The organism is Methylobacterium terricola, from assembly GCF_006151805.1.
GTDB classification, from domain to species: domain Bacteria; phylum Pseudomonadota; class Alphaproteobacteria; order Rhizobiales; family Beijerinckiaceae; genus Methylobacterium; species Methylobacterium terricola.
Window position 1 is genome coordinate 218,064 of the sequence record NZ_VDDA01000002.1, and the last position, 54,490, is coordinate 272,553.

Annotated in this window: 54 protein-coding genes, 1 tRNA gene and 1 pseudogene (1 of these 56 running past the window's edge); 26 read left to right on the forward strand and 30 right to left on the reverse strand. The window is 71.7% G+C overall.

From position 1 onward, the window contains the following. A protein-coding gene (locus FF100_RS05310) for an elongation factor G (RefSeq protein WP_139034531.1) crosses the window boundary here: on the reverse strand, positions 1 to 1,408 show its 5' portion. The gene continues 620 nt to the left of window position 1, outside the view; only the first 1,408 of its 2,028 coding nucleotides appear in the window; the start codon lies at positions 1,406 to 1,408; the stop codon falls past the left edge of the window. A 247-nt stretch (positions 1,409 to 1,655) separates the two neighbouring features. Here FF100_RS05310 and FF100_RS05315 point away from each other — a divergent pair, with 247 nt between their 5' ends. Both FF100_RS05315 and FF100_RS05320 read left to right on the forward strand, forming a co-directional pair. Then, entirely contained in the window at positions 1,656 to 2,513 is an 858-nt protein-coding gene (locus tag FF100_RS05315) for an HTD2 family dehydratase (protein ID WP_139034532.1), read from the forward strand. Positions 2,514 to 2,588: 75 nt separating this feature from the next. Further along, positions 2,589 to 3,596: a TRAP transporter substrate-binding protein gene (locus FF100_RS05320; RefSeq protein WP_139034533.1), complete on the forward strand. Its 1,008-nt coding sequence runs from the start codon at positions 2,589 to 2,591 to the stop codon at positions 3,594 to 3,596. Positions 3,597 to 3,783: 187 nt separating this feature from the next. On the opposite strand, the gene FF100_RS05325 is transcribed toward FF100_RS05320, so the two are convergent. Next, positions 3,784 to 4,398, reverse strand: a complete 615-nt coding sequence (locus FF100_RS05325) for an NIPSNAP family protein (protein WP_139034534.1) — start codon at positions 4,396 to 4,398, stop codon at positions 3,784 to 3,786. Positions 4,399 to 4,969: 571 nt separating this feature from the next. Between FF100_RS05325 and FF100_RS05330 the strand changes: the two are divergent. Next, positions 4,970 to 8,372, forward strand: a pseudogene (locus tag FF100_RS05330) (5'-nucleotidase C-terminal domain-containing protein); the annotation flags it as partial. 78 nt (positions 8,373 to 8,450) lie between these two features. Here the strand turns inward: FF100_RS05330 and FF100_RS05335 are convergent. Next, a complete protein-coding gene (locus tag FF100_RS05335; RefSeq protein ID WP_139034535.1) occupies positions 8,451 to 9,023 on the reverse strand; it encodes a type 1 glutamine amidotransferase domain-containing protein in 573 nt (190 codons plus the stop codon). 151 nt (positions 9,024 to 9,174) lie between these two features. On the opposite strand from FF100_RS05335, the gene FF100_RS05340 reads away from it, so the two are divergent. Next, a complete protein-coding gene (locus FF100_RS05340) occupies positions 9,175 to 9,396 on the forward strand; it encodes a hypothetical protein (RefSeq protein WP_139034897.1) in 222 nt (73 codons plus the stop codon). A gap of 59 nt (positions 9,397 to 9,455) precedes the next feature. Here FF100_RS05340 and FF100_RS05345 read toward each other — a convergent pair whose 3' ends face one another. Continuing rightward, positions 9,456 to 9,842, reverse strand: coding sequence for a hypothetical protein (locus tag FF100_RS05345; RefSeq protein WP_139034536.1), 387 nt, complete (start codon positions 9,840 to 9,842; stop codon positions 9,456 to 9,458). 197 nt (positions 9,843 to 10,039) lie between these two features. On the opposite strand from FF100_RS05345, the gene FF100_RS05350 reads away from it, so the two are divergent. The 4 genes from FF100_RS05350 (at position 10,040) to FF100_RS05365 (ending at position 11,462) form a co-directional block, all read left to right on the forward strand. Then, entirely contained in the window at positions 10,040 to 10,378 is a 339-nt protein-coding gene (locus tag FF100_RS05350) for a DUF6496 domain-containing protein (RefSeq protein ID WP_139034537.1), read from the forward strand. A gap of 27 nt (positions 10,379 to 10,405) precedes the next feature. After that, on the forward strand, positions 10,406 to 10,612 hold the full coding sequence (locus tag FF100_RS05355) for a hypothetical protein (protein ID WP_058618884.1): 207 nt from the start codon (positions 10,406 to 10,408) through the stop codon (positions 10,610 to 10,612). A 227-nt stretch (positions 10,613 to 10,839) separates the two neighbouring features. Then, positions 10,840 to 11,052, forward strand: a complete 213-nt coding sequence (locus FF100_RS05360; protein WP_048429112.1) for a cold-shock protein — start codon at positions 10,840 to 10,842, stop codon at positions 11,050 to 11,052. Positions 11,053 to 11,237: 185 nt separating this feature from the next. Next, positions 11,238 to 11,462 carry an AsnC family transcriptional regulator gene (locus FF100_RS05365; RefSeq protein WP_139034538.1) on the forward strand — a complete coding sequence of 75 codons (225 nt, stop codon included), beginning with the start codon at positions 11,238 to 11,240 and terminating at the stop codon, positions 11,460 to 11,462. Between the two features lie 85 nt (positions 11,463 to 11,547). Here FF100_RS05365 and FF100_RS05370 read toward each other — a convergent pair whose 3' ends face one another. From FF100_RS05370 to aspS, 7 genes are all read right to left on the reverse strand, one after another. Next, positions 11,548 to 12,417: a 3'-5' exonuclease gene (locus tag FF100_RS05370; RefSeq protein ID WP_139034539.1), complete on the reverse strand. Its 870-nt coding sequence runs from the start codon at positions 12,415 to 12,417 to the stop codon at positions 11,548 to 11,550. 32 nt (positions 12,418 to 12,449) lie between these two features. After that, complete coding sequence (gene ligA / locus FF100_RS05375) at positions 12,450 to 14,933, reverse strand: NAD-dependent DNA ligase LigA (protein WP_139034540.1); 2,484 nt, start codon at positions 14,931 to 14,933, stop codon at positions 12,450 to 12,452. 90 nt (positions 14,934 to 15,023) lie between these two features. Then, positions 15,024 to 15,356, reverse strand: a complete 333-nt coding sequence (locus FF100_RS05380) for a HepT-like ribonuclease domain-containing protein (RefSeq protein WP_139034541.1) — start codon at positions 15,354 to 15,356, stop codon at positions 15,024 to 15,026. 35 nt (positions 15,357 to 15,391) lie between these two features. Continuing rightward, positions 15,392 to 15,688 carry a nucleotidyltransferase family protein gene (locus FF100_RS05385; protein WP_139034898.1) on the reverse strand — a complete coding sequence of 99 codons (297 nt, stop codon included), beginning with the start codon at positions 15,686 to 15,688 and terminating at the stop codon, positions 15,392 to 15,394. A gap of 48 nt (positions 15,689 to 15,736) precedes the next feature. Further along, positions 15,737 to 16,792: an acyltransferase family protein gene (locus tag FF100_RS05390; RefSeq protein WP_139034542.1), complete on the reverse strand. Its 1,056-nt coding sequence runs from the start codon at positions 16,790 to 16,792 to the stop codon at positions 15,737 to 15,739. Then, positions 16,789 to 17,679: a glycosyltransferase family 2 protein gene (locus FF100_RS05395; protein ID WP_139034543.1), complete on the reverse strand. Its 891-nt coding sequence runs from the start codon at positions 17,677 to 17,679 to the stop codon at positions 16,789 to 16,791. The genes FF100_RS05390 and FF100_RS05395 overlap by 4 nt, the downstream gene beginning before the upstream one ends. Before the next feature lie 9 nt (positions 17,680 to 17,688). Then, a complete protein-coding gene (aspS, locus tag FF100_RS05400) occupies positions 17,689 to 19,503 on the reverse strand; it encodes an aspartate--tRNA ligase (RefSeq protein ID WP_139034544.1) in 1,815 nt (604 codons plus the stop codon). A 153-nt stretch (positions 19,504 to 19,656) separates the two neighbouring features. On the opposite strand from aspS, the gene FF100_RS05405 reads away from it, so the two are divergent. Both FF100_RS05405 and rnd read left to right on the forward strand, forming a co-directional pair. Continuing rightward, positions 19,657 to 20,217: a hypothetical protein gene (locus FF100_RS05405; protein ID WP_425463281.1), complete on the forward strand. Its 561-nt coding sequence runs from the start codon at positions 19,657 to 19,659 to the stop codon at positions 20,215 to 20,217. A gap of 85 nt (positions 20,218 to 20,302) precedes the next feature. Then, the gene (gene rnd / locus FF100_RS05410; protein WP_139034545.1) at positions 20,303 to 21,466 is read left to right on the forward strand and encodes a ribonuclease D; all 1,164 of its coding nucleotides are present in this window, start codon (positions 20,303 to 20,305) and stop codon (positions 21,464 to 21,466) included. A gap of 117 nt (positions 21,467 to 21,583) precedes the next feature. On the opposite strand, the gene FF100_RS05415 is transcribed toward rnd, so the two are convergent. Together FF100_RS05415 and FF100_RS05420 are read right to left on the reverse strand one after the other, a co-directional pair. Further along, positions 21,584 to 22,435 (reverse strand): collagen-like domain-containing protein, encoded by an 852-nt coding sequence (locus FF100_RS05415; RefSeq protein ID WP_139034546.1) that lies wholly within the window; start codon positions 22,433 to 22,435, stop codon positions 21,584 to 21,586. Between the two features lie 135 nt (positions 22,436 to 22,570). Beyond that, a complete protein-coding gene (locus FF100_RS05420) occupies positions 22,571 to 23,725 on the reverse strand; it encodes a citrate synthase (RefSeq protein ID WP_139034547.1) in 1,155 nt (384 codons plus the stop codon). A gap of 92 nt (positions 23,726 to 23,817) precedes the next feature. On the opposite strand from FF100_RS05420, the gene FF100_RS05425 reads away from it, so the two are divergent. The 3 genes from FF100_RS05425 (at position 23,818) to FF100_RS05435 (ending at position 26,463) form a co-directional block, all read left to right on the forward strand. After that, on the forward strand, positions 23,818 to 25,197 hold the full coding sequence (locus FF100_RS05425; protein ID WP_139034548.1) for a CoA transferase: 1,380 nt from the start codon (positions 23,818 to 23,820) through the stop codon (positions 25,195 to 25,197). 92 nt (positions 25,198 to 25,289) lie between these two features. Continuing rightward, complete coding sequence (locus FF100_RS05430) at positions 25,290 to 25,523, forward strand: hypothetical protein (protein WP_139034549.1); 234 nt, start codon at positions 25,290 to 25,292, stop codon at positions 25,521 to 25,523. A gap of 199 nt (positions 25,524 to 25,722) precedes the next feature. After that, positions 25,723 to 26,463 (forward strand): sulfite exporter TauE/SafE family protein, encoded by a 741-nt coding sequence (locus tag FF100_RS05435; RefSeq protein ID WP_139034550.1) that lies wholly within the window; start codon positions 25,723 to 25,725, stop codon positions 26,461 to 26,463. A gap of 223 nt (positions 26,464 to 26,686) precedes the next feature. Here FF100_RS05435 and FF100_RS05440 read toward each other — a convergent pair whose 3' ends face one another. Beyond that, the gene (locus FF100_RS05440) at positions 26,687 to 27,670 is read right to left on the reverse strand and encodes a LacI family DNA-binding transcriptional regulator (RefSeq protein WP_139034551.1); all 984 of its coding nucleotides are present in this window, start codon (positions 27,668 to 27,670) and stop codon (positions 26,687 to 26,689) included. Positions 27,671 to 27,873: 203 nt separating this feature from the next. On the opposite strand from FF100_RS05440, the gene ptsP reads away from it, so the two are divergent. From ptsP to FF100_RS05470, 6 genes are all read left to right on the forward strand, one after another. Beyond that, the gene (gene ptsP / locus FF100_RS05445) at positions 27,874 to 30,420 is read left to right on the forward strand and encodes a phosphoenolpyruvate--protein phosphotransferase (protein ID WP_139034552.1); all 2,547 of its coding nucleotides are present in this window, start codon (positions 27,874 to 27,876) and stop codon (positions 30,418 to 30,420) included. Beyond that, entirely contained in the window at positions 30,417 to 31,358 is a 942-nt protein-coding gene (gene pfkB / locus FF100_RS05450) for a 1-phosphofructokinase (RefSeq protein WP_139034553.1), read from the forward strand. Before ptsP ends, pfkB begins: the two co-directional genes overlap by 4 nt. Before the next feature lie 165 nt (positions 31,359 to 31,523). After that, positions 31,524 to 33,233 carry a PTS fructose transporter subunit IIC gene (locus FF100_RS05455; protein ID WP_139034554.1) on the forward strand — a complete coding sequence of 570 codons (1,710 nt, stop codon included), beginning with the start codon at positions 31,524 to 31,526 and terminating at the stop codon, positions 33,231 to 33,233. 108 nt (positions 33,234 to 33,341) lie between these two features. Next, on the forward strand, positions 33,342 to 34,115 hold the full coding sequence (locus FF100_RS05460; protein ID WP_246101930.1) for a LuxR family transcriptional regulator: 774 nt from the start codon (positions 33,342 to 33,344) through the stop codon (positions 34,113 to 34,115). A gap of 118 nt (positions 34,116 to 34,233) precedes the next feature. Continuing rightward, a complete protein-coding gene (locus FF100_RS05465; RefSeq protein WP_139034555.1) occupies positions 34,234 to 34,692 on the forward strand; it encodes a hypothetical protein in 459 nt (152 codons plus the stop codon). 294 nt (positions 34,693 to 34,986) lie between these two features. Continuing rightward, on the forward strand, positions 34,987 to 35,649 hold the full coding sequence (locus FF100_RS05470; protein ID WP_171070058.1) for an acyl-homoserine-lactone synthase: 663 nt from the start codon (positions 34,987 to 34,989) through the stop codon (positions 35,647 to 35,649). A 9-nt stretch (positions 35,650 to 35,658) separates the two neighbouring features. On the opposite strand, the gene FF100_RS05475 is transcribed toward FF100_RS05470, so the two are convergent. The 6 genes from FF100_RS05475 to FF100_RS05500 form a co-directional block, all read right to left on the reverse strand. Then, positions 35,659 to 36,324 (reverse strand): LuxR C-terminal-related transcriptional regulator, encoded by a 666-nt coding sequence (locus FF100_RS05475; RefSeq protein WP_139034900.1) that lies wholly within the window; start codon positions 36,322 to 36,324, stop codon positions 35,659 to 35,661. 188 nt (positions 36,325 to 36,512) lie between these two features. Beyond that, positions 36,513 to 36,782 (reverse strand): hypothetical protein, encoded by a 270-nt coding sequence (locus FF100_RS05480; RefSeq protein WP_139034557.1) that lies wholly within the window; start codon positions 36,780 to 36,782, stop codon positions 36,513 to 36,515. A gap of 34 nt (positions 36,783 to 36,816) precedes the next feature. After that, the gene (locus FF100_RS05485) at positions 36,817 to 37,014 is read right to left on the reverse strand and encodes a hypothetical protein (RefSeq protein WP_139034558.1); all 198 of its coding nucleotides are present in this window, start codon (positions 37,012 to 37,014) and stop codon (positions 36,817 to 36,819) included. A gap of 254 nt (positions 37,015 to 37,268) precedes the next feature. Then, a complete protein-coding gene (locus tag FF100_RS05490; RefSeq protein WP_139034559.1) occupies positions 37,269 to 37,721 on the reverse strand; it encodes a secondary thiamine-phosphate synthase enzyme YjbQ in 453 nt (150 codons plus the stop codon). Beyond that, positions 37,718 to 39,415 (reverse strand): cisplatin damage response ATP-dependent DNA ligase, encoded by a 1,698-nt coding sequence (locus FF100_RS05495; RefSeq protein WP_139034560.1) that lies wholly within the window; start codon positions 39,413 to 39,415, stop codon positions 37,718 to 37,720. Before FF100_RS05495 ends, FF100_RS05490 begins: the two co-directional genes overlap by 4 nt. Beyond that, on the reverse strand, positions 39,412 to 40,491 hold the full coding sequence (locus FF100_RS05500; protein WP_139034561.1) for a ligase-associated DNA damage response exonuclease: 1,080 nt from the start codon (positions 40,489 to 40,491) through the stop codon (positions 39,412 to 39,414). Before FF100_RS05500 ends, FF100_RS05495 begins: the two co-directional genes overlap by 4 nt. A 95-nt stretch (positions 40,492 to 40,586) precedes the next feature. Here FF100_RS05500 and FF100_RS05505 point away from each other — a divergent pair, with 95 nt between their 5' ends. Continuing rightward, a complete protein-coding gene (locus FF100_RS05505; protein ID WP_139034562.1) occupies positions 40,587 to 41,498 on the forward strand; it encodes a class I SAM-dependent DNA methyltransferase in 912 nt (303 codons plus the stop codon). Between the two features lie 124 nt (positions 41,499 to 41,622). Here the strand turns inward: FF100_RS05505 and FF100_RS05510 are convergent, their stop codons facing one another. Continuing rightward, a complete protein-coding gene (locus FF100_RS05510; RefSeq protein ID WP_139034563.1) occupies positions 41,623 to 41,868 on the reverse strand; it encodes a hypothetical protein in 246 nt (81 codons plus the stop codon). 527 nt (positions 41,869 to 42,395) lie between these two features. Continuing rightward, complete coding sequence (locus tag FF100_RS05515; protein WP_139034564.1) at positions 42,396 to 43,598, reverse strand: pyridoxal phosphate-dependent aminotransferase; 1,203 nt, start codon at positions 43,596 to 43,598, stop codon at positions 42,396 to 42,398. A gap of 238 nt (positions 43,599 to 43,836) precedes the next feature. Here FF100_RS05515 and FF100_RS05520 point away from each other — a divergent pair, with 238 nt between their 5' ends. The 3 genes from FF100_RS05520 (at position 43,837) to FF100_RS05530 (ending at position 46,508) form a co-directional block, all read left to right on the forward strand. Next, a complete protein-coding gene (locus tag FF100_RS05520; protein ID WP_139034565.1) occupies positions 43,837 to 44,994 on the forward strand; it encodes a helix-turn-helix transcriptional regulator in 1,158 nt (385 codons plus the stop codon). A 106-nt stretch (positions 44,995 to 45,100) separates the two neighbouring features. After that, a complete protein-coding gene (locus tag FF100_RS05525) occupies positions 45,101 to 45,769 on the forward strand; it encodes a hypothetical protein (RefSeq protein ID WP_139034566.1) in 669 nt (222 codons plus the stop codon). Positions 45,770 to 45,782: 13 nt separating this feature from the next. Beyond that, on the forward strand, positions 45,783 to 46,508 hold the full coding sequence (locus FF100_RS05530) for an iron-containing redox enzyme family protein (protein WP_171070059.1): 726 nt from the start codon (positions 45,783 to 45,785) through the stop codon (positions 46,506 to 46,508). A 177-nt stretch (positions 46,509 to 46,685) separates the two neighbouring features. Here the strand turns inward: FF100_RS05530 and FF100_RS05535 are convergent, their stop codons facing one another. From FF100_RS05535 to FF100_RS05550, 4 genes are all read right to left on the reverse strand, one after another. Continuing rightward, the gene (locus tag FF100_RS05535; RefSeq protein WP_139034568.1) at positions 46,686 to 47,543 is read right to left on the reverse strand and encodes a DUF1236 domain-containing protein; all 858 of its coding nucleotides are present in this window, start codon (positions 47,541 to 47,543) and stop codon (positions 46,686 to 46,688) included. 167 nt (positions 47,544 to 47,710) lie between these two features. Then, entirely contained in the window at positions 47,711 to 48,067 is a 357-nt protein-coding gene (locus FF100_RS05540) for a hypothetical protein (protein ID WP_139034569.1), read from the reverse strand. Positions 48,068 to 48,251: 184 nt separating this feature from the next. After that, positions 48,252 to 49,331, reverse strand: coding sequence for a tartrate dehydrogenase (locus FF100_RS05545; RefSeq protein ID WP_425463282.1), 1,080 nt, complete (start codon positions 49,329 to 49,331; stop codon positions 48,252 to 48,254). Between the two features lie 63 nt (positions 49,332 to 49,394). Then, positions 49,395 to 51,215, reverse strand: coding sequence for a chloride channel protein (locus FF100_RS05550; protein ID WP_139034571.1), 1,821 nt, complete (start codon positions 51,213 to 51,215; stop codon positions 49,395 to 49,397). A gap of 172 nt (positions 51,216 to 51,387) precedes the next feature. Here FF100_RS05550 and FF100_RS05555 point away from each other — a divergent pair. Next, positions 51,388 to 51,464: transfer RNA gene (locus FF100_RS05555), tRNA-His, on the forward strand. Positions 51,465 to 51,597: 133 nt separating this feature from the next. Further along, positions 51,598 to 51,891, forward strand: a complete 294-nt coding sequence (locus tag FF100_RS05560; RefSeq protein WP_139034572.1) for a DUF6894 family protein — start codon at positions 51,598 to 51,600, stop codon at positions 51,889 to 51,891. Positions 51,892 to 51,907: 16 nt separating this feature from the next. Here the strand turns inward: FF100_RS05560 and FF100_RS05565 are convergent, their stop codons facing one another. Beyond that, positions 51,908 to 52,303, reverse strand: a complete 396-nt coding sequence (locus tag FF100_RS05565; RefSeq protein WP_139034573.1) for a VanZ family protein — start codon at positions 52,301 to 52,303, stop codon at positions 51,908 to 51,910. Positions 52,304 to 52,492: 189 nt separating this feature from the next. Between FF100_RS05565 and FF100_RS05570 the strand changes: the two genes are divergently transcribed. Continuing rightward, a complete protein-coding gene (locus tag FF100_RS05570) occupies positions 52,493 to 52,693 on the forward strand; it encodes a hypothetical protein (protein ID WP_139034574.1) in 201 nt (66 codons plus the stop codon). A gap of 103 nt (positions 52,694 to 52,796) precedes the next feature. On the opposite strand, the gene FF100_RS05575 is transcribed toward FF100_RS05570, so the two are convergent. From FF100_RS05575 to FF100_RS05585, 3 genes are all read right to left on the reverse strand, one after another. After that, entirely contained in the window at positions 52,797 to 52,985 is a 189-nt protein-coding gene (locus FF100_RS05575) for a hypothetical protein (protein WP_139034575.1), read from the reverse strand. A gap of 195 nt (positions 52,986 to 53,180) precedes the next feature. Beyond that, on the reverse strand, positions 53,181 to 53,465 hold the full coding sequence (locus FF100_RS05580) for a hypothetical protein (protein ID WP_139034576.1): 285 nt from the start codon (positions 53,463 to 53,465) through the stop codon (positions 53,181 to 53,183). A 448-nt stretch (positions 53,466 to 53,913) separates the two neighbouring features. After that, a complete protein-coding gene (locus FF100_RS05585; RefSeq protein ID WP_139034577.1) occupies positions 53,914 to 54,213 on the reverse strand; it encodes a hypothetical protein in 300 nt (99 codons plus the stop codon). Positions 54,214 to 54,490 lie beyond the last annotated feature (277 nt).

Here is a 54,490-nt window from a genome sequence, read left to right on the forward strand (position 1 = left end):
GCGCCTCGGCGGGTCCCCGGATCGTCTCGCGATAGGCGATCCGCGCCGGCGCGGTCTCGACCCCGATGCCGAAGCGCGAGGCCAGTCGCTCGACTGCGACCCGCAGGTGCATCTCGCCCTGGCCCGACAGGCGCAGGTCGCCGAGTTCGGCGCGGTGCTCGACGATCAGCGCCGGGTCCTCCTCGGCGAGCTTGGCGAGCGCCGCCGAGAGGCGAACGTCGTCCTTGCGGTCGCGCACCCGCAGCGCCAGGGCGTGGACGGGCTCCGGCGGCGGCAGGGTCACCAGGGCGTCCGGCGTTCCGGGGCCGGTGGTCAGGGTCTCGGCGGTGCCGATGGGGTCGAGCTTGGCGAGGCCGACGACCTCGCCCGCCTGCCCCTCGGGCACGCGGTGGCCCGCGGCACCCGCGAGCCGGGTCAGCGCCGCCACCCGGGCGCTGCCGCCCGATCCCGTCACCGCCTCGCCCTCGCGGAGCGTGCCGCGCAGCACCCGGCCGACCGAGAGCTTGCCGCCGAAGCCGGTATGCAGGGTCTTCATCACCTGGACCAGCGGCGCCCCCTCCTCCGCCACGCCGAGGCGCGCCCGCGTCCCGGGCAGCCCCGGCGCCTCGTGCCGCAGCGCCTTCAGCAGGCGGGTGATGCCGTGGCCGTGCTCGGCCGAGCCGAACAGCACCGACACCACCTGGCCGTCGCGCAGCTCGCTCGCGAGATCGGCGAAGACCCGGTCGGCCTGCGGCTCGACCTCGGCGATCAGATCCTCCATCAGGGCATCGTCGTGATCGGCCAGGCGCTCCAGCATCATGAAGCGCTCGGCCTTCTCCCGCGGCAGCTCGCCGTCGGGCAGGGCCACCACCTCGCTCGGGGCCTGCTCGCGCCAGATGAAGGCCCGCTCCAGCGCGAGATCGATGAAGCCGACCGCCGCCTCGCCCTCGATCAGCGGAACCTGGCGCATCAGCAGCGGCACCCGCGAGGCCGGTTGCAGCAGCGCCAGGGCCTCGCGCAGCGAGCCCGCCGCCGTCTCGGCCTTGTTGATGAAGAGAAGGCGGGGGATGCCGGCGGCCTCCAGCTCCCGGAGCGTCAGTTCGAGCGCCGGCACTTTTCGCGCGTCGGCCTCGCAGACCACGATCGCGGCGTCGCATGCCGGCAGCACCGCCCTGAGGTCGTGGGCGAACTCGATCGAGCCCGGGCAGTCGACGAAGGTGAAGGTCTCGCCGAGGAACTGCGCCGTGGCGAAGGCGGGCTCGACGCTCATGCCGTGCGCCCGCGCCTCGGGCGAGGTGTCGCCGATCCGGGCGCCGACGCGGCCGGGCCGGTCGATCGCGCCGGTGCGATGAAGGATGGCCTCGAGCAGGGCGGTCTTGCCGCTCTGGAACGGACCGACGATCGCGATGCACCTGTGCTGCGCAGCCACGTGACGTCTCCACCCTGTCTTTTATTGAGAGGGAGTTAAGCACCGTGCCGATGCCAGGTCCAGGCGGCAGGTGTGCGGGCGCGAAATCGCACCGATAGGGGACCGGTCAGGCCCGCGAGAGCATTGTCCGACGAGGCGGATGCCGGTTCGTCGCAGACGATGCGGCAAAATCAGGGACCGAGGGCAGCCCCCGATTGCAACGCGATCGGGGGCTGCTCTAGAGCGGGCGACGGACAGGGAATGCGTGATGCCCGAGATCGACATCGACCATCTGCGCAGCTGGATCGGCCGCACCCGGGAGGTGGAGGACGTCGTGACGCCGCGCCTCGTGGCCGAGTACCGGGCGACGCTGGCGCCCCACCTCGCTCCCGTGGCGGAGGGCGAGGCGCCGCTGGCCCTGCACTGGTGCCTCGCCCCCGAAACCCCGGCCGCCGACGCGCTGGGGCCCGACGGCCACGCCGCCAAGGGTGGGTTCCTGCCGCCGGTGCCGCTGCCGCGGCGGATGTGGGCTGGCGGCGAGGTCGAGACCCTGGCCCCGTTGCGCGTCGGTGACCGGGTGGTGCGGCGCGAATCCGTGGCCGACGTGACGGTCAAGCGCGGTCGCACCGGCACGCTCTGCTTCGTCACCGTGTGGCACGAATACCTGACCGAGCGCGGCCCGGCGATCCGCGACCGGCAGGACATCGTCTACCGCGAGGCGAGCCGGCCGGGCGACGCCGCGCCGGCGGCGAAGCCCGCCCCGGACGAGGATGCGGCGGCGTGGTCGGTCGAGGCGAATTCCGTGCTGCTGTTCCGCTACTCGGCCATGACCTTCAACGGCCACCGTTTCCACTACGATCAGCCCTACGCGACCCAGGTCGAGGGCTATCCCGGCCTGGTGGTGCACGGGCCGATGCAGGCGAGCCTGCTCCTCAACTTGGCGGCGTCGCGCCTCGGCCGGGTGCCGGCCCGGTTCCGCTACCGCGGCGTCGCGCCGATGATCGCCGGATCGCACTTCGCGGTGGCGGGACGGCCGGAGGGCGAGGGCTTTCGCGCCTGGACCGCGACCGGCGGGCAGATCCACATGGAGGCCGAAGCCCATTTGGAGGCGGAGGCCGAGGGTTAGGCGTTCGGCGGATTGCGCCGGCGGGCCCGAACTGTCAGCCTCGCGACCAAACCAGAACGAGAACGAGGAAACGCCATGCCGACTCTGACCCGCCGCGCGCTCGCGGCCGGCACCGCCCTCCTGCTCCTGTCGGGGGCGGCGCTGGCGCAGGCCCCGATCGTGATCAAGTTCAGCCACGTGGTCGCGCCCGACACCCCGAAAGGCCGCGGTGCCGACAAGTTCAAGGAACTGGCCGAGAAGTACACCGGCGGCAAGGTGAAGGTCGAGGTCTACCCGAACTCGCAGCTGTTCAAGGACAAGGAAGAGGTCGAGGCGCTGCAGCTCGGCGCGGTGCAGATGCTGGCGCCGTCGCTGGCGAAGTTCGGGCCGCTCGGCGCCAAGGAGTTCGAGGTCTTCGACCTGCCCTACATCCTGCCCGACAAGGCGGCCCTGCGCCGGGTCACCGACGGGGCGCTCGGCAAGCGCCTGTTCGACAAGCTGCAGACCAAGGGCATCACCGGGCTGGCCTACTGGGACAACGGCTTCAAGGTGATGAGCGCCAACAAGCCGCTGCGGATGCCGGCGGATTTCCGCGGCCTCAAGATGCGGATCCAGTCCTCGAAGGTGCTGGAGGCGCAGTTCCGCGCGCTCGGCGCGATCCCGCAGGTGATGGCCTTCTCGGAGGTCTACCAGGGTATGCAGACCGGCGTCGTCGACGGCTCGGAGAACACGCCCTCGAACATGTTCACCCAGAAGCACCACGAGGTGCAGAAATACGTGACCCTCTCGGATCACGGCTATATCGGCTACGCGGTGATCACCAACAAGAAGTTCTGGGACGGCCTGCCGGCCGAGATCCGGACCGAGCTCGACAAGGCGATGAAGGAGGCGACCGTCTACGCCAACGAGGTCGCCGACAAGGACAATGCCGAGGCCCTCGACGAGATGAAGAAGTCGGGCAAGACCACCTTCGTCACGCTCACCGCCGACGAGAAGGCGGCCTGGAAGGCGGCGCTCGAACCCGTCACCGCCGACATGGCGAAGCGCGTCGGCAAGGACGTGATCGAGGAGTTCCAGAAGGAGGCGAAGGGCGGGACGCAGTAGGGACGGGCCGAACGCGCCAGAGCCTGCCTGGCCGGTCGGGCCCGTCGTCGCGCATCGACTCCTCCATCTCTTCGCCGTCATCCCGGGTCTCGACGCCGTCGGGTCCCGGGATCCATGGCCGTCAGGGCGGAGCCCGGCCGCGCGAAGGGCCGCCGAGGGTGGACAGCCGGAGCGGCGCGGGGGACGCTCAGGCCAGGGGAGAAAATCCCTGGGGTAGCGCGATGGTCGAGGTTGCGTCCGCGATCTGTTCGGGGCCGCCTTTCGGCGGCCAGACGCCGGCCGCATAGGCGCGGGACCGCAAGCCGGCTCGCTCTGCCAGGCTCGCGAAGGCCCAGAGATGCGTGATCCGCGGCATGCCGTCGAGGGCATACATGTTCAGGACGAGGTGCTCGGTGTATTCGCGTGCCGGTTCGATCGCGGCCTCCCAGCCCGCGAGCGTTGGTGTCAGACCACCCGGCTTGAGATGATAGGTCCGGAACTCATAGACGCCACCACGATCTCCCGTCCGGATTGACGGCAGGAAGGGGAAAGGCGCGTAGCTGTCCATCGTCAGCGCCGTGATCAGGCTTCCGGCATTGAAGGGGTTGGCGCTCAGAAGGGCACGCCGACGTTCGATCGTCATATCCTCCGGTGCCTCGAACCCCCGCAGCACGATCAGGCGCCCGAGTGTGCCGATCTCCGTTCGCCAGCAGCCAAGCACATCCCCCTTCGCATCGGGCGCATCGATCCAGGCATGAACGCCCTCCGATGCCTGGCCGACGGCAAGGAGCGGGCATGAGAGGGTCGCGAGTTCGTAGAGCATGGGGACCTCGGCGTCGTCGTGCGTTCAAAGCGAGAGCGCGCCATTCGGTTCAGGGGCCGATCCGCGTCCGGGCTGGAAACGCCCCGGCCCGGCGCCCGCGGCTGGCCCTGGCCGCCGGCAACCTTCACAGCACTGTCGCAGAACGCCCCTACAGAGCGAACACAGTCCGAAACATGCCGTAACACGGCAGCCTCCCCGCCCTTCCGGTCCGACACGTCGAACGATCGCGGGCGAGCCCGGCGCCGCTGCGTCTCCCCGTCCGCCCAAGACCTAACAGGCGCGCGCCGACGGGTAAGCACGCCTGTCGCGTCGCCGCTCTCCCCGCGCGTCCGGAGACGCTGGAACCATGGCCACGACGCTCGCCAGCGGCACTGCGATCCCCGCCGCGGCGCCCTCGCTCCAGGGTCGCTCCGGCGCGACAGCCACTACGCGGCCGACGGCGGCGAGCGCGCCCCGGCTCGTGCGGGATCCCACCGCTCCCATCGCCAGGCAGGTGCCACCGGACGCCGAGGCGGCGGCCTGCGATTCGCCGACGAGCCGGCTCCACGTCCAGGAAACCATCGGGACCCGCATCGCGCCCGCCGCCGCCCCGGCCGACGCCGCCGCCGTCACCCCGCGCGTCGGCGAGGCGGTAAGGGCCGGGACCGGCGCGATCATCCTCGTCGACGGGGCGCGCGACACCCGCACCATCCCGGTCACCGACGCCGCCGGCCACGCCGTCGCGGGCCTCGCGCAGGACCAACCCGACTCCACCACCCAGCAAGGCCGTCCCGATGACCTACACGCTCCAGATCCTGCACGCCTCGGACTGGGAGGCCGGCCTGCTGGCGACCCAGCGGGCGCCGATCTTCGCCGCGCTCGTCGACCGGTTCGAGGACGCGGTCCCGAACTCGATCACCCTCTCGACCGGCGACGGCTGGATCCCGAGCCCGTTCTTCATCGCCGGCGCCGACCCGCAGCTGAACGCGACCTATAACGGCGTCTACAACCAGCTCTACGGGCTGTCGGGCGCCACCGCCTACAGCCGGCTGACCGCCTCGCCGGGCCGGGCCGACATCACGATCCAGAACGTCATCGGCGTCCAGGCCGCGGTGTTCGGCAACCACGAGTTCGATTCCGGCCCGACCGAGGTCGCCAACATCATCGGCGCCAATCTGGGCTCGGCCCCCGGTGCGGCCGACGACACCTGGGTCGGGGCGCAATTCCCCTACCTGTCGGTGAACCTGAACTTCTCCCGCGAATCGTCGCTCTCGGGTCTCGTCCACCAGGACGGCGACAGCGCCACCTTTGCCCAGACCGGCCCGGCCTCGACCCAGACCGGCACCGGCGCCGACAAGATCGCCAAGTCGACGATCATCGTCGAGAACGGCGAGAGGATCGCCTTCATCGGCGCCACCACCCAGCTCGAGCCGCTGCTGACCACGCTCGGCAACGTCACGCTCGACGGCTTCACCGGCCGCGACGAGATCGCGCTGCTCGCCCAGCAGATCAACGCCGAGGTCGACCGGGTGCTGGCGGCCAATCCCGGCCTCGACAAGGTCATCGTCGGCACCCACCTGCAGCAACTTGCCAACGAGCAGGCGCTGGCGCCGCTGCTGCGCAACGTCGACGTCCTGATCGGCGGCGGTTCGCACACCCTCCTGGCCGATTCCGACGACCGGCTCCAGCCGGGCGACGTCCCGGGCGGCGCCTACCCGCAGCTCTTCACCAACGCCTCGGGCCAGACCCTGGCCCTGGTCAACACGGCATCGGAATATTCCTATCTCGGCCGCCTGACCGTCACCTTCGACGACCAGGGCAACATCATCCGCGACTCGATCACGCCGCAGACCTCGGGCGCGATCCCGGTCAACGGCGACTCGATCGCCCGGACCTGGGGCTCGACCGACCTGGCCTTCGCGCCCGGCACCAAGGGCTACCTCGTCAAGGAAATGATCGAGGGCCTCGACGTCAACAACGACGGGATCCAGGAGACCGCCGGCGTCGCCGACGTCATCCGCCAGCAGGACGGCAACATCCTCGGCCGCACCAGCGTCTACCTCGAGGGGCGCCGCGGCGAGGTCCGCACCGAGGAGACCAACCTCGGCGACCTCAGCGCCGACGCCAACCTCTGGTACGCCAAGCAGTACGATTCCTCGGTCGCGGTCTCGATCAAGAACGGTGGCGGCCTGCGCGACTCGATCGGCTCGTTCTCGACCGCCGGCGGCGGCACCGCCGAGCTGCCCCCGGCGGCGAACCCCTCCGCCGGCAAGCAGGCGGGCGACATCTCGCAGCTCGACGTCACCAACTCGCTGCGCTTCAACAACGCGCTCGCCGTCACCACGGTCTCGGCGCTGGAGATGAAGCGGATCCTGGAGCACGCGGTCTCGGCCAGTACGGCCGGCGCGACGCCAGGGCAGTTCCCCCAGATCGGAGGCCTGAGCTTCTCCTTCGACGCCACCAGGACCGCCCAGACCCTCGACGCCAACGGCGCCGTCACCCGCGAGGGCCAGCGGATCCTCAATGCGGCGATCGTCGACGGGAGCGGCCGGATCACCGACACCCTGGTGCAGAACGGCCAGGTCGTCGGCGATCCGGACCGGGGCATCCGTACCGTCACCCTCGACTTCCTGGCCACCGGCTCGTCGAGCGCCCCGGGACTGGGGGGCGACAACTATCCGTTCCCAGCCTATGGCGAGAACAAGGTGGCCCTCGCCACCGCCCGGCCGGGCGCGTCGCTGCCGAATGCCGCGACCTTCTCGGCGCAAGGCACCGAGCAGGACGCGCTGGCCGAATACCTGCGCGCCTTCTACGCCACGACCCCCTACGGCACCGCCGACACCCCGCCCGCTAGCGATACCCGGATCCAGAACCTCGCCGCCCGCAGCGACACGGTGCTGGCCCGCGGGGTCGTCCGGACCGGCACCGACGGCAGCGACACGCTCTCCGGCACGGCCTTCGACGACATCATCAGCGGCGGCGCCGGCGACGACACCGTCGTCGCCTCGCCCGGCCACGACATCCTGCTCGGCGGCCGGAACGCCGACGGGTCGACCGGGACCGACACCCTGGTGCTCCACTCGAGGCTCGCCGACGCCACCGTGACCCGCGACGGCGCCTATGCGCTGATCGTCGGGCCGGAGGGCGAAGGCCGGGTGACCGGGTTCGAGCGCTACGTCTTCACCGACGCGACGGTGGTGACCGCCGACGGCTCGCCGCTGGTCGACGACCTGTACTACCTCGCGAGCAACAAGGATGTGCTCGCCGCCGGCTGGGACGCCGACGCCCACTACGCGGCGGATGGCTGGAAGGAGGGCCGCGATCCGAGCGCCCTGTTCTCCACCACCGGCTACCTCGCCGCCAACCCGGACGTGCGGGCCGCGAACGTCAATCCCCTCGCGCAGTACGACCAGGCCGGCTGGAAGCAGGGCCGTGACCCATCGGCGCGCTTCGACACCGAGCTCTATCTCGCCCGCAACGCGGATGTGCGGGCCGCAGGGATCGATCCGCTCAAGCATTACATCGAGTATGGCCAGGGCGAGGGCCGGGCGATCGACGACGCGATCGGCAAGGCCACCGACCTCGCCGTGCATCCGGGCTTCGACGCCGAGTATTATCTGTTGTCGAACCTCGACGTGGCGCACGCCGCGACGGCGTCCGGCAGGGACCCGTCCGCCTATGCCTACGATCACTACCAGACCTATGGCTGGAAGGAGGGCCGCAACCCGAACGCGGTGTTCGACGCCAAGGGCTACCGCGATGCCTACCAGGACGTGAAGGCGGCCGGGATCGACCCGCTGATGCACTACGACCAGTATGGCTGGAAGGAGGGCCGCGACCCGTCGAAGGGCTTCGACACGACGGCGTACCTCGCCGCCTACGGCGATGTCGCGCAGGCCAAGATCGACCCGATGCAGCACTACCTGCAATACGGCGCCCTCGAGGGCCGCGAGCGCTTCGCCGACACCACCTTCGGCGCCGGCATGATCGGGTAAGCCGCCCCGCCCACCCTGGGAAAGGCCCGGGCGGCCTCCGCCGCCCGGGCCTTTTCCGTGCTCTCGGGACGCTCTTCGTCAGGCCGCCGCGCGGTCGTGGCGGCCCTCCTGGACCTCCTCGATGATCTTGGCCGAGAAGGCGTCGAGGTCGCCCGGGTTGCGGCTCGTCACGATGCCCTTGTCGGTCACCACCGGCAGATCGTGCCACTCGGCGCCGGCATTGATCACGTCGGTCCTGATCGAGGAGAACGAGGTCATCTTGCGGCCCTTGGCGGCGCCGACCTCGACCAGCAGCCAGGGGGCGTGGCAGATCGCGGCGACGACCTTGCCGCTCGACAGGAAGCCGCGCAGGATCTCCAGCGCCTTCGGCTCCAGGCGCAGCTTGTCCGGGTTGATCTGGCCGCCGGGCAGCACCAGGGCGTCGTAGGACGACGCGTCGATGCTCTCGATATCGGCATCGACCGGGACCGGGCGGCCCCAGTCGGTCTCGTCCCAGCCGCGGATGCTGTCGGGCTTCTGGCGCGATCGCGGTGCCGCCACCGTCACCTGCGCGCCAGCCTCCGTGAGCTTGGCCTTCGGCACTTCCAGTTCCGACTGCTCGAAGCCGTCGGTCGCCATGATGAGGATCTTCGCCTGCTCGATGCTCGGCATCGTGTCGGTCTCCGAGGGGGGATGTGCCCCGGCAACGACCCCGCGTCAGCCCGGTTCCGCCGCCTTGCCGCGACGGAACTGCCACGGCCCGGGCCGGTTGAGTCCGCACGATCCCAACCCCCAGAGGAGGCACGACATGGCCGCATACGACATGGCCAATCCAGGCCTGCCCGGCCGCGAGCCGAATCCAGGCGGCGGCATCCCGGGCGACATCCCGCCCCCGGTCGGCCCCGACGAATTGCCCGATACCGGTCCGACCGGGCCGCGCTCGCCCTACCCGGTGAACGACCCGGGCATCACCGACCCGACCGGGCCCGGCTCCGAGCCGGATTACCTGCCGGGCGGCCCGACCAATCCCGGCACGCGGTTCTGAAACGACGAAGGGCGCCCCGAGGGGCGCCCTTCGTCACGTCGACGGCCGATCGGCCGCGGTCAGTGCCCGCCATGCGAGCTGCGCACGTCCCGCGGGGCGTTCAGGATCTCGTTGAGCGAGGTGGCGACGTGCCGGGCCTCCTCGTCGGTGAGGCGGAGCTGGAACGGCGGCAGGCCGCCGGCCTGGAGCGCCACCACCGCCTGGCCCTGCTCGTCGGTGCCGACCTCGATCGCCGGGGAGGTCACGTCGAGCAACGCCGCTTCGTCGTCGCCGAGTTCGTCGACCTCGCCCTCGTCCGGCTCGTGCATGGCCGTCAGGAGCTGGCCCACCGCGCGCACGAGGGCGCGGGCCGCGCTGGCATCCATGATGACCGCGGTGGCCTGGTCGTCCTTCTGGAACGAGAGCTGGATGTTGGAACCTTCGAGGGAAACCGAGATACCCGCCATGGAGCGTCCGACACTGTACGATGTCGTCGGTATATGGGAGCAATCTGCCGGGCGCGACAGGGAAAACCGCGCAGGGCGGTCCCGCGGGGGCCGAAACCCTCGGGGAATCGCACGGGCAGGGACGCGAACGGCCGGGCATCGGGGGCGTTGACGGTTCATGCCGGGCGCCTTGCGCCCCGAACCGCCGGACGACGCCGATGGCCGCACGCAAGACCACCACGACCACCACCGGAGCCCAGAAGGGCACGATCGCCCGGGTGATGCACGAGTTCAAGGAAGGCGAACTGGAGCGCCGCGACGGCGAGCCGGTCACCGACCGCCGCCAGGCGATCGCCATCGCCCTGCGCGAGGCCGGCGCCTCGAACCAGGAGAGCCCGGCCGACAACCGCACGAATTTCCGCCGCACCCGGGCCAAGGAGCGCGACACGCGGTCCCAGGCGACCCGCGCCGCGCTCTACGACGAGGCGAAGCGCCGCGACATCAAGGGCCGCTCGCGCATGAGCCGCGGCGAACTGGAGCAGGCTCTCAACCGTTAGGCCGGCTCACCGTACCCGGAGCGCCGCATGACCTCGAAGCAGCCGAAGACCACCACGCCGACCGACGCCGACCTGAAGGGCAATCCCGGCATCGGCACCTCGAAGGGCATGACGATGTCCGGCGGCGATCCGGAGGATCTCGCCGGGGCCAATACCGACGAGGGCGACGTTGCCAACGACACCACGCCGCAAGGCGGGGTCGATCCCAACCAGCGCGGGCGCACCAACCGCTGACACGCGGCCCGCGCGCATCGAGAATGGTCGCCCTGCCTTGTTCCGGACAGACTGGCTTCCTACATGGGGATCAGCGGCAACGGGCGGGCGGCCTCGGGCGATGGGTCCCGGGAGGGATCTCGAGCCCACCACACGAAGCCAACCCCCGGACAATTGGCGCCGTCGCGCCGTGCGGCCCTCATGCGAGGGCCGTCCGCTGCGACTTCTAACGAGACGAGGACGACCGCGTGAATACTGGTACTGTCAAGTGGTTCAACGACCAGAAGGGCTTCGGCTTCATCCAGCCGGATAACGGGGGCAAGGACGTGTTCGTCCATATCTCCGCGGTGGAGCGGGCTGGCCTGCGCGGCCTCGTCGAGGGCCAGAAGGTCTCCTACGAGCTGCAGGCCGACCGGCGCGACAGCACGAAAATGTCGGCCGTGAACCTGCAGGTCGCCTGAGGGCGGCCTCCCGGCCCGGGGTTCACGAAACCTTAACGATAATTCCGTTAAGGTTACGGAACCTCGGCCGTACTGGAGCGTCGTGAGCCCGCGGGCTCGCTTTGGCTCCGCTGGCGGCCTCCCTGGCCGCCTGCCACGCACAGTCGCTCCCCTGCGGAGCGCCGCAATGATAGAAGAAAAGACACATGTTGTTCGAGTTCACCCGGCGCGACGGCGCGCCCTCCGTCTTCAATGACGGCACCACCTTCCACGTCGACCAGATCAATCGCTACGGCGAGGCCGGCTCCACCGATGTGAGCCATCTGATCGACAAGAGCTACGGTTACCATTCCTCCCGCGAGCTGCGTTGGCATCTCGCCGAGCGCTTCGGCCTGACGCCGAGTGCGGTGGCCGTCCGCGAAGCCCATTAAGGCCTCGCGGGTCTCTTCAAGACCGCCGTCATCGTACGAGGCGGGCCGCGCGCGAGCGCGGACCCGCCTTTGTCGTGTCCAGGCCCTACCCCGCCCGCAAAAGCCCCGCCAGCATCGCCACATCCCCCGGATTGTCCGACAGCAGCGCGTCGATCTCGCCGTTCGCGAGCGCCCGGACGTGCCGGCAATCGGGCCGGAACCGCGCGCCGGCGCAGGAGCAGCGCAGGCGCGGGCCGTCGCGGCCCTCGACCAGCCGCACGTCGTAGGGCGTGCCGGTACTGCCCCGGACGACGAAGTGGAGGAGCGGCGCGCGGGTGCGGCTCGGCGCCACGCCGCGCAGGGCCCGAGCGGCGATGCCCTCCGCGGAAGGCGCCCCCTCCCCGGCCCGGTCGCGGACGAGCCCGAGGCGGCGGGCGAGGCTCGCGATGTCCGGCGCGCCGGCCTCGCGCATCACCGCGAGCGCGATCTCCGCGCAGGCAAAGGCGTCCTCGCCGGCATCGTGGTGGCGGAACGTCACGCCGACGCGTGCGGCGAGCGACGACAGCCGGTAGGTCCCTTGGCCCTGCCCGCCCTCCCCCGGCCAGTGCCGCCGGGCGAGCTGCACCGTGCAGAGCGAGGCATAGGCCGGCTGGGGCAGGCCGTAGGCCCGCAGGGTCGCCGAGAGGACCCCGACATCGAAGCTCGCATTGTGGGCGAGCACCAGGCTGCCGGCAATGTCCGGCAGGAACGGCGCCATCGCCTCGGGGAAGGACGGCGCCCGCTCCACGTCCCGCGGCCGGATGCCGTGAACCCGGATGTTGCCCGGCGAGAAGCGCATCTCCGCCGGCCGGATCAGCCGCGCCTCCCGCCGCACCACGCGCCCACCCTCGATCCAGGCGAGGCCGACAGCGCAGGGACTGTCGCGGCGCTCGTTGGCGGTCTCGAAATCAATCGCGAGGGTGCGGGGGCTGGTCATGCCCGCGCTGTTCCCCGCGAAGACGCCGTTTTTCAGGCGGTGGCCACCAGCGTCAGCCACTCCTCCTCCGAGATCACCTTCACGCCGTGCTTCTCGGCATCCTTGAGCTTGCTGCCGGCGCCCGGCCCCGCCACGACGAGGTCGGTCTTGGCCGAGACCGAGCCCGAGACCTTGGCACCGAGGCGCTCCGCGGTCGCCTTGGCCTCGCTGCGGGTCATCCGCTCCAGCGAGCCGGTGAACACCACGGTCTTGCCGCTGAACGCGGCCGCTTGCGCGGGGGCGGCCGCCCGTTCGGTCTCGACCTCGGCGAGCAGGGCCTCGACCGCCTTGACGTTGTGCGCCTCGGAGAAGAACTGGATCAGCGAGGCGGTGGTCACCGCGCCGATCTCGCCGTCATCGGCGAGCGCCCGGTAGGCATCGCCGGGCGCTTGCGTCGCGGCCCGCTCCACCGTCGCCCGCACGCCACCTGAGTCGCCATAGGCCTCGACCAGGGCGGCGCGCTGCGGGGCCGACAGGCGCGCCACCGCGCCGCCGGCCAGCAGGTCGGCCTCGGGGGAGTCGGCCGCTGCGGCGAGCAGCCGGTCGCGGGTGGTGGCCCCGACGCGGTCGAGGCTCGCGAGCGCGATCCAGTCCGGCCCGGGCTGGCAGGCCGCGGCTGCCGCGACGCCCGTCATCAGGGCCGGCATGTCGGGATAGTGCTTGGCCAGCGCCTTGGCGGTCGCCTCGCCGACCTGCTCGATGCCGAGCGCGAAGATGAACCGGTTGAGCGGGATGTGTCGGCGCGCCTCGACCCCGGCGAGCAGGTTCTTGATCGCCTTGTCCTCGTCGTCCTTCTTCTTTCCCGCCTTCTTGATCTCCTTGCCGGCGGCGAGCGCCCGCTCGGCCGAGAGCGCCTGGCGCCGCGCCACCACGGCCTCCTTCAGCGGCTCGAAGTCGAGCCGGAACAGGTCGGCGGGCTGGCGCACCAGGCCGGCCTCGAACAGGGTCTCGATATAGGTCTCGCCGAAGCCCTCGATGTCGAAGGCGTTGCGCGAGACGAAGTGCTTCAGCCGCTCCTGGCCTTGCGCCGGGCAGATCAGGCCGCCGGTGCAGCGGCGCACCGCGTCGAGCTTGCCGGTCCGCGGGTTGAGGCCGCGCACCGCGTGGCTGCCGCAGGCCGGGCAGGTCTCGGGAAAGCGATAGGGCACGGCCTCCGCGGGCCGGCGCTCCAGCACCACGTCGGCGACCTTCGGGATCACGTCGCCGGCCCGCAGGACCACCACCGTGTCGCCGACGCGCACGTCCGAGCCCAGCGCCAGGTCGGCATCCTCCCGCAGGGACTGCCCCTTCCAGATCGCGACGCCGCTGCGGATCGGGTTCCCGTCGGCATCGACGCCGTGGACGTAATCCTCGTTGTGCAGCGTCGCGTTCGACACCACCACGCCGCCGACGGTGACCGGCCGCAGGCGCGCCAGCGGGTTGAGCGAGCCGGTGCGCCCGACATTGATGTCGATCGCCTCGACCACCGTGGTGGCGCGCTGGGCCGGGAACTTGTGGGCGAGCGCCCAGCGCGGGGCGCGGGCGACGAAGCCGAGGCGGCGCTGGAGCGCGAACGCGTCGACCTTGTAGACGACGCCGTCGATGTCGTAGCCGAGCTCGGCCCGCCGCGCCTCGATCATCCGGTAATGCGCCAGCATCGCAGGCGCGTCGGCGCAGAGCACCGTCAGCGGGTTCACCGGCAGGCCCCATTCCCGGAAGGCCTCGATCATCTCGTACTGCGAGTCCGCGGGCGGCTCGGACATCTCGCCGGCGGCGTAGGCGAAGAAGCGCAGGGGCCGCGAGGCGGTGATGCTGGGATCGAGCTGGCGCAGGGAGCCGGCGGCGGCGTTGCGCGGGTTGGCAAAGAGCGGCTTGCCGGCCGCCTCCTGGCGCGCGTTGATCCCGGCGAAATCGTCGTGCGACAGGTAGACCTCGCCGCGCACCTCGCACACCTCCGGCCAGTCCGTGCCGGCCAGCACCTCGGGAATCTCCTTGATGGTGCGGACGTTGGCGGTCACGTCCTCGCCGACCTCGCCGTCGCCCCGCGTCGCCGCGGTGACGAGCCGGCCGCCCTCGTAGCGCAGGGACAGGGACAGCCCGTCGATCTTCGGCTCGGCGGTGAACGCCACCGGCTCGTCGGCGGACAGGCCGAGGAAGCGGCGCACCCGCTCGACGAAGTCGCCGATCTCCTCGTCCGAGAAGGCGTTGCCGAGCGACAGCATCGGCACCGCGTGCCGCACCTTGGCGAACTTGTCCGACGCCTTGGCGCCGACGCTGGCCGAGGCCTCACCGGTGCCGGCGAGATCGGGAAAGCGCGCCTCGATCGTTTCGAGCCGGCGGCGCAGGGCGTCGTACTCGGCATCCGAGATCGTCGGCGCGTCCTCGCCGTGATAGCGCCGGTCGTGCTCCGCGATCTCCGCCGAGAGGGCGGCGTGGAGGCTCTGCGCGCTCTTCGGGTCGAGATCGTCGAGGGCGGCGGTGTCGCGGGTCGGGGGCATGGACGCTCTTACGCGAATAAACGATTGACGCGTGCGATACAGGATATGGGTTATGCAGATCCTGACGCCCGCGGCGTCAGCGACGCGGCCTCACGGCGCACCCGCTCCATCGTCGGAATCAGGGTCCGAGAGAAGGACTACGACGGCGCTTCGCAGCGCTGGCAACTCGTCCACCACGATGCCCCAGATGATACGATCGGAAAGGCTATGGTACTCGTGCCGCAACACATTTCCGATGCCGCGGATTTTGCGCCAAGGGACCTCCGGCCGGTGGGCCTGGATGTCTGCCGGCACGGCGCGACTGGCCTCGGAGATGATCTCGATGCCTCGTTGAACACCGTGTTTCAGCAGCCAATCGCCGGCATAAGCCGCGAGATCTTTGCCTGCTGTCGCTTGGTGTATACCGTCGATCGCCACGAGCATGTCGTCGAGAGCGTGACGGAACTCACGTGGCACAGTCAGAAAACCCGAACTGCCGACTGCTCGATTCGTTCCTTCAAGCGAGGGTGGAGGCTGTCGCGGGTCGTCACATCGATAGCTTGTCCCAGTTGGTCCTCAAGGAAGAGCTTGATGCCGACGAGGTCGAAGCCGTTGAAGCGGCTGTCCGGATCGTAGTCGATGAACAGGTCGAGGTCGCTGTCGGGCCGGGCCTCGTTCCGGGCGGTCGATCCGAATAGATAGAGCGACGTCGCGCCCATGGCCCGGACACTGTCGGCATGGGCTCTGAGGTGTGAGATGGCGTCGCCGCGGGTCATGCGATCATCATAGCGCGCGACCGGATGCGAGGCCATGGGTAGCAGCCCTCAGGCCGCCCCCACCCGCTTGCCGATCAGCCGCGCCTTCCACCCCAGAGCCGGCCGCTCGACGAGCCGCCACGACAGGGCCGCCACCGCGAGCGTCAGCACCAGCGATGGCCCGAGCAGCCACCACGCCGAGGCCGCCGGGACCAGCGCGTGCAGGCTCTGCTGCACCGGCCAGCCATAGAGGTAGGTGCCGTAGGAGAGGTCGGCCCGCGGATCGAGGGCCGGGTGGCGCAACGGGGGCTTGAGGCCGAGGCAGAGCACGCCGTAGGCCTCGGCGAGGAACAGCAGCGGCGGGTAGAGCGCGGTGCCGTGGGCGAGCCAGGTCAGGGCGAAGAACCCAAGCGCCAGCGGCCAGCTCAAGCGGGCTCGGTCGGCGTAGAGGAACAGCGCCGCGCCGGTGGCGAAGATCAGCGGCAGGCGCAAAGAGGTTTCGAGCGCCTTCGGCATCGCGCCCGCCCGCATCCCGGCAACAGCCAGGGCGACCGCGAGGCCGGCGACGAGGAGCGGGCAGAGCCAGCGCCAGCGCAAGGTCCCGAGCACGCCCGCCGCCAGGAGGCCGAGGTAGCACAGCACCTCGTATTTCAGCGTCCAGACCGTCCCCATCGGGAAACGGAACGGGTTCTCGGCGAACACCCCCGGCAGGGCGGCGTTGCTCTTGAAGGTGGTGAGGGTGCCCTGGATGAAACGCCACAGGCCCGGATCGCTCCAGTAGGCCGAGAGCGGCAGGGTCGTCATCAGGCTGCCGAGGCCGAGGGCCACGACGAGCGTCGCCGCCACGAGCCCGGGGGCGATGCGCAAGGCTCGGGCGACGACGTAGTCGCGGGTCCCGCGGCGGAGCAGGCTCATGGTGACGAGGAAGCCCGAAACGGCGAAGAAGCCGTTCACCGCGTGCTCCCCGAGGGTGTAGCCGGTGGCCTGCGTCAGCGGCTCGTCGAGGAGCGCCCCGGTGGTGACGCTGAAGCCGTGGGATACGACGACGAGAAGCGCGAGCGCCAGGCGCACCGCCCCGAACGCGTTGTGGGGCCGGGCAAGGCCGTCGGCCACGGTGCGGGTCACGCGCCGGTCTCCGGTGTCTCGGCGAGCCCCTCGCGGACCAGCGCGGACTGGCCCTTGCGGGCCGCCCAGGCGCCGGCGACCGAGCCGCCGTAGCGCTCGAGGCCGGAGCGGCGGAAGACGAGGGCGGCGAGCAGCGCCTTGATCCCGTTCTTCGCCAGCATCGCCCCGGTCGGGTCCGGCAGGCCGTACTTGCGCGACACGTAGGCCCGCGACCAGGCCTGATGCCAGCGCGAGCGGCGCACCCGGCCGGGCGCCGTGGCGCTCGACGCGCCGCGCCCGTGCAGGGCCACCGCGCCGTGGACATGGACGAGGGCCTTCCCCGCATCGGCGATGCGGCGGCAGAGGTCGTCATCCTCGTAGAACAGGAAGATGTTCGGATCGAACCCGCCGAGCGACAGGAACAGGTCGCGCCGCACCATCAGGCAGGCGCCGGACAGGAACGGAGCGCAGGCATCGCCCTCGGGCGGGTGCAGGCGCCCGCCCGGATTGGTCAGGTAGGGCGCGAGCAGCGAGCGCGGCTGGTAGAAGAAGCGCCCGTCCGGTTCGACGATGCGGGGCGCGAACAGCCCCGCATCCGGATAGGCCTGCGCCGCGGCGAGCAGCGCGTCGGCGGCGCCGGGTTGCAGAGCGACGTCCGGGTTGACGATCAGCGCGTATTCCGCCCGCCCCGCCGCCCAGATCCCGGCATTGTTGGCCCGGCCGTAGCCCTCGTTGCGCGGCAACCGCAGCACCCGCGCCCCCAACGACGCGGCGAGGTCGGCCGAGCCGTCGCGGCTCGCATTGTCGACGACGAGCGCCGGGACGTGCTCGCGGGCGAGCGCCGCGAGGCAGGCCGGCAGCACGCCGGCACTGTCATGCGCGACGACGACCGCGACGAGACCGGGCACCGGCTGCGATCAGCCCTGCTTCTGCGGCAGGTTGAGGCGGATGTGCAGCTCGCGCAGCTGCTTGGGCCCGACCTCGGAGGGCGCGCCCATCATCAGGTCCTCGGCGCGCTGGTTCATCGGGAACAGCACCACCTCGCGGATGTTCGGCTCGTTGCAGAGCAGCATCACGATGCGGTCGACACCCGGCGCGATGCCGCCGTGCGGCGGCGCGCCCATCTTCAGGGCGTTCAGCATGCCGCCGAACTTCGCCTCCAGCACGTCCTTCGGGTAGCCGGCGAGACCGAAGGCCTTCTCCATCACCTCGGGGCGGTGGTTGCGGATCGCGCCCGACGACAATTCGATGCCGTTGCAGACGATGTCGTACTGGAACGCCTTGATGCCGAGGATCGTGGCGTGGTCCTCGGGGTCGAGGGCCATGAACGCGTCGTGGTCGAAATTCGGCATCGAGAACGGGTTGTGCGAGAAATCGACCCGCTTCTCGTCCTCGTTCCACTCGTACATCGGGAAGTCGGTGATCCAGCAGAAGGCGAACTGGTCCTTGTCGGACAGGGCCAGCTCGTCGCCGACGCGGATGCGGGCCTTGCCGGCGAGCCCCGCCGCCTTGGCCTCGGGCCCGGCGGAGAAGAACACCGCGTCGCCGGCCTTGAGCCCGGCCTTCGCGGCGATGGCGGCCTGGGCTTCGGCCGGCACGAACTTGGCGATCGGGCCGCGGCCGGTGAGCTGGCCGTTCTCCTCGTCGAACACGATGTAGCCGAGGCCGGGCGCGCCCTCGGAGCGGGCCCAGTCGTTGAGCTTGTCGAAGAACGAGCGCGGCTGCGAGGCGGCGCCCGGCGCCGGCACCGCCCGCACCACGCCGCCGGCCTTGATGGCGTTCTTGAACGCGTTGAAGGTCACGTCGTCGCGCAGGAACTCGTCCGTCACGTCGGCGATGATCAGCGGGTTGCGCAGGTCCGGCTTGTCGACGCCGTATTTCAGCATCGCCTCGGCGTAGGGGATGCGCACGAAGCTCGGCGAGACCCGCTTGCCGTCGGCGAATTCCTCGAAGACCGAGCGCAGGACCGGCTCGACCGCCTGGAACACGTCCTCCTGCGTGACGAAGCTCATCTCGATGTCGAGCTGGTAGAACTCGCCCGGCGAGCGGTCGGCGCGGGCATCCTCGTCGCGGAAGCAGGGCGCGATCTGGAAGTACCGGTCGAAGCCGGCGATCATCGTCAGCTGCTTGAACTGCTGCGGGGCCTGCGGCAGGGCGTAGAACTTGCCCGGGTGCAGGCGCGACGGCACCAGGAAGTCGCGCGCGCCCTCCGGCGACGAGGCGGTGAGGATCGGGGTCTGGAACTCGAAGAACCCGCCCTCGCGCATCCGCCGGCGCAGCGAATCGATGATCGCGCCGCGGCGCATGATGTTGGCGTGCAGCTTCTCGCGGCGCAGGTCGAGGAAGCGGTACTTGAGCCGCGTCTCCTCCGGGTATTCCTGGTCGCCGAAGACCGGCATCGGCAATTCGCCGGCGGCGCCCAGCACCTCGAGGTCGGTGATGTAGACCTCGACCGCGCCGGTCGGGAGGTCCGCGTTCTCGGTGCCGGACGGCCGCTGGCGCACCCGCCCGTCGATGCGGATCACCCACTCGGAGCGCACCGCTTCCGCCGCCTTGAAGGCCGCGGAATCGGGATCGATCACGCATTGCGTGATGCCGTAATGGTCGCGCAGGTCGATGAACAGCACGCCGCCATGGTCGCGGACGCGGTGGCACCAGCCGGAGAGGCGGACGGTCGCGCCGACATCGGACGGGCGGAGCGCCCCGCAGGTATGGGAACGGTAGCGGTGCATGGGCGTGTCTTGACTGTCTCGATCGGGCCGGCAGGCCGGGCGCGCAGGCGGGCCGCCCGCACGGAAATGCGTGTCGGCACCCATTCGCGAAGGGGGGAGGCGAAGTCAAGCGCGGGGCACCGGAACCGGGCCCGCGCGGGGGTGTCCGCGCTTGTGGAACAAACGCTGAACACTTATCTTATCCCCATGGATCAGAACAGCTTTTTCGGATCGTTCGAGCCGCATCCGAACACCCCGCCCGACACCCTGCCGGACCCGCCCGAGGACATCCCCGCGCCGGCCCGGCCGCCCTCCCCGGAGGCCCGTGCCATGCCGACCGTGAGCCCGCCCGCATTCGTCGAACGTCAGGACGGCGCCTGGCGGGTGCTGCCGATCGAGGGCCGGTTCGAGCTCGTCTACGAGGATGGCAACGGCGCCTGGAGCGTGCGCCGGCTGCAGGCGCACGAGCTCAAGATCGGCCCCGGCCGGGTGCTGGTCGGCGGCACCGATCGCGACCGGGACGGCTATCGGGGTTTTCGCGCCGACCGGATCCACCGCCTGACCGACCGCGACAGCGGCGAGCGGGTCGAGCGCAACATCCTCGACTGGCTCACCCGCCGGGCGGAACGCACGCGGCGTGCCCGCGCGGCGGCCCTGCTGCGCGAGGCGCCCAAATCCCGGCGCAAGGCGCGCGAACCGGGGGGGCCCGCGGGCGATGGCACCCGCGCGGCGTGATTCCGGTTCACCACGCCGCCCAATCCCCATAACCCACGCCGCCGGTCTCTCGCCCTCGGCGGCCGGCTCCGCTATAGCCGGATTTATGAAGCTGATTACTTCGACGGAAGAACTCGCCTCCGCCTGCGCGCGCTTCGCCACGCAACCCTTCGTGACCGTCGACACGGAGTTCATGCGCGAGACGACCTATTATCCCAAGCTGTGCCTGATCCAGATCGCGGCACCGGACGGGTCGACCGCGCTCGTCGACCCGCTGGCGCCTGACATCGACCTCGCGCCGTTCTTCGCCCTGATGGGCGACGAGGCGGTGCTGAAGGTGTTTCACTCGGCGCGCCAGGACCTCGAGATCATCTGGCTGCTCGGCGGGCTGCTGCCGCAGCCGTTCTTCGACACCCAGGTCGCCGCGATGGTCTGCGGCTACGGCGACTCCGTGTCGTACGAGCAGCTGGTCAACGACGTCGCCAAGGCGAAGATCGACAAGTCGTCGCGCTTCACCGACTGGTCGCGCCGGCCGCTCTCGGATGCCCAGCTGAGCTACGCCCTGTCGGACGTGACCCACCTGATCAAGGTCTACGAGGCGCTCGGCAAGGAGCTGATCGCCACCGACCGCGGCGCCTGGCTCGACGAGGAGATGGCGGTCCTCACCTCCCCCGACACCTACCGGGCCGACCCGGAACAGGCGTGGCGGCGGCTGAGCAGCCGGATGCGCAAGGCCCGCGAGATCGCGGTGCTGATGGAGGTGGCGGCCTGGCGCGAGCGCGAGGCGCAGACCCGCAACGTGCCGCGCGGGCGCATCCTGAAGGACGAGGCGGTGATCGACCTCGCCACCTCGGCGCCCCGCAGCGTCGAGGCGCTCGGGCGCCTGCGCACGATCCCCGCCGGGTTCGAGCGCTCGCGCACCGGCGCCGACATCCTGGCCGCCGTCGAGCGCGGCCTGTCGCGCGATCCCGGCACCGTGCCGACGCCGGAGCGCGGCCGTGCCCGCAGCGGCGGCAACGGGGCGCTGGTCGAGCTTCTCAAGGTGCTGCTGAAGGCGGTCTGCGAGGAGGAGCGCGTGGCGCCCAAGATCATCGCCACCGTCGACGACCTCGAGGCCCTGGCCGAGGACGACGCGGCCGACGTGCCGGTGCTGCATGGCTGGCGCCGCGGCCTGTTCGGCGAGAAGGCGCTGGCGCTCAAGGCCGGGCGTCTGGCGCTCTCGGCCGAAGGTGGGCGCGTGGTGGTGCGGGAGCTGCCGCCGGAGGCCTAGATCCGGCGTCGCGGAGCGGTGCCGAGACGCCGCCCCCGCGATCCAACGATGAGGGGGGACGGCGCGTCTCCCCGCTCCCGTATCGCGGGCTGGGTGGGGCATCACCGTCGACCGCCCTCAATACACGTCTCCTTCCGCCGGGGCGGCGGGGGCCGGCCGGGTGACGGCGGGAGCCGCGGGTGGGCGCGCCGCCGGGGCGCGGGTGGCGGGCGGCGCCGGTCCCCGGGGGCCTTGCGGCCCGGCCGGACCCGCCGGGCCGCGCGGTCCGGCCCTGCCGGCCGGGCCCATCGGCCCGGGGGGCCCCGCCGGCCCGGGCGGCCCGGCAGCGCCGTCCTTGCCGGGCGCACCCTCTTTACCAGGTGCCCCCTCTTTACCAGGTGTACCTTCTTGGCCTGGCACGCCGTCTTGGCCCGGCATGCCGGCCGGACCCGCGTCGCCCCGGGAGCCCGGGGTGCCGGCCGGGCCCGTCTCGCCACGCGGCCCGGCCGCCCCCGGCCTGCCCTCGGGGCCGGCCTCGCCTCTCGGACCTGCCTCGCCTCGGGGGCCCGCCTCCCCCCTCGGCCCTGGAGGGCCGGGCGGTCCCGCCACGGTCCCGATCTCGGCTCGTCCCTGGGGCCCTGCCGGGCCCTGCTGGCCGCACTCGCCCACCACGGCGCCGCGCTCCTCCGCCGCCGCGCCGCCCTCCCGGCGGCCGGTGCGCAGGGTCACGATGCAGGTTGCCGGATGGTAGATCAGGCGGAACTCGAACTTGCCGCGGGAATCGGTCCTGGTCGTGAAGCGCTCGTCCAGGCTGATCTCGGTGTCCGGCGTATCGGCGGTGCCGAGCACCCAGAGCTCGCCGGCGGTGATCCGCGCCGCCAGCACCTGGATCTCGGCCCGGGCGGGCGACGCGGCCGCCACGCCGAGCCCCAGGCCGAGGCCCGAGCCCAGGACCAGCCATGGGGACCGTCCGGTTCCGCCGCGCGCCATCGTCCGCCCCGCCTCCGCGATCCTCAAGGGCTCAACTGTTTTTTCGCGGCTTTGAAAGTCAAGCGCGCCGGTCGTGCAAGCACAGGCGCGATGGTCGGAGTCCCCCGTCGATGGTGGAGCTTGACCGGGGGAAGGTCACGGCTCGGGTCCGACATAGACCGCCCACGGCCGGATCAGCCCGCCGGCCCGGCGCTGCTCCAGCCCTTGCGCGATCCAGCCGACGGAGCGGCCGAGGGCGAACAGCCCGAGCGCGGCCCCGCGCTCCAGGCCGAGACGGCGGCGCAAGGCCACGAGGGCGAAATCGAGGGCCGGGCGGGCCCCGGTCAGCGCCTCGGCCGCATCGGTGATCGCTCGCAGGCGCGGATCCTCCGCGAGGAGCGGCGTCAGGAGGGCGGCGGCCCGCGGGTCGCCGGCGGGGTAGAGCGGGTGGCCGAAGCCCGGCAGGCCGGTCCGGCCGGCGAGCTGGCGCCGCAGGGACGTGGCCGGATCCGCCTCGTCGAGGGCGTCCCACAGGGCCTCGACCCGGTCGGTCATGCCGCCGTGGCGGTTGCCGCTCAACGCCGCGAGACCGCCGACCACGGCGGCCCGCAGGCTCGCCCCCGCCGAGGCGATGCAGCGCGCGGTGAAGCCGGAGGCGTTCAGCTCGTGGTCGGCGCACAGGACCAGGGCCCGGCGCACCCCCTCGGCACCGGCCGGATCGAGGCCCCAGGCCGCGGCGCAGTGCCGGTGCAGCGGCGCGGCATCGGGCGCGGCGCCGGTGACGCAGGCGCCGAGGGCCCGGACCAAGGCGCCGCAGCCGGCGGCGAGCCTCCGCGAATCCTGCTGCCAGGGCGCCGTCGGCGCGTCGCGCGTCGTGGCCGCGAAGGCGCCGAGGAGGTCGCTCCCGAGGGGGCAAGCGGGGGAGGCCGGATCTCCGGGCGCGTCCGGCCCGAAGGCGTCGGGGAGCGGCAGGTCCCAGAGCCGGGCCGCCACCTCCTCGAGCGTCGCGGTCTCGGCGAGCGCGATGGCGTCGCGGCCGCGATAGGACAGCCGGCCGTCCCGGATCAGCGTCACGGCGGTCTCCAGCACCGGCAGGCCCCAGTCGAGGGTGGCGCGGGCGACCTCCCGCGGGCGACGGCCGCGCCGACGGGCCTCGGCGAGGCGCGCGACCGCCTCGGCCGCGTAGGCCCGCACCCGCGGGTCGGCGGTGGGATGGGCCTCGATCAGCCCGCGGCTGACATAGGCGTAGAGGGTCTGGCGGCTGACCCCGAGGCGGGCGGCCGCCTCGGCGGCGGTGAGGAAGGCGGTCATCGCGGCTCGGTTCGTATTGATTCGATGAATCAAGATTGACGATCTGGCCTACCGGGCGCGCTCCTGTCACGACGCTTGACGAGGAGCCGGCGATGACGGGCGAGGCGGACGGATCGGCCTTCGGAATCCTGCTTAACGGAATCGGGCGCGCCCTCGATCTGGACAGGACGGCGCCCGTGACCCTGACCGGGACGGGGGCCCTGCCCTCGATCTACCCGGTCAGCGACCTCGCGGCGGCCTCGGTCGCGGCGGCGGGGCTGGCCCTGGCGGAGTGGATCGAGGCCCGCTTCGGACGGCGTCCGACCGTCACGGTCGACCGGCGCCTCGCCGCGCTCTGGTTCTCCCGCACCCTCGACCCCCAGGGCTGGGCGCCGCCGCCACTCTGGGATCCGGTCGCCGGCGATTACCGGGCCGCCGAGGGCTGGATCCGGCTCCACACCAACGCACCCCATCACCGCGACGCCGCGTTGCGGGCGCTCGGCACCGCGCCGGACCGGGCGGCGGTGGCGGTGGCGGTGGCGCGCTGGCGGGCCGACGACCTCGAAGCCGCCGTGGTGGCGGAGGGCGGCTGCGCCGCCGCGATGCGCTCGGCGCAAGCCTGGGCCGCCCACCCGCAGGGCGCGGCCGTCGCCCGGGAGCCGCTGCTGTCGTGGGAGCCCGGCGAGGCGGGGCCCGACGGTTCCGGTCAGGCCCGGCCGGAGCGGCCCCTGGCGGGCCTTCGGGTCCTCGACCTGACCCGGGTCCTCGCCGGCCCGGTCGCGACCCGCTTCCTCGCCGGGTACGGCGCGACCGTCCTGCGCCTCGACCCGCCGCACTGGGACGAGCCCGGCGTGGTGCCGGAGATGACCCTCGGCAAGGCCTGCGCCCGCCTCGACCTCAAGGACCTGGCCGGCCGCGCCCGCTTCGAGGACCTGCTCGCCTCGGCCGACGTGCTGGTCCACGGCTACCGCTCGGACGCGCTGGCCGGTCTCGGGCTCGACGCGGCGGCCCGCGCGCGGCGGCGGCCCGGCCTCGTCGATGTCAGCCTCGACGCCTATGGCTGGACCGGGCCGTGGCGGGCGCGGCGCGGCTTCGACAGCCTGGTGCAGATGAGCTGCGGCATCGCCGAGGCCGGAATGCGCTGGGCCGGTGCCGATCGACCGGTGCCGCTGCCGGTCCAGGCCCTCGACCACGCCACGGGCTATGTCATGGCGGCGGCGGTGCTGCGCGGCCTGACCCGGCGCCTCGCCACGGGGCGGGGTTCGGCGGCCCGCACGGCGCTGGCCCGTACCGCCGGCCTGCTCGCCGCCGCTCCGCCCGCCCCGCCCGAGGATCCGCCGGCGCCGCCGAGGCGGGCCGACCATGCCGATGCGCTCGAGCTCACCGCCTGGGGCCCGGCGCTCCGCCTGCGCCCGCCGCTCACGCTCGACGACGTCCCGATGCGCTGGGACCGGCCCGCCGGGCCCCTCGGCGGTGCCGAGGCGGCTTGGTGAGGAGCGGCGCGGGCAGGCCCACGCCCGTGCCGGTGAGGAACAGGGCCAGACGCGGGAGGTTGGCCCGGCTCATCCGCGGACAGGAGGAGCCCATGGCCGGCGAGAAGCCCCACGGCGACAAGACCCACGCGCAGACCATTCGCCTGATCGAGCGCAAGGACGGGCCCAACGTCCCGGCCGGCGGCGGCGCCCGCATCCGCACCAGCGCCGATCCGACCCGGCCGCCCTCGACCCACCAGGAGAGCCGCGACCACAACAAGCACAACAATCCCGGGCAGGACGGCCACCGGCCGCAGACGCACAGCCCGGCCGAGGAGAAGCCATAGGGTCGAAACCCACTCAGCGTGACCGCAGGACGGGGTGGTGAGGGTGGGGCGCCGACATCGACGGGCTTGATCCGTGCAGGCCCAAATTGGTAGCAATACCACAGCCCCGCGACGCGCCGTAAGCCCGTCGTGAAGCGCACCGGCACGACGGTTGAACGGGTATAGTCCTCCCGCCAAGCGCATGAGCGCTGGGTCGTCCATGTCCGTCTCTGTCGAACTTCTCCTTGCCGCGTGCATGTTCCTGGGTGCGGCGCTGTATACCGCTGTCGGCCACGCGGGAGCGTCGGCCTATATCGCCCTCATGGCGCTGTTCGGGGTCGCCCCGGCAGTCATGCGGCCGACCGCCCTGGTCCTCAACATCCTGGTCGCCAGCGTCACGTCGTTCCGCTTCCTCCGGGCTGGAATGTTTCGCTGGCGCGTCCTGTGGCCTTTTCTGGTCGGAGCCGTCCCCCTGGCCTTCGTCGGCGGAGCCATTCAACTCCCTGGGGCATATTATCGGCCCGTCGTCGGCATGGTGCTGGTCCTCGGTGCCGCGCGGCTCCTCTGGCCCGGCGGGCGGGCCGTCGATCCCGGGCCTCACGATCCACCGATCTGGGCCGGCTTGATCGTCGGCGCCGGAATCGGGCTTCTCTCCGGGCTGACGGGAACGGGAGGCGGCATTTTCCTCTCACCCATGCTGTTGTTCATGGGCTGGTCGGCGACGAAGACCGCGTCGGGTGTGGCTGCCCTGTTCATCTTCTGCAACTCGGTCGCCGGGCTTTTCGGCAATCTGTCGATCGTTCGAGCGCTTCCGACCGACCTCCCGTTGTTTGCGGCTTCCGTGCTGCTGGGAGCCCTTGTCGGGACGGCTTTCGGTATTCGGTTTGCCGTACCGGTAATCCAGCGGGTTCTCGGGCTGGTCCTCCTAGTCGCAGGAGCAAAGCTCATCGGGATTTACTGAGCCGACCGGTCGATGGTCTGGGAACGGTCGGGAGCAGCCCCCCTTGCATGCCCAAGCCGATCAGGTTTCGACCCGCAGGGCTGGTCCCGATCGGCCATCGGCAGCGATCGTCGTCCACCGCAATCACCACCACTCAGGGTCATCCCGGGGCTCCGCTGCGCCGCCCCGGAACGACGCGGTGGCGATCGATCCTGCCTGACCAGACCAGGGACGAGAACAGGCTTCACCGCCCCGCCGTCGACCCCCGGGCGATCAGCCGCCCGCTCAGCACCACCTTGCGCACCGGCTGGCCCGGATGCTTCAGCCGGTCGAACAGCAATCCGATCGCCTGGGCGCCGATCTCGGCCACCGGCTGCTCGATCACCGTCAGGCCGGGCTCGACCAGCTCGGTCCAGGGCTCGTTGTCGAAGCCCGCCAGCGCGATCCCGCCGGGCCAGGGAAGGCCGGCGGCCCGGGCCGCCCGCACCGCCCCCATCAGGATCAGGCCGTTCGAGAGGATCAGCGCGTCCGGCCGGTCCGGCTCGGCGAGCCAGCGCGCCACCTCGGCTTGCGCCGGATCGGCCTCCGGCGGCACGGTGCGGATCTGCGGCGCGAGGCCGTGGCGCCGCATCGCCGCGACGTAGCCGTCGCGGCGCTCCTCGGCGGTCGAGCTGGTCGAGCCGAACAGGCCGGCGATACGGCGATAGCCCCGCTCCACCAGGTGATCGACCAGGGCCGCTCCCGCCGCGACGTTGTCGAGCACCACGCCGTCATGGCCGCCGGGCGGGCCGGTGCGGTCGATCAGCACCAGCGGGAAGGCGAAGTCCTCCGGCCGCAGGCGCTCGGCGGTGCGCCGGGTCGGCGCGAAGACGACGCCGGTGACCCGCTCCTCCTGCATCAGGCGCAGGTACAGGGCCTCGCGCTCGGCGTCCTCGCCGGTGTTGCACAGGATCAGCCGCATCCCGGCCTGGTAGGCCGCATCCTCCACCGCCCGGCTGACCGCGGTGAAGAACGGGTTGCGGATGTCGGCGACGATCAGCCCGATGGTCTGGGCCGATTGCGAGCGCAGGCGCCGGGCCGACAGGTTCGGCCGGTAGCCGGTCGCCCGCACCGCCGCCTCGACCTGCTCGCGCAGGGCGTCGCTGACCGGGCCTTTCCCCAAGGCCCGCGACACGGTCGCGGTGGATACGCCCGCCGCGCGGGCGACGTCACGGATACCGACGGTCATCGCCTCGAAAACGTTTTCAGCTTCATCGGCATCATCGTGGCACCCGGCGCTCCCCCTTGCAAGGGCCCCGAGCAAGTCCTGACATCCGCCGACCCAGCGGCATCCCTTGCGACAGCGATTGACAAGGATCCTGAAAACGTTTTCATAGGCGGCAAGCAGAACCCTCGACCAGAATCCATCGCCTTCCGGGAGGAAGCCTCGCCATGCTCGCGCCGACCCCGTCGCTGACGCCGCGCATCCTGATCCGCACCGCCGCCGCCCCCGCCACCAAGGAGGCCGCCATCCGCGAGGCGGCCCAGCTCCTCGTCGCCGCCGGTTGCATCGACCCCGCCTACGAGACCAGCATGCTGCGCCGGGAGGAGGTGGCGAACACCTATCTGGGTCACGGTGTCGTGATCCCGCACGGCATGGTCGACGACCGCGCCCTGGTGCGCGAGAGCGGGCTCGCGGTGCTGCAGGTCCCCGGCGGCGTCGCCTGGCACGAGGGTCAGGACGCCCACCTGGTGGTGGCGATCGCCGCGCAATCCGACACCCACATCACCGTCCTGCGCCGCCTCACCCGCCTGATCCAGGACGAGGCGCGCCTCGCCCGCCTGCGCATCACGGGCGATGCGGGCGAGATCGCCGCGGCGCTCGCCGAGGACGCGCCCGCGACGGGCGGCGCCGGCCCGGCCGCCGACCTCGCGCATCGCTTCGCCTGGACCGTCGATTATCCCACCGGCCTCCACGCCCGCCCGGCCTCCGCCTGGGTCGAGGCGGCCCGCGCCAGCACCGCCCGGATCCAGGTCCGCCACGGCGCCGAGGTGGCCGACGCCAAGAACCTGATCGCCCTGCTCCAGCTCGGCCTGCGCGCCGGCGACGAGGCGGTGATCTCGGCCGAGGGCGAGGACGCTCCGGCCGCGCTCGCCCGGCTCAAGGCCACGGTGACGGGCCTCTCGGCCGGCGAGAAGGCGGCGGCGGCCCGCGCGGCCGAGGCCGCCGCCAAGGCCGCCGGTCCGGTCGCGGGCTGGAACCCGTCGGACCCATGCCAGATCGTCCCCGGCATCGGCGCGAGCCCCGGCCTCGCCATCGGGCCGATCCACGTGCTCAGGTCCACCGAGGTCGCGGTGCCGGACGAGCCCGAGCCCCTGACGAGCGGCGGCGACCGGCTGCACGCGGCGCTCGAGAGCACGGCGGCGCAGCTCAGGGCGCTCGCCGACGATACCGGCCGCCGCCTCGGCCAGGCCGATGCCGGGATCTTCAAGGCACAAGGAGACCTCATCGCCGATACCGACCTGATCACGCTGGCCTGCCAGCTGATGGTCGAGGGCCACGGCGTCGCCTTCGCCTGGCACCAGGCGGTGGAGCGGATGGCGGGCCAGCTCTCGGCCCTCGGCAACCCGGTGCTCGCCGCCCGCGCGGCGGATCTGCGCGACGTCGGCCGCCGGGTGCTGGCGCAGATCGACCCGGCGCTGCAGGCCGGCCACGCCCTGCCGGACCGGCCCTGCCTCCTCGTCGCCCCCGACCTCGCCCCCTCCGACACAGCGGGGCTCGATCCGGCCCGGGTGCTGGGCTTGGCCACCGCGCAAGGCGGGCCGACCTCCCACACGGCGATCCTCGCGCGGACGCTCGGCATCCCCTCCGTGGTCGCGGCGGGCGCCGGCCTCCTCGGCCTGGCGGCGGGCCGGACCGCGATCCTCGACGGCACGACGGGACGGCTCTACGTCGATCCGAGCGAGCGCGACCTCGCCGCCGCCGCCGCCTGGCGCGAGGACCTGAAGGCGAAGCAGGAGGAGGAGGCCCGCGAGCGCGGCCTGCCGGCCCGCACCCGCGACGGGCAGGCGCTGGCCATCGGCGCCAACGTCAACACGCCCGACCAGGTGCCCTTCGCCCTGTCGCAGGGCGCCGAGGGCGTCGGCCTGATGCGCACCGAATTCCTGTTCCTCGAGCGCGGCGATACGCCGGACGAGGACGACCAGTACGCCACCTACCGGGCGATGCTGGAGGCGCTGGCCGGCCGTCCGCTGATCGTGCGCGCCCTCGACATCGGCGGCGACAAGCAGGTGCCGCACCTCGCTTTGCCGAAGGAGGAGAACCCGTTCCTCGGCGTGCGCGGCGCCCGGCTGCTGCTGCGCCGGCCCGACCTGATGGAGCCGCAGCTGCGCGCCCTCTACCGCGCCGCGAAGGATTGCGTCCCGGCCGATGCGCCGACGGGCAAGGACGCCCCGCTCTCGATCATGTTCCCGATGATCACCTCGGTGCCCGAGGTGCTGGCCCTGCGCCAGGTCTGCGAGCGGATCCGGGCCGAGATCGGGGCACCGGCGGTGCCCATCGGCATCATGATCGAGGTGCCGGCGGCGGCGATCCAGGCCGATGCGCTGAGCCCGCATTGCGACTTCTTCTCGATCGGCACCAACGACCTGACGCAATACGCCCTCGCCATCGACCGCCAGAACACCGACCTCGCGCCGGAGGCCGATTCGCTCCACCCGGCGGTGCTGCGGCTGGTGCGGATGACCTGCGAGGGCGCCGCCCGTCACGGGCGCTTCGTCGGGGTCTGCGGCGGCATCGCCGGCGATCCGTTCGGGGCCGGTCTGCTCGCGGGCCTCGGGGTGCACGAACTCTCGATGACGCCCCGCGACCTGCCGGCGGTCAAGGCACGCCTGCGCGCCGCCTCGCTGGCCGACCTCAAGGCGCTGGCCGAGGAAGCCTGCGCGCAAGCGGACGCCGCCGCGGTCCGCGCCCTCGACCGTCCGGAGGCGCGCCCGTGACCCGCGTCGTCACCCTCACCCTCAACCCGGCGATCGACCGCACGGTCACCCTCGACCGGCTGGCGCCGGGCGAGGTCCACCGCGCCCGTGCCTTGCGCGACGATGCCGGCGGCAAGGGCATCAACGTCGCGAGCTGCCTCGCCGATTGGGGCCTGCCCGTCACCGTGACCGGCGTGCTCGGCGCCGGCAACGCCGCCGTCTTCGAGACGCTGTTCTCCGCCAAGGGCATCGACGACCGGTGCGTCGGGGTGCCGGGCGAGACCCGCACCAACCTGAAGCTCGTCGATCCCGCCGGCACCACCGACGTGAACCTGCCGGGCCTCACCCTCGACCCCGCGACCCTGCGGGCGGTCCGCGCGGTGCTGGCCGAGGCCGCCGGCCCCGACACCCTCGCGGTGTTGGCCGGCAGCCTGCCGGCGGGCGCCGAGAGCGGACTCTACGGCGACCTCACCGCGGAGCTGAAGGCGCGGGGCACCCGGGTGCTGCTCGACGCCTCCGGTCCGCCGCTCGCCGCCGCGCTCGCGGCCGACATCCTGCCCGACGCGGTCAAGCCGAACCGGCACGAGCTGGAGGAATGGGCCGGCCGCCCCCTCCCCGCCCTCGCCGACGTGGTCGCGGCGGCGCAGGACCTGGTGCGACGGGGCATCCCGCTCGTCGTGGTCTCCCTCGGGGCGGAGGGCGCGGTGTTCGTGCAGGCCGGCGAGGCCCTGCACGCGCTGGCGCCGCCAACCGAGGTGGCGAGCACCGTCGGGGCCGGCGACGCCCTGGTGGCCGGCCTGGTGGCGGGCCTCTGCGCGGGTTCGAGCCTCGCCGACACCGCCCGCCTGGCCCTCGCCTTCGCGGCCGGCAAGCTGGCCCGGGCGGGGGCGAACCTGCCCGAGCGGCAGGCGGTCGAGGCGATCGCGCGGGGCATCGAGGTCCGCGCCCTCCCGGCATAGCCCAAGGCACCGTCCTCCCATCAACCGCCTCGTCCTGAGGTCTCAGTCGATCTCCGATCGGCCGGAGCCTCAGGACGAGGTCGCGGGTGGGAAGACCCGAGCCGCGTTCGACCCTTCAACGACGATGAAGCCCGCCACCACAACACACCCGAGGAGGAGCACCCCATGACCCATCTGGTAGCCGTCGTCGGGGGCGGCGATCTCAGCACCCATGCGGTGCTGGCCGCCGAGGCCCTGCGCCGGGCGGCGGGGCGGCGCAACCAGCGCCTCGACGTCGAGTTGCGCGGCCGCGGCGCGACCGGCGCCCCGTTGAGCGAGAGCGCGATCCGCGACGCCGACGCGGTGCTCCTCGTCGGCAACGGCGATCTCGGCGAGGGCCGGTTCGGGGCCTTGCGCCGGGCCAAGGCCGCGATCGACGACGTGCTCACCGACGTCGAGGGCGTGATCGACCGGGCGCTCGCCGGCGCCGCCCCGGCGCCGGGCGCGCCCGCGCAAGGTCCGAAGCGCATCGTCGCCATCACCTCCTGCCCGACCGGCATCGCCCATACCTTCATGGCGGCGGAAGGGATCCAGGCGGCGGCGCAAGGCCTCGGCCACGCGGTCCGGGTCGAGACCCAAGGCTCGGTCGGCGCCCGCGACGCCCTGACGCCCGAGGAGATCGCGGCGGCCGACATCGTGCTGATCGCCGCCGATACCGGCGTCGATCGCGGGCGGTTCGCGGGCAAGCGGGTCTACGCCACCACCACCAAGGCGGCGATCCGCGACGGCAAGGGCCTGATCGCCACCGCCCTCAAGGACGCCGAGCTGCAGGGCGCCGCCGCCGCCGAATCCGGCCCCGCCCGCCCGGCCGCCGCCGAGAAGAAGGCCGGCGCCTACAAGCACCTGATGACCGGCGTGTCGTTCATGCTGCCCTTCGTGGTGGCGGGCGGCCTGCTGATCGCGCTCGCCTTCGCCTTCGGGGGCATCGACGCGATGTCGCCGGAGAACAAGGGCACTCTCGGCTTCGCGCTCGGCGAGATCGGCGCCAAGGCGGCCTTCGCGCTGATCGTGCCGGCGCTCGCCGGCTACATCGCCTATTCCATCGCCGACCGGCCCGGCATCGCGCCCGGCATGATCGGCGGGATGCTGGCGGCGAACCTCAATGCCGGCTTCCTCGGCGGCATCGTGGCGGGCTTCATCGCCGGCTACACCGTGTCGTTCCTCAGCCGCTCGATCCGCCTGCCGAAGAACCTCGAGGGCCTGAAGCCCGTCCTGATCCTGCCGCTGCTCGGCACCCTGGTGACCGGCCTCCTGATGGTCTACGTCATCGGCGTGCCGGTGGCGGCCCTGCTTGCGGCGCTGACCGGCTGGCTCAAGGGCATGCAGGGCGCGAGCGCCCTGGTGCTCGGCCTGATCCTCGGCGCCATGATGGCGGTCGACATGGGCGGACCGATCAACAAGGCGGCCTATGCTTCCTCGGCAGCGCTGATCTCGTCGGGCATCTACACCCCGATGGCCGCGGTGATGCTCGCCGGCATGACCCCGCCGCTCGGCATCGCCCTCGCCACCCGGCTGTTCCCCGGCCGCTTCACCGCCCAGGAGCGCGAGGCCGGCACCGCCGCGGCGGTGCTGGGCGCGGCCTTCATCACCGAGGGCGCCATCCCCTTCGCGGCGGCCGACCCCTTGCGGGTGATCCCGGCCCTCGTCGCCGGCTCGGCGGCGGCGGGCGCGATCTCGATGACCCTCGGGGTCGCGCTCCGGGTGCCCCATGGCGGCCTGTTCGTCCTGCCGATCCCGAACGCCATCACCCCGGTCCTCGGCGCGGTGGTCGCCCTCGTGGTCGGCACCGTGATCACCGCCGTGCTGGTCGGCGTGTTCAAGAAGCGGACGGCGTGACCTGCCGCGTCCGCCGCCGGCGATCCGGGGCGCGTCTCACCCCTGGATCGTCGCCGGCGCCCCTCTTTCCTGATAGACGTTGGCCGCGAGCCGCGATCGTGCGGGTCGTTGCTTGACTTCCTGAAGGACGGGCGACGCTGCATCATGGCGGTGATCGGGCAGGTCACGCTGGATCTGGTTCAGGCGGTGAAGGCCGCTCGGAGCATCGCCGAGATCACGGCCCTCCTCACCCGCGCCGGCGGCATCTTCGGCTACGAGCGCTTCGCCATCGCCGGCGTGCCCCAGAGCGCCGCCGAGAACCTGCCCGACCGGCTGCTGCTGATGCACTGGCCGGAGGACTGGGCCGCCCGCTACGTCGAGCGTGGCTACGTCCAGCACGATCCGGTGATGGCGCATGTCCGGCGCACCACCACGCCGTTCCTGTGGTCGGAGGTCCGTGTCGACCGCGACGCGGCTTTGGCCCGGCGGATCATGGGCGAGGCCCCGGCCTTCGGCCTCGGCGACGGCTTCTGCGTCCCGATCCACGACATCGACGGCACCGAGAGCGCCGCCTCGTTCGGCGCCCCGCGGATCGACCTGTCGGACGAGGCCCGGGCCGGGCTCCATCTGCTGGCGATCTACGCCCACCTCGCCTCGCGTAGCCTCGGCCCCGCCGTGCCGACCCGGCCCACCCGCCAGGGCGGGCCTGCGCGCTGCACCCGGCGCGAGATCGAGTGCATCAAGTGGGCCGCCGCCGGCAAGACCGGCTGGGAGACCTCCGAGATCCTGTCCCTGTCGCAGCGCACGGTCGAGGATTACCTGCGCAACGCCGCCCGCAAGCTCGGCGCGGTCAACCGGGTCCAGCTCGTCGCCCAGGCGATGCGCGAGGGGCTGATCGATTAGACCGGCGCCTCCTCCTTTCGCGGCGACCCAGGATCGGACATGGTCAGGGCGGCGAGGACGCGCCCGGGTTCGACGAACGATGGAAGATGCCGGCCCCCCGAGAGACCTGATCGCGCTCATGTGCGAACACGCGATCCTCGAGGCGATGCTCCACCTTCGCGCCGTCAAGGTCGAACCCCGCACGGACGTGCCGAGCGGCTATCTCATCGACGGCGGCGCGATCCGGATCGAGACGCGGCGGGAGATCGACCCGTCCCGGAGCCTCTGCCGGATCGATGCGGCAGGACGGTGCTATCGCGTGCCCTATCGAACGCGGTTCGTCGAGGAGCGAGGATATACCGATATCCGGTTCACCCTCGACGATCTCGTGGCGGCCTATGAGGCGTCGATCCCCGCTTCCGAGGCGGTGCGCGACGAGCTCGACCGCTTCCTCGATGACGGCCTGCCCGCCATTTTCCTCGCCGCCATGGTGCAGGAGGCCCATGGGCCGCGGATGAGCGGTGGCGCGCTCGCGACGGTCGCCGTCGACGTCGATGGGGTCCGCCCGGGGACGGGCCTCTGGCTCGAGGACACGTGAGCCCGACCCTGCGGTGGCGTGCGACGCCGCGCTTCGGCAGGGTCACGGTGACCGCTCCCTGTCCTCCCCCCGCTCCGGGCCAGGGATGCCGGATCTCGGAAAAACACCTCAAATTACATCATCCGCGAAAATCGATCGCGGAACAGGCATGATGTGCTCCGAGAATCTCGTGGTTCCGGGCCCTCGTGAAGGGGCCGAGTGCGCGGGCAGGCCTGCTGTCGTCCCGTAAATTTACGGTCTATCTCATTCTAGGTTCAAGGATCAAGAAGGGCGCCACAGTAAGGAGCCCTGATCTTGATCACGATCATCGATCGCAAGAACTGCCGCGAGAACGCGGAGCTTCTCGACAGGATATATTGCTTCCGCCATCGCCTGTTCGTCGAGACGATGCGGTGGGAGGCCTGCCGCAAGCCGGACGGGCGCGAGCGCGACCAGTTCGACGGGCCGGACTGCATCCATGTCGCCGGGATCGACGACGGCGAGGTGGTGTCCTACTCGCGCCTGCTGCCGACGACCCGGCCGCATCTCCAGACCCACGTCTACCCGCAGCTCATGCAAGGCGCGACGGCGCCGAGCGGCCCGCGCCTCTTCGAGTGGACCCGCTGCGGCGCCGCGCCCTGGCGGCGCGCCTCGGCCACCGCGAAGGATCCCGTCGCCGGGCGCCAGTTCGTGGCGGTGGCGGAACTGACCGGGCTGATGGGCCTCGACGGCTACCTGATCCAGGCCCACCCGATCATGATCACCCATCTGTCGACGCTCGGCTGGGACATCGAGCCCCTGGCGCTGCCGATGATGTATGACGGCCACCCTCTGGTGCCGTTCCTCGCCCGCTGGACCCCGGCGACCGCCGACACCACCCGGGCAGTGTTTGGGCTCGGCGGCACGCCCTACGACGTACCCCGCGGCCTCGGGTGGGGGATCGAGGACGAGCGTCGCCCTGGCCTGTCCCTGTCCTGACGCGGGCCCCTACTCCACCCCGGCCGGAGGCTTCAGCGTCGCGCCGATGCGCGAGGACACGATCACGGCCTGCGTGCGGCTCTCGACGCCGAGCTTCTGGAGGATCGCCGAGACATGGGCCTTCACGGTCGCCTCCGAGACCCCGAGCTCGTAGGCGATCTGCTTGTTGAGCAGGCCTTCGGAGAGCATCATCAGCACCCGCACCTGCTGCGGCGTCAGGGTGGCGAGGCGGCGCATCAGGTCCGCCGTCTCCTTGTCCTCGGAGGCATTGAGCTCGATGTCGGGGGGCGACCAGTTGCCGCCGGCGAGCACCTGGCCGATCGCCTCGCCGATGCGGTCGACCTCGAGGGATTTGGGGATGAAGCCGGCGGCGCCGAAATCGAGGGCACGGCGGATCACCACCGGGTCCTCGTTGGCCGAGACGATCACCACGGGGATCGCCGGGTGCTGGGCCCGCAGGTAGATCAGCCCGGAGAAGCCCTGCACGCCCGGCATCGTCAGGTCGAGGAGCACGAGGTCGATCTCGGGCTCGGAATCGAGGATCGTGGTCAGCGGTTCGAGCCCGCTCGCCTCGATGATCCGGGCGCCGGGCATGATCGCCGTCACGGCGCCGCGCAGGGCACCGCGAAAGAGCGGGTGGTCGTCCGCGACGACGATGGTGGTCTCGGAACCCAACGCACTCCCCACCACGGCACCCGCGCTCCTCCGCGCTTCTCGGCCTACTTCTTTTGTCTCTATATCTTTTTTTGGCGGGGTTGAAACAGGAGCCTGTGCGTTCTCCACGCAGGCCCGGGGCCGGGCAGAATGCGGAAGGCCGGGTCGCCTCCCGATCGGGCGCCGCGCACCGGCAGTCGCGTCTATCGCTAGTCGAGCGCGCCGGTCACCGCAGCCGCCACGGGCTCGACGTATCCCCGCGCGACCAGTTCCGGCTGCGGAGCGGACCGCCGCGCGGCCGGGACCGGCTGCGGCGTGGTCGTCAGCTCCGCCCAGGGGCGCATGCCTCCGGTGTCGCGCGCCATCTCCCGCATGATCGGCGGGAAGACCGTGACGGCGGATGAACGATCCTGCGCATTGGCCTGCGTGACGCCGAGGGCGACCAGGGAAAGTGCAAAATATTTCACAAATACTTTCATTGCGACCTCCGTCCAATTGACGAGTTCGCATCAATCAATCATACCCTTTGTTGCAGTGCAATACATAATATTCTGTATGGTGTGGCAGCGCACAATCGGCGATCCGATGGGCGCTGCCCATTGAATTGACATGGTGCTCGGCGGCGTGATCGCCCGTTGATCCAATCTCGTATTTGAGACTGCCAATAGAACAGATGTTTTTTATTTGTGTATTGATGCGTGGATCGGGCATGCCGATCCCATGATATCGTCAGCGGTGAGGAACGATGACATGCGGCGCCACGACCGTTGCCACGCGCAACAGAGCGCAAGCGCGGCCGATACGAGATCCGACGGGCGTGTCCCGGCCGCGTAGGCCGGAGGGTCGTTCGAGGCCGAGACGCGCGCCGGACGAGGCGCAGGTCTCCCCTCCTGCGAGGGCCATCGGCCTGACGCCACGGCCAGATTGATCTCGCCCTTCCGCATCGGCGGCCCCGCGCCGCCCGCTCAGGCCCCGACGAGATGCAGCACGATCTCGCGCCGGTGCGGCCGGTCGCGATGCTCGATCAGGTAGATCCCCTGCCAGGTGCCGAGCGCCAGCCGCCCCTCGACCAGCGGGATCGTCATCGCCGCGTCGGTGAGCAGCGTGCGGATATGGGCCGGCATGTCGTCCGGTCCCTCGATGCCGTGGACGTATGGTTCGTCCCGCGGCGCCAGCCGGTCGAGGGCGGTCATCAGGTCGGTGCGCACATCCGGATCGGCATTCTCCTGGATCGTCAGCGAGGCCGAGGTGTGGCGGCAGAACAAGGTCAGCAGGCCGTGGTGCAGTCCCGCCTCGCGCACGAAGGCGGCGGCCTCACGGGTGATCTCGGTGAAGCCGGGACCCCGCGTCTCGACCACGAGGCGACCGGTCACCTGACGGGTGACGGCGCTCTCGGCGAGCCTCTCGACGCGTCTCATTCGGCGATCTCCCGTCCGGGGTGAACCTCTTTCTCGCCGCGGGCCAGGATCCGCTCCAGCACGTCGATCCGGTCGGCCTCGGCCGTCGGCTTGTCCCAGCGGATGCGGCTGACGCGGGGAAACCGCATCGCCACGCCCGATTTGTGCCGGGTCGAGCGCTGCACGCCCTCGAAGGCGATCTCCAGCACCAGCCCCTTGGCGACCCCGTACTCGACCTCCCGTACCGGGCCGAAGCGCTTGGTGGTGTGATTGCGGACGTAGCGGTCGAGCTTGCCCAGCTCCTCGTCGGTGAAGCCGTGATAGGCCTTGCCCACCGGCACCAGCTCCTCGGCGCCGTCGGGCGCCTCGCGCCAGACGCCGAACGTGTAGTCGGAATAGAACGACGAGCGCTTCCCGTGGCCGCGCTGGGCGTACATCATCACGGCGTCGACGAGGTAGGGCTCGCGCTTCCACTTCCACCACGGGCCCTTCGGCCGGCCGGGCTGGTAGGGGCTGGTGAGCCGCTTCAGCATCACGCCCTCGATCGCGTCGGCGTCCGGCCCGGCGCCGACCGAGGCCGGATCGGCCCGGGCGGCGGCGAGGGCGTGCCAATCCGCGAACGGCACCAGCGGCGAGAGGTCGATGCGGGCGTGGTCGAGACCGGCGACGAAGGTCTCGAGCCGCGCCCGGCGCTCGCCGAACGGCAGCGGCCGCAGATCGTCGCCGCCCTCGGCCAGAAGGTCGTAGGCGCGGACATGGGCCGGGAAGTCCTGGAGCAGCTTCGGCGTCACGGCCTTCCGGTTCAGGCGCTGCTGCAGCACGTTGAAGCTCTGCACCCGCGCCTCGCGCAGGATCAGCAGCTCGCCGTCGAGGGCCCCCGCGAAGGTGATCGCCTCCGCGAGGTCCGGGAACGCGCCGGTGATATCCTCGCCGGTGCGCGAGTAGATCTTCTGCACCTGCTTGCCGTCGCGGTCGCGGCCGCCGGCGAGCTGGACCCGGATGCCGTCCCACTTCCACTCGGCCGAGAACGCGTCGGCGTCGAGCTTGTCGAGATCCGCCTCCTCCTCGATCGGGTGCGACAGCATGGGGGGCCGGAACGGCGCCGGGTTGATCGATTCCGGTGGTCCCGCCCGGCCCTCGACCCAGGCGAACAGCTCCCGGTAGGGGGCGGCAAGCCCGTGCCAGACCTCCTCGACGGCGTCGGCCTCGTGCCCGCCGAGGCTCGCCACCGCGGTCTTGGCGAGGCGCGCCGACACGCCGACCCGCAATTCCCCGGTGATCAGCTTGAGCAGCGCCCAGCGCCCGGTCTCGTCGAGGGCATCGAGCCAGGCGGCGAGCCGCGCCGGCAGCTCGCCCTTGCCGATGGTGCCCAGAGCCTCCACCACCTCCGACAGGGTCGGCACCGGCGGGTTGTTGTGGCCGGGTCCCGGCGTCGTGCCGTCGGGCTTCGGCCAGATCAGGGCGGTCGCCTCGGCGAGGTCGCCGACATAGTTGTGCGACATCCGGAACAGCACCGGATCGACCCGCTCCTCGACGAGGCCGCGGATCAGCCCGGGCTTGGCCTCGCGGAAGCTGAGCGAGCCGGTCATGGCGGCGAGCGCGTAGCCGCGGTCAGGGTCGGGGGTATGGCGGAAGAAGTCCTGGAGCAGGCGCAGCTTGGCGTTGCGGCGCGGCTCGTAGGCGAGGCGGTCGAGGAGATGGGCGAAGTCGTTCACGCGGCGCTCTCCGCGGCGGGGGGGCCGGCGGTGGATGTCCCGGCGGGCTCCTGCGGCTCGGGCTCCGCCTCGCCCTCGTCGCCGTAGCCCAGCATGTGCAAGGGCTTGGCCTTGATCCCTTGCGTGCCGCACCAGTGGACCAGGGCGTCCTCCTGGCCGTGGGTGACCCAGACCTCGGCTGCGCCGGTGTCCCGGATGGTGCGGCAGAGGTCGTCCCAGTCCGAATGGTCGGAGACGATCAGCGGCAGCTCGACCCCCTTCTGGCGGGCCCGGGCCCGCACCTGCATCCAGCCCGAGGCGAAGCTGGTGACTGGGTCGGGGAACTTGCGCGACCACAGATCCTGGATCGCCGAAGGCGGGCAGATGACGATTCGGCCGCCGAGCTTCGGCCGCTCCGCCGCCACGACCTTGATCGTCTCGCCGAGCGGAATGCCCTCGCGGCGATAGAGGTCGGTCAGCTTCTCCATCGCGCCGTGCAGGTAGATCGGATCGGAAAACCCCTCTTCCCGCAGCAGCGCCATCACCCGTTGCGCCTTGCCGAGGGCGTAGGCGCCGACGATGTGGGTGCGCTCGGGGAACAGCCGCACCGAGTCGAGCAGCTTGCGCACCTCGTCCCGCGCGACCGGGTGGCGGAAGACCGGCAGGCCGAAGGTCGCCTCGGTGATGAACACGTCGCAGGGCACGACCTCGAAGCCGAGGCAGGTCGGGTCGCGGGCGCGCTTGTAGTCGCCGGAATTGACGATCCGGCAGCCGCCCTGCTCGATCGCAACCTGCGCCGAGCCGAGGACGTGGCCGGCCGGGTGGAACCGCACCGTGACGCCGCCCATCCGGATCGCCTCGCCGAGCCGCGCCTCCTGGCGGGTCCGGCAGAACTCCTCGCCGTAGCGCACCGCCATGATGCGCAGGGTCTCCGGCGTCGCCAGCACCGCGCCGTGCCCGGCCCGGGCATGGTCGGCATGGCCGTGGGTGATGAGCGCGCGCGGCACCGGGCGGACCGGATCGATGTGAAAGTCGCCCGGCGGGCAGTACAGCCCCTCGCGGGTCAGGGTGAGCAGATCGGTCGGGCGCGGCGCCATTGATCCTCGTCGGAGGATTGCAGCCTCTCGACGGAGGCGGGCCTGCGTATATAGGCGGTCCTTTCCGTCCGTCCCCTCCCCCGGAACCGCCCGCGATGCCCGTCCGCTCCTCCGGCGACCTTCTCGCCGACCGCCGCTACGCCTGGGCCGAGGCGGCTCTGGCCGAGGGCGATGCGGGCGCCGCCGCCGACCTCGCCGCCCAGGTGCTGGAGCTCGCTCCCGGCTACGGGCCGGCCTGGCTGCTCCTCGGCCGCGCCCGCGCCGCCGATTCAGGCACGCGCGGACAGGCGGCCGAGGCCTTCCGGGCGGCGCTCGCCCTCGACCCGGACGATGCCCTCGGCGCCGGCCTGCACCTCGCGGAACTCGGCGAGGCGCCCGCGGCGGCGATCTCGCCGGCCTATGTGCGGGCCCTGTTCGACGGCTATGCCGGCCGCTTCGAGCGCCACCTGGTGGAGGGGTTGGGCTATTGCGGCCCGGCGCTGATCCGCGACGCCCTGGTGCGCGTGGCGGGCGCGGAGGCCCGGTTCGGCCCCGCCCTCGATCTCGGCTGCGGCACCGGCCTGATGGCCCGGGCGCTCGACGGCCTCGTCGGCCCTCTCGTCGGCATCGACCTCTCCCCCGGCATGCTGGCCGAGGCGCGCCGCACCGGCCTCTACGCCCGGCTGCACGAGGGCGACCTGCGGACCGCGCTGACCGGCGAGCCGCCGGACAGCGCCGGTCTCGCGGTGGCGGCCGACGTGTTCATCTACCTGCGCGAGATTGGCCCGGTGCTGCGGGAGGTGGCCCGGGTGCTGGCGCCCGGCGGCCTGTTCGCCTTCACGGTGCAGGGCCATCCGGGCGAGCGCGGCGTCGTGCTGGGGGCGGATGGGCGCTACGCCCACGGCATCGCGAGCGTGCGGGCGGACGCGGCGGCGGCGGGATTCGCGGTCGCGCTGCTGGAGCCGGCGGAGATCCGGCGGCAGAACGGCGTCGGCGTGCCGGGGTGGCTGGTGGTGCTGGCGCGGTGAGCGGCCGGCGACCGCCTCGACGGTTCGTCCGATCCCCTCCGCGTCGTTCCGGGCTCCGCGGCGCGACCTCGGAACGACGATGGAGGATGTCAGCTCCGACGGCGAGCGGGCTGGTCCGCCCCCGTCAATGCCGCCGCCCCTCCCCCGAGGCCTCCGACATCAGCCGGCCGAGGCCGCGCTGGTCGAGGCGGGCCGGCGCCGCCGTGGTCTTGCGGGGCGCGAGGGCGCCGGTGGTGGGGGGATCCATCGCCGCCGCCAGGGCCGGGCTCGGCGCCCGGTCCTTCTCGCGCAGGGCGATCCAGTTCGCGGCCGTGGTCAGGGCGGCGATGGCGATGATGACTTTGATTCCACCGGTGAGGAGGCGCCACATGACTGGTCGGGACCCGCGAGCTCGGTTCAGGGCCGTCGATCCGACCCGCGCCGCCAGTCTTGGGCCACAATGCTTAACGGGCGGCCCCCGAAGCTTAAGCCCATCCCGTCCCACAACGGGAGGCGACGGGTTATGTCGAGCAGCCTAAGTCTGGTCGCCTGCGAAGTTCTGGTGGGCCATGCGCCAGGATCGCGGTTCCTGTTCCCCGAACCCGTGACGCTCCTGCGACTGCTCGGCCCACTGAGCCTCACAGGAATGGGTTGCAGAGAACTGGTCCGCCCCACCCCGTCGTCGCCGACCTCTTTGCCGCACAGCCCGGATGGGTTCCGGAAGCCTCCGGACGCGCCGGCATCGAGGACGGTCCGTGTAAGCCAGACCGGGGCGGCGGGGCAACCGGAATGCGGCGCCGCCGCTTGCGTCTAAACGCGCCGGGCCCGCGAGCTTGACCGGAGCATGAAAAAACCCGGCGGGCGCGGGGCCCGCCGGGTCGAATCACGTCGCGTCCGCCCTCGCGGACCAGCCTCGACTCAGCGCAGCGAGCCGCAGAAGCGCTGGATGCGGTGGCAGGCCTCTTCCAGGAGCTGGTTCGAGGTCGCGTAGGAGATGCGCAGGTTGGGGCCGAGGCCGAAGGCCGAACCATGCACCGAGGCGACGCCCTCGGCCATCAGCAGCTCGGTGACGAAGTCCTCGTCGGTCTCGATCACCTTGCCCGACTCGGCGCGCTTGCCGATCAGCTCGGCGCAGGACGGGTAGACGTAGAACGCGCCCTCCGGCGTCGGGCAGCGCAGGCCGTTGGTCTGGTTCAGCATCGACACGACGAGGTCGCGCCGGGTCTGGAACGCGGCCCGGAACTCGGCGAGGTGGTCCTGCGGCCCGTCGAGGGCGGCGACCGCGGCCCATTGCGAGATCGTGGCGGCGCCGGAGGTCTGCTGGCCCTGGACGAAGTCCATCGCCTTGATCAGCGCCTCGGGGCCGGCGGCGTAGCCGATGCGCCAGCCGGTCATGGCGTAGGACTTCGAGACGCCGTTCATGGTCAGCGTCCGGTCGTAGAGCGCCGGCTCGACCTGGGCCGGGGTCACGAAGGTGAAGTCGCCGTAGACCAGGTGCTCGTACATGTCGTCGGTGAGCACCCAGACATGGGGGTGGCGCACCAGCACGTCGGTCAGCGCCTTCATCTCGGCGTGGCTGTAGGCGGCGCCCGACGGGTTCGACGGCGAGTTGAGGATCACCCACTTGGTCTTCGGGGTGATGGCGCGCTCCAGCTCCTCGGGCTGGAGCTTGAAGTTCGTCTCCATCGTGGTGTCGGCGAAGACCGGGGTGCCGCCGCACAGGCCGACCATCTCCGGGTAGGACACCCAGTAGGGCCGCGGGATCACCACCTCGTCGCCCGGGTTCAGGGTGGCCAGGAGCGCGTTGTAGATCACCTGCTTGCCACCGGTGCCGACGATGGTCTGGCTCGGCTTGTAGTCGAGGCCGTTCTCGCGCTTGAACTTCTTGGCGATCGCCTCGCGCAGCGGCACGATGCCGGAGACCGGCGGGTACTTGGTCTCGCCGCGGCGGATCGCTTCGACCGCCGCCTGCTTGATGTGCTCGGGCGTGTCGAAGTCCGGCTCGCCGACCGACAGGCTGATGACGTCGCGCCCCTGGGCCTTCAGGTCCCGCGCCTTTTGGGTCATCACGATGGTGGCGGAGGGTTTCACGCGCGAGAGGGCGTCGGCCAGAAAGCCCATGATGTCGACTCCAGATTGCTTGAAAAACATCCGCCGGGGCCGGAGGTTGGCCCCGTGCCGGGCGAGCCGGACCCTAATGGCGCCTGCCGCATGGGGCAAGCTTGCCGGCGCAACGAAGCGGTCGTCGATGCGACGACCGGATGAGCGGAGATCGACCCCGGCGGAGCCCAGCCATGGCGCAGCCGGTCTCACCATGACGTGTTGAAACAGCGGCCGGCCAGCGCAGGGAGCGAAACGGATGGCGGGTTTCGGCGATAGGGACTTCGTGCAGGCCGCGAGCGAGGATATCGGCCGGCTCGTCGATCAGGCCGCCTTCGATCCCAACCTGTGGCACGAGGTGGTCGCCGAACTCGGCCGCCGCATTCCCGGCACCAAGCCCGCCTTGCAGGTCTTCGACACCACGGCCGAGCGCGGGATCCCGATGCTCCATTGGGGCTGGGAGACCGGAAGCATCGACGCCTATGCCCGCCATTACGGGACCATCAACCCGTGGACGCCCGTCGTTCTGCAAACGCCGGCCCTCGTCAGCATGTATTCCGAGATTCTGTTGCCGGCCTCGTCGTTCCGCGACACCGAGTTCTACACCGACTGGCTCCGCCACGTCGGCGAGGCGGAGGCATCGAGCGGCATCAAGCTTCTCGACGGCGACGGCCGCCTTGCGGTCGTGACAATCCAGCACGGCCTCGCCCGGGCCGACCGGACCCATGCGCGGCTCGGCCCGCTTCTCGACCGGCTCGGACCGCGCATGCGTCGTGCCCTGGAGGCGAACCGTGTCCGCTTCCCGACCGCGAAGGTGCCTGCCACGGCGCGCGCGCTACTGGCCGATCTCGCCGACCCGGCCTTCGTCGTCACCGGCGACCTGCATCTCATCGAGGCGAGTGGCCCGGGGCAGGCGATGCTGGCCGCCGGCGACCTGATCCGCGTCGGCGCGCGCAACCGCCTGCACTTTCCCCATGCCCGCCTCGGCCGGGCATTCGCGGCGGAGACCGCCCTCGCCTGCGCGGGATCGGAGACGCTGACCGGCGACGCCTCGGTGGCACTGGCGCAGGAGCGCATCAGGATCGTTGCCCTCAGCCTCAGGACCGATCTCACCGGGCAGCCCGGCCTGGCGCCGCTGTTCAGCCCGAACCGTCTGGCGTTGGTCATCCTGCGCCGGGCAGCGTCGGGCCAGGCCCGGGCGGAACACAGCCTGAGCGGCCGCTTCGGCCTCTCGCCGGCGGAGACGCGGCTGGCGCTCCTGATGGATGGGTCGGTGTCCTTGGTCGAGGCCGCCCGGATCCTCGGCATCGGCCACGAGACCGCCCGGACGCAGATCAGGCAGGTCTTCGCGAAGCTCGGCCTGTCACGGCAATCGGAGCTGGCCGTGTTCGTCCAGCGGCTGAAGGGGCAGGTCTGACGCTCGCCCGGCTCGGCGCGAACTTTCGCGACGATCACCCGATCGGGTGAAAGGCGATGACGTCGCAGCCTTAGCGTCATTCGGGCGGATGCGGCGCATCCGACCCATGATCGACGGGGAGGCGAGACCGACCATGATATGCAGCACCGGCAGGCTCGCCGATCCGGCGGGTGGCAGCCCGGCCCCTCTGCGCCAAGCCCTGCACGAATGCGCCGAATACCCGCATGTCCGCGTCGTGCGCGACTTCGCGGTGCTTCGCCGAATAGGGCATCTGCGCCATGAGCAATACGTCCAGGGGCAGGGCAAGCCGTACCGGTCCGACATCCTGGAGCGGGACTGCCTCGTGGAGATCGCCGACTTCTCGGCGGTGAACATCTACGCCGCCGATGCGTCGGGCCTGACCGCGGCGATGCGCATCGGCCTGCTGGAGGACCGGCACCAGCCGCAAGGTACGAGCCTGCGCGAGGCCGCCGCCGCGGCCGGCATCGACCCGGCTCTCACCCTGGTCTGCTCGCGGCTGGTTCGCCCGGCGACGCAGCGCGGACGCCACGTCGCCGATCTCGTCCGCTTCGTCCGCCTGCGCACCGTGACGGGCGGGTACCGCTACTGCGTCATGCAGACCGCGGAACGGCTGGTGCCGTTCTTCCGACGCTTCGAGTTTCAGGAGACCGGTTGCTGGTCCGATGATGGCCCCGGTGGTCGCCTTCAGGTCATGATTCTCGACACGCGGATGCAACCTGTTCTGGGACGGACAATCCATCATGACGCCGCTTGAGCCGACTTCCGGCATGGAACGCCTGACCGCCTGCATCACCGAGGCACAGGACCGGTTCGCCGCGCTGCTGCGCTCCTACCTGGAGCATCACGGCACGACCGTGGACCAGTATGTCCGCTACCTCTCGTTCCAGTATCATCTGACCCGGGACGTGCAGCGCTACTTCATGGCCATTGCGGCGCATCCGGATCTCGCCCGGCGCCGACGCTTGCGGGAGTTCCTCTACCGCTTCGCCAATGAGGAGGAGCTGCATTATCTCGTGGCCGCCAACGATCTCGACCGGCTCGGGCTGAACCCGCTGCCGATGCCCTTCGACGTCGAGCTCTGGCATGCCTACTTCCGGAGCGTCGTGCAGGAGCGGCCATTCGTCCGCCTCGGTGCGGCGACCGTCCTGGAGAACATTTCCGACGGCAACGCCAAGTCGTGGGTGAAGCGGGCGTTGCAAGGTCCGTATCTCAGCCGGGAGAACACCAAGTTCCTGGTGCTGCACCAGCATGAGGCCTTGCCGCACGGCGACCAGATCATGGACGCCATCGCGCAGGGCGACCTCGAGGAGCGCCACTTCGACGATCTCATCGAGGGCGCTCGCAAGGGAACCGTGCTGTATCTCCGCATGGCTGAATGGGCCGTCCGGCCCGGCGGCTTGGCCGCGCTCGCCGACCAGGACAGTTTGGTCCTCGACGCCGCCGAAGCGGAACGCATCCGGTCTTTCCAGATGAGCGAACTCGACGCCGTGTGAGACGTGCGGGCCTCACACACCGGTGGCTCGCGCGCACCCTCCGGCGAGGTGGCCATCGCTTCGCCGAGAACGAGGCAGCAGGAGGGAGGAGCCGGAGCCGCTTCGTGACGAAGAAGCGGCTCCCAAACCCCGGAGCCTCGTCCCGCTTCCCGTCCGCGGCACGAGGCTCCGATGGTCTCAGCCCGGGATCACGTCGATGATCTCGTAGGTGTCCGGATCGATGATGACGATGTCGTCCTGCACCAGCACGTAGCGGAAGCCGCGATAGGCCGGCACCAGGGTGATGATCGCCGGCGGCAGCGTGTGCAGGGTCACCGAACGCGGCACCGCGGTGCCGACGTTCAGGCTGAAATTGACGTTCGTCACCGGCCGCACGCCGGAGCGCACGATGGTCTGGCGGAACTCGGTGCGCTGGCTGGTATCGAGGCGGGAGACCGCGCCCCGGGCCTCGCTCCGGCCGCCGCCGCGCTCGGCTCCGCGCTCGCCACGCTCGCCGCGTTCAGCTCCGCGCTCGCCACGCTCGCCACGCTCGCCGCGCTCGGCTCCGCGCTCGCCCCGATCCCCGCGTTCGGCTCCCCGCTCGCCGCGCTCGGCTCCGCGCTCGCCACGTTCGCCGCGCTCGGCTCCCCGCTCGCCGCGCTCGCCCTGCGCCGCTCCACGTCCGCCGCCTTGCTCGGCCCCGCGGCCGCCGGCGCCCGGCTGGGCTCCCTCGCCGCCGGCTCGACCGCCGGGTGCACCCGGCTGCTCGCCCGCACCGCCCGCCGAACCGGCCCCGCCGCCCGGCTGTACCGCTCCGGCGCCGCCGCGCGGACCTGCCGCACCCCCGCCGCCCGGGCCCGCGCCGCCGGCTCCGCCGCCCGCGCCGGCACCGCCAGCGCCTCCGGCCCCACCACCGGCTGCACTGGCACCCGCAGCCCCACCGCCGCCGGCTCCACCGCCGGCCCCGCCCTGCGCGAACGCAGTCGCGGCGCCGAGCACCAGCACGGCGGCCGTCATGGTCCCACGGAGCATCTTGCCGCGAATCAGCTTGCTCATGACCCTCTCCCGACACTGCACCCGCACGGCCGATGGCGCGGGTTGCTGCAGCGCCGGGCCGCAACGGAGAGGTGTGGACAATGGTTCCGGGGCGCGACGCGCGCAGACGGCAGCGCCGCGCGCTCCGTCCGGCTTCGGCGTCCGTCGCGATGCGGCGTCACCAGCTCTCATATCGGTTCCGCGCGCGAACGACGGCCCTGCGGGTCGGGCCGCCGCCGTCCGAGGCGCACGCGACGCGCTTCGTCGGTGAGGCAGCGCACGATGCCCCGGTCGGCGTCGGGGCCGCCCCCGATCCCGCTCCCGGCTGCAAGATCCGCCCGTCGACGGCCGAACTCGTCGTCCGCAACAACCCGATGGTCGATGTCGTGTTCGAGAACGATCTCTACGCCCGGCAGGGATTGCAGGCGATCTTCCAGCGCGCGACCGCCTACGGCTGTATCCGGCACCGACGTCCTGCCCTGTCGCCAGCCCGGCAAGCCGGGTGCGTCGATCGAGATCGACTGCCCGGTCGATGCCGGGATCATCGAGAGCAACCGGTTCAGCGAGACGCGCGCCCGCGAACTCGGCCTGCGCGACGATCCCGCCAACCCCAACATCTTCGAGGAGGGCGTGCACTGGCTGGCCGCGTCCCCTCTCTCCTCGAAGGAGATCCCCCTCATCCGCTCGCGACGAAAAGGGGCGCCCGGCCGAGAGCCGGGCGCCCTCCCCTCAGCCGATCGCTTCCGCGACGGCGAGCCCGCAGGCCGCCGTGTCGGCGTTGCCGCCGAGGTCGCGGGTGCGCAGGGTCCGCTCGGCCAGCACCCGCTCGATGCCGGCGACGATCTCGGCCGCGGCGTCCCTCTCGCCGAGATGCTCCAGCATCATCGCGCCGGACCAGATCTGGCCGATCGGGTTGGCGATGCCCTGGCCGGCGATGTCGGGGGCCGAGCCGTGGACCGGCTCGAACAGCGACGGGAAGTCGCGCTCGGGGTTGATGTTGCCCGACGGCGCGATGCCGATCGTGCCGGTGCAGGCCGGACCGAGATCCGACAGGATGTCGCCGAACAGGTTCGAGGCCACCACCACGTCGAACCAGTCCGGGTGCAGCACGAAGTGGGCCGTCAGGATGTCGATGTGGTACTTGTCCCAGGCGACGTCGGGATAATGCGGCGCCATCGCCTCGACCCGCTCGTCCCAGTACGGCATGGTGATCGAGATGCCGTTCGACTTGGTGGCCGAGGTCAGGTGCTTCTTCGGCCGCGACTGGGCGAGGTCGAAGGCGAATTTCAGCACCCGGTCGGTGCCGCGGCGGGTGAAGACCGATTCCTGGACGGCGAATTCGCGGTCGGTGCCCTGGAACATCCGGCCGCCGACGGACGAATACTCGCCCTCGGTGTTCTCGCGCACGACCCAGAAGTCGATGTCGCCGGGCTTGCGGCCGGCGAGCGGGCTCGGCACGCCGGGCATCAGCCGCACCGGGCGCAGGTTGACGTACTGGTCGAACTCGCGCCGGAACAGGATCAAGGAGTTCCACAGCGAGACGTGGTCCGGGATCTTCTCCGGCCAGCCGACGGCGCCGAAGAAGATCGCGTCGTGCCCGCCGATCTGCGCCTTCCAGTCCTCCGGCATCATGCGGCCGTGCTTGGCGTAGTAGTCGTAGGACGAGAAGTCGAACCAATCCTGCTGCAGCGTGAAGCCGTGGCGCTTGGCCGCCTGCTCCAGCACGCGCACGCCCTCCGGCACCGTCTCCTTGCCGATGCCGTCCCCGGGGATCACGGCGATGCGGTAGGTGCGATGGGCTGTCGGCATGGGCATTCCCTCCTGTTATGGCCCCTTCGCGTCGCCCATCCCGCGCGGGCGGTCAATCGCCGTTCACGCCACCTCCCCCACGCTCGCCCTGCGCTGGCGGTCGAGCTCGTCGCTGTAGCGCTTGAGGGTGTGCTTCTCCGTCAGGATGCCGATCACCCGGGCGGCCTCGCGGCTCTCGACCACCGCCAGCGCCTCGCTCTCGGCCTTGTCGAACAGCGCCACCGCCTCCTTGGCGTTCATCTGCGGCAGCAGCACCTCGTCGCGGTAGCGCAGGAGGTCGGCGACGCGGGTCTCCGTCGCCTTGTCGTCGATCGGGGCGGCATGGGCCTCGGCGACGAGCACGATGCCGGCATAGAGCCCGGCCTCGTCGACCGCGACCACCTGGGTGCCGGAACCGAGCGGGAAGGCGCGCCGGAACGCCGCGAGCGTGGTGTCGGTCCGCACGGTGCGCACCTCGCGGCGCATCAACTGGCCGACGGTGAGGGTGCGGATCCAGCCGACGTCGTGGGCGCTGCGGATCGACTCGCCGCGCAGGTGGAAGCGCCAGGTGGCGAAGGAGTAGCCGAAGGTCTTGCGCACCGTGAGCGAGGAGGCGATCACCGCGACCAGCACCAGGCCGGCGATCGGGAAGTCGCCCGTCACCTCGAGCGCCAGGAAGGTCATCGTCATCGGCCCGCCGATCACCGCGACGGCGAGCGCACTCATTCCCACCACCGCGTAGGTGGCCGGCGGCAGCACCATGGCCACGAGGGGCGGGGCCAGCATCACGAAGACCTTGCCGGCGAGCGCGCCGAGGAACAGCGAGGCGAAGAACAGCCCGCCGCGAAATCCCGTGCCGATCGAGATCGCCGAGGCCAGCGCCTTGGCGAGGAACAGGGCGATCAGGGCTCCGGCACCGACGCTCGCGCCGTCGTCGGTCAGGTTGAGGTGCAGCGCCCCGTGCCCGGCCGAGAGCACCTGCGGGGTCGCGACGAGGGCCAGCACCCCGACCGCGAGGCCGCCCAGCGCCGGCCGGGCGAGCGGCGGCAGCTTCGTGCGCCGCACCCCCTCCTCCACCAGGGTCACGCCCTGCATGATCAGGATGCCGAGCCCGGCGCAGATCAGCCCGAGCCCCAGCGTCGGCAGGTAGTCGGCCGGGCCGACCGGGGGGGTGGCCCCCAGGGTGATGACGGTCTGGTGGCCGAGAATCGCCCGCGACACGAAGGCGCCGGCGAGCGCCGCGGTGACGACCGGCGTCAGCGACCCGATCGCGTAGGTGCCGATGATCAGCTCGAAGGCGTAGAACGCCCCCGTCAGCGGCGCCCCGAACGCCGCCGCGATGGCGGCCGCCGCCGCGCAGCCGACCAGGATCCGCATGTCGGTGCGGCGCAGCTCGAAGCTGAGGCCGAGGCGGGAGGCGAGGCCGGCCGAGATCTGGGTGTAGCCGGCCTCGAGCCCGACCGAGGCGCCGCAGCCGTTCGAGATCAGGTTCTGCACGGCCACCAGCACCGAATCCACCAGGGACAGCCGGCCGCCATGCAGCGCGTTGGCCTCGATCGGGTCGATCACCGGGCGGCTCGGCACCCGCCGCACGCGGCCTCCGAGCCAGATCGCCACGCCCAGCACCGCGCCGCCGAGGGTCGGCACGCCGAGCGCCACCAGCGCCGGCACGTGCGGGGTGGCGCTCAGGCGCTCGTCGAGGTCGAGGCCGAACAGCCATTCGTGCGCGGTTTGCGCCGCCCAGCCCATGAGGCTGACGATGGCCCCCGACAGGCAGCCGACCAGGGCAGCGAGCAGGATCAGCCCGATCTCGCCGCTGCGCACCCAGGCGCGCAGGGAGCTCGGCGCGAGCACGAGGGCGCTCTCCGTGAGGAAGCGGCGGGCCGTCTCGGACTTCGGCGTCATCGGACCGTCGGGGCAGGCGGGCGGGGTCTGGCTGGCGTTCCGGGGGTTTAGGGCGAAGGCGCCCGCCGGTCGACCGGGATCGCGTCGGCAGCCGGCGCACTTTTCCCGGGCCAAGGCCGAGATCGGCGCTTGCCACGGCGCGCGGGCCGGACTACACAGCCCCCCGTCGCGAGCCGCCATAGCTCAGTTGGTTAGAGCGCTAGATTGTGGATCTAGAGGTCCCCCGTTCGAGCCGGGGTGGCGGTACCACGCACGTTGCGGATCATCTCCCGGGCCTTCGGGCCTCGGTCGAGCGGGTCGATCAGCACTTTCCTTTCAAATTTGTTAAAGCATCGACCTGAAGGTCTGTGCACTTCTTTCCCCAGAACGAGGGGAGGACGGTGTGCAGCGCTACTTCTTCGATCTGAGCGCCGGGGCCTGGCAATGCCGGGACGATATCGGGCTCATTCTGTGCAGCCAGGACGAGATCCGCAGCGAGGCGACCCGGACGGCGATCGAGTTCGCCGGGGCGGGCCTCGCCGGGGCCGACCTCTCCGACCTGAAGGTCCGGGTCCGCGACCGGGCGGGCGAGCCGGTGATGACCGTGAGCCTCGCCCTCACCGTGCGCGGGCCGGAGGAGCCGGTGCGGCTCGGCCTCGCGCGGCCGGCCCGTCCGCGGATGGTCCGCGCAGCCTGAGGAACAGGCCCGGCGTTCAGGCGCCGGCCGCGATCCGGCGGCCGGCCAGGGCGCGGGCGGCGAGGCCGAGGGCGCGCGCCGCGCCGAGCCCGATGAGGGCGCCGCCGGCGCTGGCCGCGAAGTCGACGACTTGCGCGGTGCGGCCCGGAACCTGAAGCTGGCCGAACTCCAGCACGGCCGCCAGCAGGATCAGGGAGAGGCCGAGCCGCCAGGCCGGCACGCGGGAGTAGCCGAGACCGAGGAGAACGGCCGTGCCCGCATAGGCGACGAGGTGCTCGCTCTGGCCGGCGGCGCCGGTGCGGGTCTCCCACGCCTTCGGGATCCACGACAGCCAGACCAGCACCGGCAGGCAGGCGAGGCCCGCTCCGCGTGCGATGCGCCGCAGGTCGGCCCGCGCGAACGACGCGATCATGTCGTCTCCCATCTTCGTGCACGGTGCCGGCGGCACCGCGCCCGATCCTCCCCGGAGGCGAATGGCCGGACAATCGCGCCCTCCGGCGGGGGCGTGGCACGATCGGGGTACGCCGATGGTGCGAGGCGGGCGCGGGCGGAGGAACGATCCGCCGCCCGGAGCGATACCCGGGAGAACCGGAGGCGCCCGATGACCGAGACCGCCGAGACGCCCGTCTCCTCCCCCGAGCCCCGCGCCGACGAGGAGGCGTTCCACATCCCGGACGACATCGCCCTGGCGCTCACCGAGTTCGCCGCGGTGGAGCAGCGCTCCCGCGGCGAGGCGATCTGCCTTATCCTGCGCGACTACCTGCGGGCGAAAGGCTATCTCCGGGGTTCGGGACCGGCCTGAAGCCCGGACGCGGCGATGCCCGACCGCGGCGCGCGATCGGGCATCGCCTCCCTCAGCCGCAACTCTCGTCGCGATGGGCCGGGACCGGCCTCGCCCCTGACGGTCAGAGTGCGCCGCGCAACTGGATCTCCAGGCGCCCGACATCCTCCGTCAGCCGCTCGACCACGCGCCGCGCCTCGTGGCTGTCGGGCGAATCCCGCAGGGCCGTGGAGGCCGCCGCCAGGGACTCGCGCTTGGCCTGCAACGCGAATTCGATCTGGGCCCGCGCCACTTCCGGTGTCCTGTCCGCCATCTCTCCCCTCCTCGTCGTGCCGGGCGCCCCGACGGCGCCCGGGAAAGGCCCGGAGCCAACGCATCCGAGGCCGCCCCGGGTTCAACCGTCGCCGCCGCTGCGACATCCGGGCGTAAGGCCGGCCCCCGAAACGCGAACGGCGCGGGACCCCCGTCGAGGAGCCCGCGCCGCGAAACCAGACCGCCTGTCTCGGCCTCAGCAGTCGTTGGCCTGCTGCGCGGCCGTCTTCTCGCCCTTCGACTGGCGGCTGACATCGGCCGGCGAGGTGGCGGTCTGCGAGCCGACATTCTGCATCGCACCGACCGTGCCGGGGGATTCCGCCTTCGCCCCCGGGCTCACGGAGGCGGTGGCCGACGGATCGACGTTCGAGCTCTTGTCCATCTTCTGGGCGGTCTGGCCCGGCGCGCAGGGGCCGGCGGCGGCGCCGAGCGTGCCGGCGAGCAGGAACAGTCCGGCGCCGATCGCGGTAAGGCGTGTCATCGTTGTTTCCTCCACAGGTTGTCGTCCCCGCCTCAACCACGCCCGTGGGATCGGGTTCCTCGCCCTTTGGGCTGCGGCATGCAGACACAACCTTCGCGAAGTGCCTGATTCGAAAGGCATTCGCGTGGGGCAGCGCTGCCATCCGTTTCGACCACGCGCGAAACCGAAAATTGCGCTTGCGTTTTGTGCGCTGCACGCTAGTTTGTGCATCGCAGGGTCGCGATGGCGTCGCGGTCCTGCTGCCCTCTTTGGGCGTTTCCTCCCTAGACTTCGGGCCGCTCGCAAGAGCGGCCTTTTTTCTTTGGCCGGAGCGGACGTCCCCCGACGCGACAGGGGCCGGACGAGGCGAGGGATGCGCAGGATCGCCGGCCGCCGGACCCTGGAACGCGAGAGGGGCCGCGCCTGGCGCAGCCCCTCGACGACCGTCCGGCGGTGGCGGACCGCGAGGTCAGATCGGCAACGCGTTGCCCGGTCGCGACTGGGCGTAGAGGCTCGCTCCCGCATCGGCGCCGACGACCCGCGCCAGGGCGGCCTGGTCGCAGGTGCCGGCGATGCGCAGCCCGAGGCGGTGCAGGTGATCCTTGTCGGTGCAATAGGCCGCGAGCCGGGCCCGCCCGGTCTCCGGCATCCGCGAGACCAGGGCATCGACGTCGTCCTCGCTGGCGCGATGCAGGACCGCCAGCAGCTCGAGCGGGATCGGGTAGCGTGCGAACGCCGTGGGCAGCGGGCGGGTCTGATGCTGCGGCATGGATCACCTCGGTGCGGTCAGGGTTGCCCGATCCTCCGCCCGATATGGTTAGCGATCAGTTAAGGATGCCCGCCGGCTCCGCCCGTTGCTCAGTCGAAGACGAAGCGGCCTCCTGCCGTCGCGCTCCCCGGCAACGACCTGCCCAGTCCTTTTTGGCCGATATTCGTCATTTGCGAATACGCAGCGGCAAGGATGCATGGCACCATACGCACATTGTATGGAGCAACCTTTCCGATCGGAGCTTGTAGGGGATACGCGGCATCGATGGCCCGAGCGA

Excerpts from the sequence above, each read along its gene's own strand:
- FF100_RS05315 (WP_139034532.1), top strand. The coding sequence starts at position 1,656 with ATGCCCGAGATCGACATCGACCATCTGCGCAGCTGGATCGGCCGCACC.
- FF100_RS05320 (WP_139034533.1), top strand. The coding sequence starts at position 2,589 with ATGCCGACTCTGACCCGCCGCGCGCTCGCGGCCGGCACCGCCCTCCTG.
- FF100_RS05325 (WP_139034534.1), bottom strand. The coding sequence starts at position 4,398 with ATGCTCTACGAACTCGCGACCCTCTCATGCCCGCTCCTTGCCGTCGGC.
- FF100_RS05335 (WP_139034535.1), bottom strand. The coding sequence starts at position 9,023 with ATGCCGAGCATCGAGCAGGCGAAGATCCTCATCATGGCGACCGACGGC.
- FF100_RS05340 (WP_139034897.1), top strand. The coding sequence starts at position 9,175 with ATGGCCAATCCAGGCCTGCCCGGCCGCGAGCCGAATCCAGGCGGCGGC.
- FF100_RS05345 (WP_139034536.1), bottom strand. The coding sequence starts at position 9,842 with ATGGCGGGTATCTCGGTTTCCCTCGAAGGTTCCAACATCCAGCTCTCG.
- FF100_RS05350 (WP_139034537.1), top strand. The coding sequence starts at position 10,040 with ATGGCCGCACGCAAGACCACCACGACCACCACCGGAGCCCAGAAGGGC.
- FF100_RS05355 (WP_058618884.1), top strand. The coding sequence starts at position 10,406 with ATGACCTCGAAGCAGCCGAAGACCACCACGCCGACCGACGCCGACCTG.
- FF100_RS05365 (WP_139034538.1), top strand. The coding sequence starts at position 11,238 with ATGTTGTTCGAGTTCACCCGGCGCGACGGCGCGCCCTCCGTCTTCAAT.
- FF100_RS05370 (WP_139034539.1), bottom strand. The coding sequence starts at position 12,417 with ATGACCAGCCCCCGCACCCTCGCGATTGATTTCGAGACCGCCAACGAG.
- ligA (WP_139034540.1), bottom strand. The coding sequence starts at position 14,933 with ATGCCCCCGACCCGCGACACCGCCGCCCTCGACGATCTCGACCCGAAG.
- FF100_RS05380 (WP_139034541.1), bottom strand. The coding sequence starts at position 15,356 with ATGCTCGTGGCGATCGACGGTATACACCAAGCGACAGCAGGCAAAGAT.
- FF100_RS05385 (WP_139034898.1), bottom strand. The coding sequence starts at position 15,688 with ATGACCCGCGGCGACGCCATCTCACACCTCAGAGCCCATGCCGACAGT.
- aspS (WP_139034544.1), bottom strand. The coding sequence starts at position 19,503 with ATGCACCGCTACCGTTCCCATACCTGCGGGGCGCTCCGCCCGTCCGAT.
- rnd (WP_139034545.1), top strand. The coding sequence starts at position 20,303 with ATGAAGCTGATTACTTCGACGGAAGAACTCGCCTCCGCCTGCGCGCGC.
- FF100_RS05415 (WP_139034546.1), bottom strand. The coding sequence starts at position 22,435 with ATGGCGCGCGGCGGAACCGGACGGTCCCCATGGCTGGTCCTGGGCTCG.
- FF100_RS05420 (WP_139034547.1), bottom strand. The coding sequence starts at position 23,725 with ATGACCGCCTTCCTCACCGCCGCCGAGGCGGCCGCCCGCCTCGGGGTC.
- FF100_RS05425 (WP_139034548.1), top strand. The coding sequence starts at position 23,818 with ATGACGGGCGAGGCGGACGGATCGGCCTTCGGAATCCTGCTTAACGGA.
- FF100_RS05430 (WP_139034549.1), top strand. The coding sequence starts at position 25,290 with ATGGCCGGCGAGAAGCCCCACGGCGACAAGACCCACGCGCAGACCATT.
- FF100_RS05435 (WP_139034550.1), top strand. The coding sequence starts at position 25,723 with ATGTCCGTCTCTGTCGAACTTCTCCTTGCCGCGTGCATGTTCCTGGGT.
- FF100_RS05440 (WP_139034551.1), bottom strand. The coding sequence starts at position 27,670 with ATGACCGTCGGTATCCGTGACGTCGCCCGCGCGGCGGGCGTATCCACC.
- ptsP (WP_139034552.1), top strand. The coding sequence starts at position 27,874 with ATGCTCGCGCCGACCCCGTCGCTGACGCCGCGCATCCTGATCCGCACC.
- FF100_RS05455 (WP_139034554.1), top strand. The coding sequence starts at position 31,524 with ATGACCCATCTGGTAGCCGTCGTCGGGGGCGGCGATCTCAGCACCCAT.
- FF100_RS05465 (WP_139034555.1), top strand. The coding sequence starts at position 34,234 with ATGTGCGAACACGCGATCCTCGAGGCGATGCTCCACCTTCGCGCCGTC.
- FF100_RS05480 (WP_139034557.1), bottom strand. The coding sequence starts at position 36,782 with ATGAAAGTATTTGTGAAATATTTTGCACTTTCCCTGGTCGCCCTCGGC.
- FF100_RS05485 (WP_139034558.1), bottom strand. The coding sequence starts at position 37,014 with ATGCCCGATCCACGCATCAATACACAAATAAAAAACATCTGTTCTATT.
- FF100_RS05490 (WP_139034559.1), bottom strand. The coding sequence starts at position 37,721 with ATGAGACGCGTCGAGAGGCTCGCCGAGAGCGCCGTCACCCGTCAGGTG.
- FF100_RS05500 (WP_139034561.1), bottom strand. The coding sequence starts at position 40,491 with ATGGCGCCGCGCCCGACCGATCTGCTCACCCTGACCCGCGAGGGGCTG.
- FF100_RS05505 (WP_139034562.1), top strand. The coding sequence starts at position 40,587 with ATGCCCGTCCGCTCCTCCGGCGACCTTCTCGCCGACCGCCGCTACGCC.
- FF100_RS05510 (WP_139034563.1), bottom strand. The coding sequence starts at position 41,868 with ATGTGGCGCCTCCTCACCGGTGGAATCAAAGTCATCATCGCCATCGCC.
- FF100_RS05515 (WP_139034564.1), bottom strand. The coding sequence starts at position 43,598 with ATGGGCTTTCTGGCCGACGCCCTCTCGCGCGTGAAACCCTCCGCCACC.
- FF100_RS05520 (WP_139034565.1), top strand. The coding sequence starts at position 43,837 with ATGGCGGGTTTCGGCGATAGGGACTTCGTGCAGGCCGCGAGCGAGGAT.
- FF100_RS05525 (WP_139034566.1), top strand. The coding sequence starts at position 45,101 with ATGATCGACGGGGAGGCGAGACCGACCATGATATGCAGCACCGGCAGG.
- FF100_RS05530 (WP_171070059.1), top strand. The coding sequence starts at position 45,783 with ATGGAACGCCTGACCGCCTGCATCACCGAGGCACAGGACCGGTTCGCC.
- FF100_RS05535 (WP_139034568.1), bottom strand. The coding sequence starts at position 47,543 with ATGAGCAAGCTGATTCGCGGCAAGATGCTCCGTGGGACCATGACGGCC.
- FF100_RS05540 (WP_139034569.1), bottom strand. The coding sequence starts at position 48,067 with ATGATCCCGGCATCGACCGGGCAGTCGATCTCGATCGACGCACCCGGC.
- FF100_RS05545 (WP_425463282.1), bottom strand. The coding sequence starts at position 49,331 with ATGCCGACAGCCCATCGCACCTACCGCATCGCCGTGATCCCCGGGGAC.
- FF100_RS05550 (WP_139034571.1), bottom strand. The coding sequence starts at position 51,215 with ATGACGCCGAAGTCCGAGACGGCCCGCCGCTTCCTCACGGAGAGCGCC.
- FF100_RS05565 (WP_139034573.1), bottom strand. The coding sequence starts at position 52,303 with ATGATCGCGTCGTTCGCGCGGGCCGACCTGCGGCGCATCGCACGCGGA.
- FF100_RS05570 (WP_139034574.1), top strand. The coding sequence starts at position 52,493 with ATGACCGAGACCGCCGAGACGCCCGTCTCCTCCCCCGAGCCCCGCGCC.
- FF100_RS05575 (WP_139034575.1), bottom strand. The coding sequence starts at position 52,985 with ATGGCGGACAGGACACCGGAAGTGGCGCGGGCCCAGATCGAATTCGCG.
- FF100_RS05580 (WP_139034576.1), bottom strand. The coding sequence starts at position 53,465 with ATGACACGCCTTACCGCGATCGGCGCCGGACTGTTCCTGCTCGCCGGC.
- FF100_RS05585 (WP_139034577.1), bottom strand. The coding sequence starts at position 54,213 with ATGCCGCAGCATCAGACCCGCCCGCTGCCCACGGCGTTCGCACGCTAC.